35 protein-coding genes, 5 tRNA genes and 2 pseudogenes are annotated in these 43,261 nt (G+C 71.5%); 14 read left to right on the top strand and 28 right to left on the bottom strand.

Going from position 1 to position 43,261, the window contains the following annotated elements; all coding sequences use genetic code 11:
• Positions 1–550, bottom strand: a 550-nt coding sequence (locus FRZ03_RS37030) for a DUF4188 domain-containing protein (RefSeq protein ID WP_146469627.1), incomplete at its 3' end; no start/stop codon positions are given.
• 82 nt (positions 551–632) lie between these two features.
• Between FRZ03_RS37030 and FRZ03_RS37025 the strand changes: the two genes are divergently transcribed.
• The gene (locus FRZ03_RS37025) at positions 633–1,277 is read left to right on the top strand and encodes a MerR family transcriptional regulator (protein ID WP_146469442.1); all 645 of its coding nucleotides are present in this window, start codon (positions 633–635) and stop codon (positions 1,275–1,277) included.
• 74 nt (positions 1,278–1,351) lie between these two features.
• Here the strand turns inward: FRZ03_RS37025 and FRZ03_RS37020 are convergent.
• The 9 genes from FRZ03_RS37020 to FRZ03_RS36980 all read right to left on the bottom strand — a co-directional run bounded on the left by FRZ03_RS37020 (position 1,352) and on the right by FRZ03_RS36980 (position 5,708).
• A tRNA-Glu gene (locus FRZ03_RS37020) sits at positions 1,352–1,424 on the bottom strand.
• 28 nt (positions 1,425–1,452) lie between these two features.
• Positions 1,453–1,524 (bottom strand) — tRNA-Gln (locus FRZ03_RS37015).
• 21 nt (positions 1,525–1,545) lie between these two features.
• Positions 1,546–1,618 (bottom strand) — tRNA-Glu (locus FRZ03_RS37010).
• A gap of 29 nt (positions 1,619–1,647) precedes the next feature.
• Positions 1,648–1,720, bottom strand: a tRNA-Glu gene (locus tag FRZ03_RS37005).
• 21 nt (positions 1,721–1,741) lie between these two features.
• Positions 1,742–1,813 (bottom strand) — tRNA-Gln (locus FRZ03_RS37000).
• 90 nt (positions 1,814–1,903) lie between these two features.
• Positions 1,904–2,635: an HAD family hydrolase gene (locus FRZ03_RS36995; protein ID WP_186785820.1), complete on the bottom strand. Its 732-nt coding sequence runs from the start codon at positions 2,633–2,635 to the stop codon at positions 1,904–1,906.
• 156 nt (positions 2,636–2,791) lie between these two features.
• Positions 2,792–4,315 carry a glutamate--tRNA ligase gene (gene gltX, locus FRZ03_RS36990; RefSeq protein WP_261399495.1) on the bottom strand — a complete coding sequence of 508 codons (1,524 nt, stop codon included), beginning with the start codon at positions 4,313–4,315 and terminating at the stop codon, positions 2,792–2,794.
• Positions 4,308–5,093, bottom strand: a complete 786-nt coding sequence (locus FRZ03_RS36985) for a fumarylacetoacetate hydrolase family protein (RefSeq protein ID WP_146469441.1) — start codon at positions 5,091–5,093, stop codon at positions 4,308–4,310. Before FRZ03_RS36985 ends, gltX begins: the two co-directional genes overlap by 8 nt.
• Positions 5,094–5,513: 420 nt before the next feature.
• Positions 5,514–5,708, bottom strand: a complete 195-nt coding sequence (locus FRZ03_RS36980; RefSeq protein ID WP_180329259.1) for a hypothetical protein — start codon at positions 5,706–5,708, stop codon at positions 5,514–5,516.
• A gap of 583 nt (positions 5,709–6,291) precedes the next feature.
• Here FRZ03_RS36980 and FRZ03_RS36970 point away from each other — a divergent pair.
• The 8 genes from FRZ03_RS36970 (at position 6,292) to FRZ03_RS36935 (ending at position 17,086) form a co-directional block, all read left to right on the top strand.
• Entirely contained in the window at positions 6,292–10,299 is a 4,008-nt protein-coding gene (locus tag FRZ03_RS36970) for a sensor histidine kinase (protein ID WP_186785819.1), read from the top strand.
• A 9-nt stretch (positions 10,300–10,308) separates the two neighbouring features.
• Entirely contained in the window at positions 10,309–10,722 is a 414-nt protein-coding gene (locus tag FRZ03_RS36965) for a roadblock/LC7 domain-containing protein (RefSeq protein ID WP_070022333.1), read from the top strand.
• 111 nt (positions 10,723–10,833) lie between these two features.
• Positions 10,834–11,232 carry a DUF742 domain-containing protein gene (locus FRZ03_RS36960; protein WP_070022334.1) on the top strand — a complete coding sequence of 133 codons (399 nt, stop codon included), beginning with the start codon at positions 10,834–10,836 and terminating at the stop codon, positions 11,230–11,232.
• A complete protein-coding gene (locus tag FRZ03_RS36955) occupies positions 11,213–11,788 on the top strand; it encodes a GTP-binding protein (RefSeq protein WP_085566720.1) in 576 nt (191 codons plus the stop codon). The genes FRZ03_RS36960 and FRZ03_RS36955 overlap by 20 nt, the downstream gene beginning before the upstream one ends.
• A 377-nt stretch (positions 11,789–12,165) precedes the next feature.
• Entirely contained in the window at positions 12,166–15,426 is a 3,261-nt protein-coding gene (locus tag FRZ03_RS36950; protein WP_186785818.1) for a sensor histidine kinase, read from the top strand.
• 10 nt (positions 15,427–15,436) lie between these two features.
• Complete coding sequence (locus FRZ03_RS36945; protein WP_004983065.1) at positions 15,437–15,850, top strand: roadblock/LC7 domain-containing protein; 414 nt, start codon at positions 15,437–15,439, stop codon at positions 15,848–15,850.
• A gap of 95 nt (positions 15,851–15,945) precedes the next feature.
• Positions 15,946–16,515, top strand: coding sequence for a DUF742 domain-containing protein (locus tag FRZ03_RS36940; protein ID WP_146469437.1), 570 nt, complete (start codon positions 15,946–15,948; stop codon positions 16,513–16,515).
• Entirely contained in the window at positions 16,496–17,086 is a 591-nt protein-coding gene (locus tag FRZ03_RS36935) for a GTP-binding protein (RefSeq protein WP_070022337.1), read from the top strand. Before FRZ03_RS36940 ends, FRZ03_RS36935 begins: the two co-directional genes overlap by 20 nt.
• A gap of 150 nt (positions 17,087–17,236) precedes the next feature.
• Here FRZ03_RS36935 and FRZ03_RS36930 read toward each other — a convergent pair.
• Positions 17,237–17,373 (bottom strand): annotated as a pseudogene (locus FRZ03_RS36930) (acyl-CoA carboxylase subunit epsilon).
• A 35-nt stretch (positions 17,374–17,408) separates the two neighbouring features.
• Positions 17,409–19,004 carry an acyl-CoA carboxylase subunit beta gene (locus tag FRZ03_RS36925; protein WP_146469436.1) on the bottom strand — a complete coding sequence of 532 codons (1,596 nt, stop codon included), beginning with the start codon at positions 19,002–19,004 and terminating at the stop codon, positions 17,409–17,411.
• Positions 19,005–19,405: 401 nt separating this feature from the next.
• Between FRZ03_RS36925 and FRZ03_RS36920 the strand changes: the two genes are divergently transcribed.
• Both FRZ03_RS36920 and FRZ03_RS36915 read left to right on the top strand, forming a co-directional pair.
• The gene (locus tag FRZ03_RS36920) at positions 19,406–20,008 is read left to right on the top strand and encodes a YceI family protein (RefSeq protein WP_146469435.1); all 603 of its coding nucleotides are present in this window, start codon (positions 19,406–19,408) and stop codon (positions 20,006–20,008) included.
• Positions 20,009–20,268: 260 nt separating this feature from the next.
• Entirely contained in the window at positions 20,269–20,709 is a 441-nt protein-coding gene (locus tag FRZ03_RS36915; protein ID WP_146469434.1) for a MarR family winged helix-turn-helix transcriptional regulator, read from the top strand.
• A gap of 34 nt (positions 20,710–20,743) precedes the next feature.
• Here the strand turns inward: FRZ03_RS36915 and FRZ03_RS36910 are convergent, their stop codons facing one another.
• Positions 20,744–22,048, bottom strand: a complete 1,305-nt coding sequence (locus FRZ03_RS36910) for a hypothetical protein (RefSeq protein WP_146469433.1) — start codon at positions 22,046–22,048, stop codon at positions 20,744–20,746.
• A gap of 54 nt (positions 22,049–22,102) precedes the next feature.
• Positions 22,103–25,120, bottom strand: a complete 3,018-nt coding sequence (locus FRZ03_RS36905; protein ID WP_146469432.1) for a glycoside hydrolase family 3 protein — start codon at positions 25,118–25,120, stop codon at positions 22,103–22,105.
• Positions 25,121–25,256: 136 nt separating this feature from the next.
• Between FRZ03_RS36905 and FRZ03_RS36900 the strand changes: the two genes are divergently transcribed.
• Both FRZ03_RS36900 and FRZ03_RS36895 read left to right on the top strand, forming a co-directional pair.
• Positions 25,257–27,122 carry a ricin-type beta-trefoil lectin domain protein gene (locus FRZ03_RS36900; RefSeq protein WP_146469431.1) on the top strand — a complete coding sequence of 622 codons (1,866 nt, stop codon included), beginning with the start codon at positions 25,257–25,259 and terminating at the stop codon, positions 27,120–27,122.
• Between the two features lie 167 nt (positions 27,123–27,289).
• Positions 27,290–27,889 (top strand): GOLPH3/VPS74 family protein, encoded by a 600-nt coding sequence (locus FRZ03_RS36895; protein WP_146469430.1) that lies wholly within the window; start codon positions 27,290–27,292, stop codon positions 27,887–27,889.
• Between the two features lie 28 nt (positions 27,890–27,917).
• Here the strand turns inward: FRZ03_RS36895 and cimA are convergent, their stop codons facing one another.
• The 14 genes from cimA to FRZ03_RS36830 all read right to left on the bottom strand — a co-directional run bounded on the left by cimA (position 27,918) and on the right by FRZ03_RS36830 (position 42,367).
• A complete protein-coding gene (cimA, locus tag FRZ03_RS36890; RefSeq protein WP_146469429.1) occupies positions 27,918–29,528 on the bottom strand; it encodes a citramalate synthase in 1,611 nt (536 codons plus the stop codon).
• Between the two features lie 285 nt (positions 29,529–29,813).
• A complete protein-coding gene (locus FRZ03_RS36885) occupies positions 29,814–31,142 on the bottom strand; it encodes an MFS transporter (RefSeq protein WP_146469428.1) in 1,329 nt (442 codons plus the stop codon).
• Positions 31,143–31,180: 38 nt separating this feature from the next.
• On the bottom strand, positions 31,181–31,789 hold the full coding sequence (locus FRZ03_RS36880; RefSeq protein ID WP_146469427.1) for a TetR/AcrR family transcriptional regulator: 609 nt from the start codon (positions 31,787–31,789) through the stop codon (positions 31,181–31,183).
• Entirely contained in the window at positions 31,786–31,956 is a 171-nt protein-coding gene (locus FRZ03_RS39655) for a hypothetical protein (RefSeq protein ID WP_186785817.1), read from the bottom strand. Before FRZ03_RS39655 ends, FRZ03_RS36880 begins: the two co-directional genes overlap by 4 nt.
• Positions 31,957–31,965: 9 nt before the next feature.
• Entirely contained in the window at positions 31,966–32,460 is a 495-nt protein-coding gene (locus FRZ03_RS36875; protein WP_261399494.1) for a nuclear transport factor 2 family protein, read from the bottom strand.
• 33 nt (positions 32,461–32,493) lie between these two features.
• Positions 32,494–33,543, bottom strand: a complete 1,050-nt coding sequence (locus FRZ03_RS36870) for an agmatine deiminase family protein (RefSeq protein ID WP_146469426.1) — start codon at positions 33,541–33,543, stop codon at positions 32,494–32,496.
• 22 nt (positions 33,544–33,565) lie between these two features.
• Positions 33,566–35,290, bottom strand: a complete 1,725-nt coding sequence (locus FRZ03_RS36865; RefSeq protein ID WP_146469425.1) for an urease subunit alpha — start codon at positions 35,288–35,290, stop codon at positions 33,566–33,568.
• Positions 35,287–35,991: an urease subunit gamma gene (gene ureA, locus FRZ03_RS36860; protein WP_146469424.1), complete on the bottom strand. Its 705-nt coding sequence runs from the start codon at positions 35,989–35,991 to the stop codon at positions 35,287–35,289. Before ureA ends, FRZ03_RS36865 begins: the two co-directional genes overlap by 4 nt.
• Before the next feature lie 183 nt (positions 35,992–36,174).
• Entirely contained in the window at positions 36,175–37,263 is a 1,089-nt protein-coding gene (locus FRZ03_RS36855; protein ID WP_146469423.1) for a branched-chain amino acid aminotransferase, read from the bottom strand.
• Positions 37,264–37,506: 243 nt separating this feature from the next.
• Entirely contained in the window at positions 37,507–38,550 is a 1,044-nt protein-coding gene (locus FRZ03_RS36850) for a 3-isopropylmalate dehydrogenase (protein ID WP_146469422.1), read from the bottom strand.
• 102 nt (positions 38,551–38,652) lie between these two features.
• Complete coding sequence (locus FRZ03_RS40885; protein ID WP_146469421.1) at positions 38,653–38,784, bottom strand: hypothetical protein; 132 nt, start codon at positions 38,782–38,784, stop codon at positions 38,653–38,655.
• A 239-nt stretch (positions 38,785–39,023) separates the two neighbouring features.
• Positions 39,024–39,569 carry a GNAT family N-acetyltransferase gene (locus tag FRZ03_RS36840; RefSeq protein WP_146469420.1) on the bottom strand — a complete coding sequence of 182 codons (546 nt, stop codon included), beginning with the start codon at positions 39,567–39,569 and terminating at the stop codon, positions 39,024–39,026.
• Between the two features lie 201 nt (positions 39,570–39,770).
• Positions 39,771–41,402, bottom strand: a complete 1,632-nt coding sequence (pruA, locus tag FRZ03_RS36835; protein ID WP_146469419.1) for an L-glutamate gamma-semialdehyde dehydrogenase — start codon at positions 41,400–41,402, stop codon at positions 39,771–39,773.
• 38 nt (positions 41,403–41,440) lie between these two features.
• Entirely contained in the window at positions 41,441–42,367 is a 927-nt protein-coding gene (locus FRZ03_RS36830) for a proline dehydrogenase family protein (protein WP_146469418.1), read from the bottom strand.
• Positions 42,368–42,532: 165 nt separating this feature from the next.
• Here FRZ03_RS36830 and FRZ03_RS36825 point away from each other — a divergent pair.
• A pseudogene (locus tag FRZ03_RS36825) lies at positions 42,533–43,261 on the top strand (PucR family transcriptional regulator); the annotation flags it as partial.

The following is a 43,261-nucleotide window of genomic DNA, read 5'->3' as shown; positions in this document are numbered from 1 at the left end:
GACCGGCCTGCCGTTCGTCTTCGCGGTGTGGGCGGCCCGGCGCGACTACCTGGAGCGGGGGCCGCGCCTTCCCCGCCCGGTGGGCGAACCGGTCCGCGGCGTACCGCCCCCGCCGCTCCAGCGGCACCTGCCCGTACGCCTCCGCCAGCCCGAACGCCGGCATGTCCGCGTAGATCGCCTCGTAGGACCCCTCCGGCACCACGTACGCCTCGTGCCAGATGCCGACCTGCCCGCGCAGCCTGCCCGCCCGCTCCGCGCGGTTGACCCGTGCCCACACCTCGTGGTGGAAGGCGTCGGGCGCCGTGGCGTAGGCGTACAGCTTCTCCTTGGACTCCCAGTACTGCACGACGTAGTACGTGCGCGGCGACGCCGTCAGCAGCACCTTCGCGCGCAGCCCCCGGGAGGGGTCCCGGGCCAGTTCCCGCAGCATCCGCAGCATCGCGAGCATCACCGGCACCCACAGGTGGACCGCCCGGAAACGGTTGATGCGCATGCCGATCAGCAGGACGACGACCTCGCCCTCCGCGTCGGCGGTCGTACGGGACACCATCGCTTCCCCCTTCGTTGGTGAGCGGCACTATCCAAAGTGCGCATGTTTGGATAGTGCCCCTGTCCAAGAGGGGATGCAAGGGATGCGGCTCGCCGAACTGAGCAGACGCAGCGGGGTGTCCACCGCGACGATCAAGTACTACCTGCGCGAAGGGCTGTTGCCGCCGGGCCGCCGGCACAACGCGACGACGGCCGAGTACGACGAGGAGCATCTGCGCCGGCTGCGGCTGGTGCGGGCGATGATCCAGGTCGGCCAGGTGCCGGTGGCGAAGGTGCGCGAGGTCCTCGGACACGTGGACGACGACTCCCTGGGCCGCACGATCCGCCTGGGCGCGGCGCTGTGGGCGCTGCCCCAGGTGCCGGAGCCGGACGCGGACGACGAGCACGTCCGGGCCGCGCACGAGGAGGTCACCGCGCTGCTGGACCGGCTGGGCTGGGAGAACGCCAAGCGGCTGACGACCATCTCCCCCGCCTACCGCTCGCTGGTGGTGGCGGTCGCCGCGTTCCGCCGGCTCGGCTACCGCTGGGGCGCCGAACAGCTCGCGCCGTACGCCGAGTTGATGCACCGGACCGCGGTGCTCGACCTGGACAACATGGAGACGCATCCGTCCGAGGCCGAGGGGATCGAGTTCGCGGTGCTGGGGGCGATCCTCAACGAGCCGGCGCTCCAGGCGCTGCACCGGCTGGCCCAGGAGGAGGAGACGGCGCGACGGTACGGCTTCGAGTGAGCCCGGCAGCCGGCCGGCCCTGCGCCGGGTACGGCGAAGGCCCCCCACCGAAGTGGAGGGCCTTTCCCTGGGTGTACCCCCGACCGGATTCGAACCGGCGCTACCGCCTTGAGAGGGCGGCGTGCTAGGCCGCTACACAACGGGGGCGTGGACGCTGCGTTTCCGCAGGTCCGAGCTGGTCTACCTGGACTCGAACCAAGACTAACTGAACCAGAATCAGTCGTGCTGCCAATTACACCATAGACCAATGATGGTTTAGACCAGTCAGTACCCCCGACCGGATTCGAACCGGCGCTACCGCCTTGAGAGGGCGGCGTGCTAGGCCGCTACACAACGGGGGCCCTAGCGATCCCGACAAGATCAGGATCAGTACCCCCGACCGGATTCGAACCGGCGCTACTGCCTTGAGAGGGCAGCGTGCTAGGCCGCTACACAACGGGGGCTTTGCAGATAAGCTCTGCGAGCTGGCCTACCTGGACTCGAACCAAGACTAACTGAACCAGAATCAGTCGTGCTGCCAATTACACCATAGGCCACTGGAACTCAAGCCCCTGCGGGGTTCTCGTTCTAGCTTGCTCCTCGGGGTTCCGGCCTTCCGGCCCGTTCCCCTCGGCGCAGGAAGAACATTACCCGAAGGTGGACGGGGCTCCAAAACGAGTATCCGAGCGCAGCAGCGCCGGGAGTTCGGCGAGGCCGGCGATCCGGTGCACGCCCGCCTCCGCGGCGGCCCGCGCGGACGCCGTCCCCCGGTCGATCCACACGGACACAAGACCGGCCTCGGCGGCGCCCCGCCCGTCGATCTCCGGGTGGTCGCCGACGTACGCCACCCGGTGCGGGGGCAGGCCCAGCGCCTCGCAGGCGGCGAGGAAGGCCTCCGGGCGCGGCTTGGAGACGCCCAGCTCGGCGGCGCACAGCACGGCCTCGAAGCGGTCCAGCAGACCGAGGACGCGCAGTTTGCGCTCCTGGACGGTGATGCTGGAGTTGGACAGCACGGCGTGCCGGTGCGTGGCCGCGAGCGCCTCCAGCGCGGGCAGGACGTCCGGGAACAGGGCCCAGGCGGCCTCGTAGTGCCCCACGTACCGCTGGAACCAGGCGTCCGCCTCGGCGTCTTCCAGCTCCGTGCCGAGGAACGCCCGTACCCGGTCGCGCCGCTGCTCCTGCCAGCCGCACTCCCCCGCCGCGTGCCGCGCCCAGTGCACGTCGGTGATCCGCCGCCAGTGGGCCAGCGCGTCCTCCACGGTGCCGTAGCGCCCGAGCAGGCCCTCGACGGCCAGGTGCGCCCGCATCCCGTGCCGGTCGGCGGCGGTGTAGTCGAAGAGGGTGTCGTCCACGTCCCAGACCACGGCTTCGATGCTCACGCCTTCGACCGTAACGCCGGGCGGCGGGGCGCGTCCGGGGATCGGGCGCACGGCACCGGCCGGTGAGCGACGTCACACGGCGGGTGTCCGCGGACGCCGAGGGGCGGCACCCGGGGTTCCGGGTGCCGCCCCTGTCGCGCGGTGGGCGGGCGGCGGTTACGCGGCCAGCCTGGTCAGGGCCGCGTCGATGCGGGCCAGCGTCTTCTCCTTGCCCAGGACCTCCAGGGACTCGAAGAGCGGCAGGCCGACGGTGCGGCCGGTGACCGCGACGCGGACCGGGGCCTGGGCCTTGCCGAGCTTGAGGCCGTGGGCCTCGCCGGCGGCCAGGACGGCCTCCTTGAGGGACTCGGCCGACGTCCAGTCCGCGGTCTCCAGCTTCTCCCGGGCCGTGCGCAGCAGGGCGTCGGAGCCCTCCTTCATCGCCTTGGTCCAGGACGCCTCGTCGAAGACCGGCTCCGGCAGGAACAGGAAGTCGACGTTCTCGGTGATCTCCGAGAGCACCTTCAGCCGGGTCTGCGCGTGCGGGGCGATGGCCTGCCACTTCGCCTCGTCGAAGGCCTCCGGCGCCCAGGGGGCGAAGGGCGCCTTCAGCCAGGTGCGGCAGCGCTCGGTGAACTCCTTCACCTCCAGCATGCGGATGTGGTCGGCGTTGATCGCCTCGCACTTCTTCAGGTCGAAGCGCGCCGGGTTGGGGTTCACATCGGAGATCTCGAAGGCCTCGACCATCTCCTCGATGGTGAAGATGTCCTTGTCGGCCGAGAGCGACCAGCCCAGCAGGGACAGGTAGTTGAGCAGGCCCTCGGGCAGGAAGCCGCGCTCGCGGTAGAGGTTCAGCGAGGACTGCGGGTCGCGCTTGGAGAGCTTCTTGTTGCCCTCGCCCATCACGTACGGCAGGTGGCCGAAGGCGGGGACCCGCTTGGCGATGCCCAGCTCCATCAGCGCCTTGTACAGCGCGATCTGGCGCGGGGTGGAGGAGAGCAGGTCCTCGCCGCGCAGCACGTGCGTGATCTCCATCAGCGCGTCGTCCACGGGGTTGACCAGCGTGTACAGCGGGGCGCCGTTGGCGCGGACGATGCCGTAGTCCGGCACGTTCTCCGCGGTGAAGGTCAGCTCGCCGCGCACCAGGTCGTCGAAGGTGATCGTCTCGTCGGGCATCCGGAAGCGGACGATCGGGGTGCGGCCCTCGGCCTGGTACCGCTCGACCTGCTCGGCGGACAGGTCGCGGCAGTGGCCGTCGTAGCCGGAGGGCTTGCCGGCGGCGCGGGCGGCCTCGCGGCGGGAGTCCAGCTCCTCCTGGGAGCAGTAGCAGTGGTAGGCGTAGCCGCCGTCGAGCAGCTTCTGCGCGACGTCGGCGTAGATGTCCATGCGCTGCGACTGGCGGTACGGCGCGTGCGGGCCGCCGACCTCGGGGCCCTCGTCCCAGTCGAAGCCGAGCCAGCGCATCGCGTCGAGCAGCTGGTTGTAGGACTCCTCGGAGTCGCGGGCCGCGTCGGTGTCCTCGATGCGGAACACCAGGGTGCCCTGGTGGTGCCGGGCGAACGCCCAGTTGAACAGGGCGGTGCGGACCAGGCCCACGTGGGGGTTGCCGGTGGGCGAGGGGCAGAATCGGACGCGGATGGGAGACGGGGATACCCCCTGCTCGAGCGAAGCCGAGGGCTTGGGGGAGGGTGCGCTAGCCACGCTTGACAACCTTGTTGGTGAGAGTGCCGATGCCTTCGATGGTGACGGCGACCTCGTCGCCGACGTTGAGGGGGCCGACCCCTGCCGGGGTGCCGGTGAGGATGACGTCGCCGGGCAGCAGCGTCATGGCCTCGGTGATGTTGACGATCAGGTCCTCGATGGGGTGGATCATCTCGCTGGTGCGGCCCAGCTGGCGCTGCTCGCCGTTGACGGTGAGCTGCACGGTCAGGTCGTTGGCACGGGCGAGGTCCAGGTCGGTCTCCACCCAGGGGCCGAGCGGGCAGGAGCTGTCGAAGCCCTTGGCCCGGGCCCACTGCTTCTCGCGGCGCTGGACGTCACGGGCGGTGACGTCGTTGGCGCAGGTGTAGCCGAAGATCACGTCCTTGACGCGCTCGCGGGGCACCTCGCGGCACATGCGGCCGATGACGACGGCCAGCTCGGCCTCGTGGTGCAGCTCCTGCGAGAACGAGGGGTACCGGATCTCGTCACCGGGGCCGACGACCGAAGTGGACGGCTTGAAGAAGGCGAACGGGGCCTCGGGCACCTCGTTGCCCAGCTCCCGCGCGTGTTCCGCGTAGTTGCGGCCGAACGCCACGACCTTGTTGGGGAGGACCGGCGGGAGCAGCCTGACCTTGCTCAGCGGCACCTTCGTCCCGGACAGCTCGTGGTCGGCGAAGGGGATGCCCTTGATGATGTCGAGGACGAGTTCGTCCTGCTTGTCGCCCTCGACCGCGCCGAAGGCTACGTTCCCGTCGATGGAGAACCTGGCGATGCGCACGGGTGCTTGCGCCCCTCACTGAGAACCGGCGTACTGACGCCCAAGGTTAACCGGTCGGGCGGCCCGGCGTTCGGCCGGGAGCGCATGGCGAGGTGTTTTTCCGGCGCCGTAAAGCGCTTAACGGGAATTCCCGTTTCCGGTGTTTCCGGGAGCGGCCGGGCCGTGACTCGGGACGGCACTCGGGCCTGTGACCTGCGGCGATGACGTCCCGCGCGGTCTGCTGGCAGGGACCCGGAAGGGCGCGGCGGCCCGTGCCGGCGCCGCCGATAAACGCGGCGGTGGGAATGCGCTGGAAAACATGTGCGGCCGTCCGGCCGGCCGATCCGGTCCGCCGAAAAGACGAGCGCGGCCCGGAAGATCATCATCAGTGGGTGATGATCTTCCGGGCCGCGCCGGGCGCCTTCGCGGGGCGCGTGCCGGTCACTCGCCGGCCGGGGCCGCCGCGGGCTCGGGGACGTCGACCAGGATGGTGCGACGGGGGTTGGCCGTCTGGGCCGGGAGTTCGACGGACTGCTCCGGCAGCGCCGGCGTCTGCAGCTCGCCGGCGTCCTTGAGGTGCGCCAGGGTCGTGCGTCGCGGGTTGGCTATCTTGTGGAACATCATCGTCGTCTTCACGGTTGTACGGGTCCTCGTCCTGTGTCGGCGGGTGCCAGAGCGGCGTGACAGATACGTCCCTCATGTAAAGCGTCAGGCTAAACATCCGATTCCCCGACGAACTCGCCAACCGGCCTCGATCTTGGTGTGATTTTGCTCACCAACTCATGGGCAAACCGGTCAATTCCGGCCGACAACCCGCCCTAACGAAACGGACATTGAGGTCTGGAAGCCACCATTCCGCTGCCGATCATGGCGACTCAGACACGTGCCACCAGGCGGCGACTCGCAGGGATACGCCCGTTATGGGAGAGATCGACTTCCACGACTGGTGACCGGACACTCACCCCTTGTCACAGTTGTCACAGCTCGCCGCTCGGCCCTTGTTGGAGATCCGGCACTGTGCTGGAATTCCACGGACCGCCGCGGGATCGAGCCGGCGCGCAGGGGGCGCAACGCAGCGCCGAGTGGCGGCGAGACAAGGGGGAACCAGCGCCGGTCACTCAAGACCACCGGGGGGCGTTTTCAGGGCGCCCGCCACGACGCCGACACCGTGTTCCTCCGTTCACGCGGAGGGGCGCCTGGTCCAGAGGTTGCGACGCTAGTGCAGGGACGTTTCAAGAGGGATGGCAGCGCTTCGGCGGAGCCGGAGGCGCACGACGGGACTGGCCCCATCAAGGGCAGCGCCTCTCCCCAGCACGCCCAGAACCCGGGCCCGGCTCCGTCCAAGGACGGCGGTGAGCGCACCCGCCCCGGCGCCTCGGCCCCCCCCGCCGCCCAGGGCGCCCCGAAGTCCGCGGGCCCCGCGCCGACCGCGAAGTCCGCATCGGCCCCCGCCGGCACCGGCTCGCGCATGGCCCTGCGTAACTGGCGCATCTCCACCCGCCTGGTCTCGCTGCTCGCCCTCCCCGTGGTCGCGGCGACCTCGCTGGGCGCCCTGCGCATCAACGAGAACCTGAACGACATCCAGCAGCTCGACAACATGAAGCTGCTGACGGACATGACCAAGCAGGCCACCGAGCTGGCCGCCGCGCTCCAGGAGGAGCGCGACCAGTCCGCCGGTCCCCTGTCGCACGGGCTCAGCGCCGGCGACTACACGGTCAAGGGCTACCAGCAGAAGACCGACCGGGCCCGCGCCAACTTCCTCGACGCCTCCGAGCAGATCGACGAGGCCAGCAAGAACGGCCAGTTGCAGGGCGTGCGCGACGCGCTGGTGGGTCTCGCCAACCAGCTGGACGACCTGGCCAAGATCCGCCGGTCCGCCTACGAGTCCAAGGCCAACTCCTCGCAGACGATCGAGTCCTACCACCGGCTCATCACCCAGCTGATCGACCTGTCCCAGGACATGGCCGAGGCGTCCAGCAACCCGGAGATGATCTCGCGCACCCGCGCCCTGGCGGCGTTCTCCACCGCCAAGGAGTACGCGTCCGTGCAGCGCGCCACCATCGCCGCCGCACTGCCCTCGACCACCGACAGCAAGGCCAACCTCTCGGAGAACGACCGCCTCTACGGCGAGTCGGCGTACGAGAGCGAGAACTCCGAACTCGCCATCTTCCGCAAGATCTACGCGAGTCAGAACGCCGAGGAACTGCTCAAGCCGATCGACGAGGGCAACCCGACGATCGAGTCCGCGGACACCTACGCCAAGCGCGCCTTCGAGCAGCGCGGCGGCCTCGCCGACCTGCCCCCGCGCTCGTACCGCGACTGGGTGGACGACAGCTCGACCAAGATCGAGCAGATGAAGAAGATCGAGCACACGCTGCTCGAGGACATGGAGCAGAAGGCGCGCGAGCTCAAGAGCGCCACCCAGCGCGACGCCATCATCTCCGGTGCGCTGATCCTGCTGGTGCTCGGTGTCTCGCTGGTCGGCGCGTTCGTCGTGGCCCGCTCCATGATCCGTTCGCTGCGCCGGCTCCAGGAGACCGCCACCAAGGTCGCCCAGGAACGCCTGCCCGAGCTGGTCAAGCACCTGTCCGAGTCCGACCCGCAGGACGTGGACACGTCCGTGGAGTCGGTCGGTGTGCACTCCCGCGACGAGATCGGCCAGGTGGCCGCGGCCTTCGACGACGTGCACCGCGAGGCGGTCCGCCTCGCCGCCGAGCAGGCCCTGCTGCGGGGCAACGTCAACGCGATGTTCACCAACCTCTCGCGCCGCTCCCAGGGTCTGATCCAGCGTCAGCTGTCGCTCATCTCCGAACTGGAGTCCCGCGAGGCCGACCCGGACCAGCTGTCCTCGCTGTTCAAGCTGGACCACCTCGCCACCCGTATGCGCCGTAACGGCGAGAACCTCCTCGTCCTCGCCGGCGAGGAGCCCGGCCGCCGCTGGACCCGCCCGGTCCCGCTGGTCGACGTGCTCCGCGCCGCCGCCTCCGAGGTGGAGCAGTACGAGCGCATCGAGCTGGCCTCCGTGCCGACGACCGAGGTCGCCGGCCGGGTCGTCAACGACCTCGTGCACCTGCTCGCCGAGCTGCTGGAGAACGCCACCTCGTTCTCCTCCCCGCAGACCAAGGTCAAGGTCACCGGTCACGCGCTGCCCGACGGCCGGGTGCTGATCGAGATCCACGACACCGGTATCGGCCTGTCCCCCGAGGACCTGGCCGCGATCAACGAGCGGCTGGCCTCGCCGCCGACCGTGGACGTCTCCGTCTCCCGCCGCATGGGCCTGTTCGTGGTCGGCCGGCTGTCCCAGCGGCACGGCATCCGCATCCAGCTGCGCCCGTCCGACTCCGGTGGCACGACCGCGCTGGTCATGCTGCCGGTGGACGTCGCCCAGGGCGGCAAGAAGCCGGCTCCCGGCAAGCCCGGCGGGCCCGGCGCAGGCGGCGGTCCGGCCGCCGCGCAGGCGGCCGCGGGTGCCGCGGCGGCCCGGCGCGGTGGCGCGGGCGGCGGCGGCCAGGGCGGTGGGCTGCTCGGTTCCGGCCCCGGCGCGCACGGCCAGGTCGGCGCCGGCCAGGGTCCCCGGGCCGCGCTGCCCGGAACCGGCCAGGGCGGCGGCCGTCCGAACGGCCCCGGTGGTCCGCGCGGTCCGCAGCGCGGCGCGCCCGGTGCCCCCGGTGGCTTCGGCGCGCAGGCGCCGGGTGCCGCGCAGGGCCTCCAGGCCGCCGACCCGGCCGGGGCGCAGCAGGATCTCTTCTCCGCCCGCGGCCCGCGGCGCGGCTCCGCCGACTCCGGCGAGCAGGGGCGCCAGCCCCAGCTGCCGGCCCGCGGCGGCCCGCGCGCCGAGCTGCCCGGCGGTGACGCCCGGCGCTCCCAGGACTGGAACGACGGCCGGGCCTCGCTGGACACCCCGCGCGGCCACGACGAGCAGGACCCCTCGGGCACCGCGACCATGCCGCGGATCGACGACCGGCAGGGGCCGGGCTCGACCGCGGAGATGCCCCGGATCGACGCCCAGGGTCCCGGCGCCACGGGCGGGTTCGCGCGCCCCGAGCTGCCCGGCACCCCCGGCTCCCAGGGCACCGGCCAGTTCGAACTCCCGCAGCACACCGGGCAGTTCCCGCGTCCCGACGCCGGCCAGTACGGCCATCCGGAGGCGGCGCACGACACCGGGCAGTACCAGCGGCCCGACATCGGTCACGAGACCGGCCAGTACCAGCGGCCCGACAGCGGGCACGACACGGGCCAGTACCAGCGGCCCGGGGAGACCGGCCAGTACCAGGTTCCCGACGCCGGGCAGTACCAGCGGCCCGACGCCGGACAGCACACGGGCCAGTACCAGCGGCCCGAGGAGACCGGTCAGTACCAGGTTCCCGACGCCGGGCAGCACACCGGCCAGTTCCCGCAGGCCGGGCTCCCCCGGGACACCGGCCAGTTCCCGCAGGCCGAACTTCCGCGCCAGAACGGGCAGTTCACGCGCCCGGACGCCGCGCAGGCGCCGGGCCGGTACGACGGTCCGGGCGGCCGGCAGGACGACGGCTCGTTCGTGCGCTCCGACATCTTCGGCACGCCCGCGCGGCCGGAGGAACCCGCCCAGGACACCGGCCGGTTCGCGGCCCCGCAGCAGTACGACGGCGGCTTCGACAACGGCGGCACCGGACAGCACGCGCTGCCCGGCCGGCCGGACCCCGCGCACACCGGCCAGTTCGACCGCGCGCAGCCGCCGGCCCGCGACGACTTCGGCGCCCCGCGCCCGCCGGCCCCGCAGCAGGCCCCGGCCCGTCAGCAGCCGGAGGCACTGCCGCCGGCCAGCGGTCCCGGGGACGGCCGTACCCCGCTGTTCGACACGCTGGAGACCAACTGGTTCCACGGCGGCGGCCAGCAGCAGGACGCGACCACCGCGCAGCAGCCGCAGAACCCGCAGCGCCCCGCCGACACCACCGGCTCCTGGCGCACCTCGCCGAACGACGAACTCGTGCGCCAGGCCGAGCGGGTGCGCCAGCCCGCCTCGGGCGGTGTCACCACCTCCGGCCTGCCGCGCCGGGTGCCCAAGGCCAACCTGGTCCCGGGCACGGCTCAGCAGCAACAGCACCAGGCTGGTCCGCAGGTGTCGCGTGCGCCCGACGACGTACGCGGCCGGCTGACCAATCTCCGTCGGGGCATCGCCCAGGGCCGTCAGGCCGGCAGCGGCCAGACCGGCAGCCACCCGAGCCCCACTCACCAGCAGGAGCGTTAGTTGAGTCCGATGAGCCAGGCGGCACAGAACCTGAACTGGTTGATCACCAACTTCGTGGACAACACCCCCGGGGTGTCCCACACGGTGGTGGTCTCCGCCGACGGCCTGCTGCTGGCGATGTCCGAGGGTTTCCCGCGGGACCGCGCGGACCAGCTGGCGGCCGTCGCCTCCGGGCTGACCTCGCTGACGGCCGGGGCGTCCCGGATCTTCGAGGGCGGCACCGTCTCCCAGACGGTCGTGGAGATGGAGCGGGGGTTCCTCTTCCTGATGTCCGTCTCGGACGGCTCGTCCCTCGCGGTACTGGCCCACCCGGAGTGCGACATCGGCCTCGTCGGCTACGAGATGGCACTGCTCGTCGACCGCGCGGGGGCGGTACTCACCCCCGACCTGCGCGCCGAACTACAGGGCAGTCTGCTCCACTGACCGGCCCCGGCACCACCCACCTCACGAAAACACCGTCCGGCCGCCACAAACCCCCCACCGGCCCCGTCAGACGGCTTGACTGACCGACTTGCTGTCCCGCCCGGAGGATCCATGACCCCGCCCACCGCCCATCACGATCCGTACGCGGAACCGTACGGTGACGAGGGCGACCAGCCGCTGGTGCGGCCGTACGCCATGACCGGCGGCCGTACCCGGCCGCGCTACCAGCTCGCCATCGAGGCGCTGATCAGCACGACGGCCGACCCGGCGGCGCTCATGGGCCTGCTCCCCGAGCACCAGCGCATCTGCCACCTGTGCCGTGAGGTCAAGTCGGTGGCGGAGGTCTCCGCGCTGCTGAACATGCCGCTCGGTGTGGCTCGGATCCTGGTGGCCGACCTCGCCGAGGCCGGCCTGGTCGCCGTGCACCAGCCGGGCGGCGACGAGAACAACGGCGGCGCACCGGACGTGACGCTGCTCGAAAGGGTGCTCAGTGGACTTCGCAAGCTCTGACGCGGGCCGGGCCACCACCTCGGCGAAGATCGTGGTGGCGGGCGGCTTCGGCGTGGGCAAGACCACGTTCGTCGGCGCCGTCTCGGAGATCAACCCGCTGCGCACAGAGGCCGTCATGACGTCCGCGTCGGCCGGCATCGACGACCTCACCCACACCGGGGACAAGACCACCACCACGGTGGCCATGGACTTCGGCCGCATCACCCTGGACCAGGACCTCATCCTGTACCTCTTCGGTACCCCCGGACAGGACCGCTTCTGGTTCATGTGGGACGACCTCGTCCGCGGCGCCATCGGCGCGGTGGTCCTCGTCGACACCCGCAGGCTCGCCGACTGCTTCCCCGCCGTCGACTACTTCGAGAACAGCGGCCTGCCCTTCGTCATCGCGCTCAACGGCTTCGACGGTCATCAGCCGTACACGCCGGACGAGGTGCGCGAGGCGCTCCAGATCGGCCCCGACACCCCGATCATCACCACCGACGCCCGCCACCGCGCCGACGCCAAGAGCGCGTTGATCACGCTGGTGGAGCACGCGCTGATGGCGCGGCTGAGGTAACACTCAAGTACAACGCCCCGTACGGCAGTTGTCGTAGGGGTGAAGGAGCCGACTGTGGCCTTTGACACGGTCGGCTCCGGTGTTCATAACAGTTCGGCAGAGGAATCGCCCGAGTCCACCACGCGACGCGGTCGAACGATGCCGCTGCGCGCACGGTTGCCCCGCCTTTTGGCGGGGCTCGCTCTTTATGACCGTTTTATCTCTCGCTTACAACGGAGCTGTCACGTGGTTTCCACTGTTTGGAAGTGCACTGGTCCACGTGCTGGAATGCCTGAACTGCCCCATGGTCAAAGACGTAACCAGCGATCGATGACGAACCGGGCTCTGAGAGACTGCGGCACGACGTAGGTGCCGACCGCCGAGAGGTTGTTGGTCGAGTGAGGCGAAGCAAGAACGGTCCCGAGCCGTCGGCACGGGGCAACTTCACCCCGCCGCCGCGCGCCGCGGCGCCCACCCCGGCGCCCGCGGAGCCGACGGCCGCGCCCGTGTCGGGCGGCGGCCGCTTCTCCCCGCGCAACTGGCGGGTGCCCACCCGTCTGAACGCGATCCTCCTCATACCCGCGGCCGTCGGCCTCGTCATGGGCGGCTTCCAGGTCAACAACTCGATCGACACCTGGCAGCAGGCCCGCGACGCCGAGAACACCGCCCGTCTGGTGCGCGCCGCCCTCACCTACGCCGACGCCGTCGAGAACGAGCGCGACATCACGGCCGAGCCGCTGCTGCTGAACAAGAAGGACGCCAAGAGCAAGGCCGCGATCGCGAACGCGCGCAAGGCGACCGACGAGGCCGCCGCCGGCTTCGACGCGGCGACGAAGAGCATGCCGCACACGGCGGGCCTGGAGCGCCGGCTCAAGCTGTTCCGCAAGGCCGAGCCCGAGATCCAGGAGCTGCGCAAGACCGCGTACACCTCCAAGCTCACCGGTGTGCAGACGGAGGAGCGCTACGTCGACGTCGCCCACCCCCTGATGGAGTTCGCCAACGAGCTGGGGCTGGGCACCGGCAACATCACCTCCTACGGTCGTACCGTCTACGCCATCTCGCTGACCAAGGCGGCGCTGTCGCTGGAACGCTCCATCGGCATGCACCTGCTGGTCAAGCCGGGTCCGGACGCGCCGAACCTGGCCACCCAGCGGGTCTCCCTGTCCTCGTACGCCTACCTCGAGCGCATCGCGATCGAGGAGTACAAGGGCGGTGGCACCGCGGCCGACTCGCAGGTGCTGGCCGATGCGGAGAAGAAGGTCACGGCGGACGCGGCGGCACAGGCCGCGCAGGCCCGGCAGAGCGACCCGAACTACGTGCCGCCGCCGTCCAACCCGACCAGCATGGTCTCGGCGCTGGCCACGCTGAAGGACACCAGCCCGGCCGCCCGGGACGCGCTCGCCGCGAACGGGGTCACCGCCGACAACTGGTGGGCGGTCAACACGCTGAAGTACCGGGCGTACCGCACCATCGAGTCGGACATGGCCGACAAGGCGGTGACCGAGGCGTCCGGCATCGCCGACGACGCCAAGACCTCGGCGCTGATCACCGGTACCGTCGTCGTGCTCGCCCTGCTGCTGGCCTTCTTCCTGGCCGGTGCCGTCGCCCGGCAGATGAGCCGCGCCATGCGCCAGCTGCGCAACGCCGCCTTCGGCATCGCCGAGCAGCGCCTGCCGATGCTGGTCGACCAGCTCTCGCGCACCGACCCCGGCCGGGTGGACACCCGGGTCGCCCCGATCCCGATCCACACCAAGGACGAGATCGGCGAGGTCGCCCGCGCCTTCGACCAGGTCCACCGCGAGGCCATCCGGCTCGCCTCCGAGCAGGCCCTGCTGCGGGGCAACATCAACGCGATCTTCACCAACCTCTCGCGCCGCAACCAGTCGCTGATCGAGGGCCAGCTGACCCTGATCACCGACCTGGAGAACAACGAGGCCGACCCGGACCAGCTGGAGAACCTCTTCCGGCTGGACCACCTGGCCACCCGTATGCGCCGCAACGGCGAGAACCTCCTCGTCCTCGCGGGCGAGGAGCCCGGCCGCCGCTGGGACCAGCCGGTGCCGCTGGTCGACGTGCTGCGCGCCGCCTCCTCCGAGGTGGAGCAGTACGAGCGCATCGAGCTGTCCGGGGTTCCGGAGGCCGAGATCCACGGCCGCGCGGTCACCGACCTCGTGCACCTGCTGGCCGAGCTGCTGGAGAACGCCACCACGTTCTCCTCGCCGCAGACCAAGGTGCGCGTCACCGCGACCCGGCTGCCCGACGGCCGGATCATGATCGAGATCCACGACAAGGGCATCGGCCTGACCGCCGAGGACTTCGCGGACATCAACCACAAGCTGGCCAACCCGCCGACCGTGGACGCCGCGATCTCCCAGCGCATGGGCCTGTTCGTGGTCGGCCGGCTGTCCGACCGGCACGGCATCCGGGTCCAGCTGCGTCCCTCCGGCGAGCAGGCCGGCACCACGTCGCTGGTCATGCTGCCGGACGCGATCACGCACGGCGGTGGCGGCGAAGCCCCGCTGGAGCGCGAGGAGTTCACGGTCTCGCAGATCATCCCGGAGCAGCAGTTCCGGTCCGAGACCCCGCAGCCGCAGCAGCCGCTGCGCACCGCCGCCGAACTCGGCTTCGACGACAGCCGGTACGGGGAGGCCCCCGACGACCCGCGCGAGCTGGACCCGGTCGGCCGCTCCCTGCTGCGCGAGAACCGCCGCGCCGCGCTGGAGGCCCAGGCCCAGGGCCAGCAGCAGCCGGCCGAGCCGCAGCACGACACCGCGGAGACGTACGCGGACCCGCTGTTCGACGGTCAGAGCACCGGCTACCACGAGCAGCCCCAGCAGCCCCAGCAGCCGTACGGGGATGCCCCGTACCAGGAGGCCGCGTACCAGGAGACCCCGTACCAGGAGGCCGCGTACCAGGAGGCCGCGTACCAGGAGCCGTACGCCGAGACGCACTCGGCTTCGTACGAGCGGCCGTACGACGAGCAGTTCTACGCCCAGAACGGTCAACTGCCGGGTGGCGAGGGCTACTCGGCGAACGACGGTTACCCGGGGAACGGGTATGCGGAACCGGTGCAGAACGCGGCCTACCAGGGCGAGTGGCAGCAGCAGGACGGCTACCGGAACGGCTACCCGGCCCACTACGCTCCGGAGGCGGAGTCCACGCAGGCCGCTGACGCGGACGAGCAGAACCGCGTAGGCTTCGACAGTCCGGGAACGGCCTCTCCCGCCGCACACGAGCTGACCGACGCGGGGCTGCCCCGCCGGGGCTCCGTGGCGAACGGTGCCGACGGCACGAACGGCGCGGGACATGTGCAGCAGGAAGCGCCGGCTCCCGCGGCGGAGACCGCGCCGGGGAACAGCGGCGAGGGCGACTGGCGTTCGGCCAATGACGAGCGCTGGCAGCAGGCCTCCCAGCTGCGCAAGCCCAAGGCCGGCGGGGTCACCGCCTCCGGGCTGCCCCGGCGGGTGCCCAAGGCCAACCTGGTCGAGGGCAGCGCCGAAACCACCCCCCAGGGAGGCCCCCAGGTCTCCCGCGCCCCGGAGGACGTCCGGGGCAGGCTGAGCAACCTGCGCCGGGGCGTCCAGCGCGGACGCAACGCAGGAACCGATACGAACGGCCAGGGCTTCGGTCCTGACAGCACCTACAACCAGGAGCGTTAGTGTGAGCCCGATGAGCCAGGCGGCACAGAACCTGAACTGGTTGATCACCAACTTCGTGGACAACACCCCGGGGGTGTCCCACACGGTGGTGGTCTCCGCCGACGGACTCCTTCTGGCGATGTCCGAAGGCTTCCCCCGTGACCGCGCCGACCAGCTGGCGGCCGTCGCCTCCGGTCTGACGTCGCTGACCGCCGGTGCCTCGCGCATCTTCGAGGGCGGCAGCGTGAACCAGACGGTTGTGGAGATGGAGCGGGGATTCCTCTTCATCATGTCCATCTCGGACGGATCGTCCCTCGCGGTCCTGGCCCACCCGGAAGCGGACATCGGCCTCATCGGGTACGAGATGGCCCTTCTGGTGGACCGCGCGGGCACGGTCCTCACCCCGGATCTCCGCGCGGAGCTCCAGGGCAGCCTTCTCAACTAGTAATCGGACGGTGCGTATTCGCGTCCCGGGGCCGTAAGGTTTCGGGACGCGGCTCCACACGGATGGGTGCCCGACGCAGTTCGGAGGAGGAGAAAGTGGCAACACCCCCAGGAGGCTCGCCCTCGGGCAATTGGTCGTACGGCCCCGCACAGGGCCACGGCGACGGCTCGGCGAACCCGTACAACTTCCCCTCCACCCCCCAGCACCGGCAGCCGTACGTCCCGCAGGGCCCCGGACCCTCGCCGTACGACCAGCCGCCGGCGCCGCGCATCCAGCCGGTCCAGCCGCAGCGCCGCCCCGAGCCGGCGCCCGCGACCGCATCGAACAACCCCTTGGTGCGTCCGTACGCCATGACCGGCGGCCGGACCCGCCCGCGCTACCAGCTCGCCATCGAGGCGCTGGTGCACACCACCGCTGCTCCGCACCAGATGCAGGGCCAACTGCCCGAGCATCAGCGGATCTGCAACCTCTGCCGGGAGATCAAGTCGGTGGCCGAGGTCTCGGCCCTGCTCACGATCCCCCTCGGCGTGGCCAGGATCCTCGTCGCCGACTTGGCGGAGGCGGGCCTGGTCGCCATCCATCAGCCCGGCGGCGACGAGAACGCCGGTGGCCAGCCAGACGTGACACTGCTCGAAAGGGTGCTCAGTGGACTTCGCAAGCTCTAGCGGAGGGCCGGTTTCTCAGAGTCGCTCCACCACCTCCGCGAAGATCGTGGTGGCGGGCGGCTTCGGCGTGGGCAAGACCACGTTCGTCGGCGCCGTCTCGGAGATCAACCCGCTGCGCACAGAGGCCGTCATGACGTCCGCGTCGGCCGGCATCGACGACCTCACCCACACCGGGGACAAGACCACCACCACGGTGGCCATGGACTTCGGCCGCATCACCCTGGACCAGGACCTCATCCTGTACCTCTTCGGTACCCCCGGACAGGACCGCTTCTGGTTCATGTGGGACGACCTCGTCCGCGGCGCCATCGGCGCGGTGGTCCTCGTCGACACCCGCAGGCTCGCCGACTGCTTCCCCGCCGTCGACTACTTCGAGAACAGCGGCCTGCCCTTCGTCATCGCCCTCAACGGCTTCGACGGCAACCAGCCGTACTCCCCGGACGAGGTGCGCGAGGCGCTCCAGATCGGCCCCGACACCCCGATCATCACCACCGACGCCCGCCACCGCGCCGACGCCAAGTCGACGCTCATCACGCTGGTGGAGCACGCGCTGATGGCACGGCTGCGCTAGGCGAACGCACGGCCTCCCCACTGCCCGTGACGGTCGGACCCGTCCGCGGGCAGTTCGTGCTTTCCCGGCCCGCGCGGCGGCGCCCCAGGGTGACCACACAGAAGCAGGGCCCCTCCGAAGAGGGGCCCTGCTTCTGTGTGGTGTCTCGGCTCAGTGCCAGCTGTGCGGGGCGCGGAAGCCGGGCTCGCGCTCCAGGCGGCGGCGCGGGCCAGGAGGACCGCCGTGATGGCGGCGACCTCCTCGGGCTCGGCGTGGCCCTTCTCGACGCGGATGTCGGCAGTGCTCATGGGTGTCAGTCTCCGTGAGAGGGATGTCCGCTCGGTTACTGCGGGGGGTTGCCGTGCTTGCGGGACGGGAGGTCGGCGTGCTTGGTCTGGAGCATCGCCAGCGACTTCACCAGCACCTCGCGGGTCTCGGCCGGGTCGATGACGTCGTCGACCAGGCCGCGCTCGGCGGCGTAGTACGGGTGCATCAGCTCGGACTTGTACTCCTTGACCATCCGCGCGCGCATGGCCTCGGGGTCCTCCGCCTCGCCGATCTGGCGTCGGAAGATGACGTTGGCCGCGCCCTCCGCGCCCATCACCGCGATCTCGTTCGTGGGCCAGGCGTAGGTGAGGTCGGCGCCGATCGACTGCGAGTCCATGACGATGTAGGCACCTCCGTACGCCTTGCGCAGGATGAGCGAAATCCTCGGCACGGTCGCGTTGCAGTAGGCGTAGAGCAGCTTCGCGCCGTGCCGGATGATTCCGCCGTGCTCCTGGTCGACCCCGGGGAGGAACCCGGGCACGTCCAGGAAGGTCACGATCGGGATATTGAAAGCGTCACACATCTGGACGAAGCGCGCAGCTTTTTCACTCGCCTCGATGTCGAGTACGCCCGCGAGGACCTGCGGCTGGTTGGCGATGATGCCGACCACCTGGCCGTCGAGGCGGGCCAGCGCGCAGATGATGTTGCGGGCCCAGCGCTCGTGGACCTCCAGGTACTCGCCGTCGTCGACGATCTCCTCGATGACCTTGGCCATGTCGTACGGCCGGTTGCCGTCGGCCGGGACCATGTCGAGCAGGACGTCCGAGCGGCGGTCGGCCGGGTCGGTGCACTCCACCCGCGGCGGGTTCTCGCGGTTGTTCTGCGGCAGCAGCGACAGGAGGTAGCGCACCTCCGCGATGCAGGTCTCCTCGTCGTCGTAGGCGAAGTGGCAGACGCCGCTCGTCTCCGCGTGGACGTCCGCGCCGCCCAGGCCGTTCTGGGTGATCTCCTCGCCGGTCACGGCCTTGACCACGTCCGGACCGGTGATGAACATCTGGGACGTCTCGCGGACCATGAAGACGAAGTCCGTCAGGGCGGGGCTGTACGCCGCGCCGCCCGCGCACGGGCCGAGCATCACGCTGATCTGCGGGATCACCCCGGACGCGGCCGTGTTGCGGCGGAAGATGCCGCCGTAGCCCGCGAGTGCGGTCACGCCCTCCTGGATGCGGGCGCCGGCGCCGTCGTTCAGCGAGACCAGCGGCGCGCCGGCCGCGATGGCCATGTCCATGATCTTGTGGATCTTGGTGGCGTGGGCCTCGCCCAGCGCGCCGCCGAAGATCCGGAAGTCGTGCGCGTAGACGAAGACCGTACGGCCCTCGACCGTGCCCCAGCCGGTGACGACACCGTCGGTGTACGGCTTCTTCGCCTCCAGGCCGAAACCGGTCGCCCGGTGCCGCCGCAGCTGCTCGACCTCCTGGAAGGAACCCGGGTCGAGGAGCAGTTCGATCCGCTCCCGTGCCGTCAGCTTGCCCTTGGCGTGCTGCGCCGCGGTCGCCTTCTCGCTGGGACCGGCCACGGCCCGCGCACGGATGTCGTGCAGTTCGGCGACCCGTCCGCGCGCGTCCGTCGGCTCGCCGGTCGGCTCACCCGTCGTCTCTTCCAAAACGGTCATGTAGCGACCTTACGAAGGACACCAAGGAAAGCGAGCCGTCGACTCCGTACAGTCTCCGGCCCGTTTTCCTGGTGCGAGTGAACAGAACCACGGCAGCGTGCAGCCGTTCCGACTGCTCAGAGGCGGCTTGCGTTGTAGGGAGTCCACAAAGGTGACACCGCGGACCCGGCCCACATTAGTGGGTCGGGCATGCCATCCCTGGAGTGACGCCGCCCCTCGGACGGCCCCCTGCGCGGCCCGCGCACCCCCACCGTATGCGCTCCCGGCGAAGCGCGCGCAGAGTGACGGTAGGTCACCGCTCCGACACTTTGTGGATGATGTTGAAAACTAAACGAAAAAGGTCTACCGTCGAATTCGTCGAGTTCGTTGAACGTTAAACATATGGCTCCCGGGAGGACGTCATGGGCATCTTCGGCCGCAAGGACAACCGCACCACCACCCCCGCGCAGGCCGCCGGCACCGACCTGGCCGCGCTGACCGGCGACTACACGATCGACCCCGCGCACACCACGATCGAGTTCGTGGCCCGCCACGCCATGGTCACCAACGTGCGGGGCGGCTTCCAGGACTTCACCGGCAGCCTCCACCTGGACGGCCAGGACCCGACCCGCTCCACCGCCACGCTCGACGTCAAGATGGCCAGCATCGACACCGGCAACGCCGACCGCGACGGGCACCTGAAGTCGGCCGACTTCTTCAAGATCGACGAGTTCCCGGACATGACCTTCAGGTCCACCAAGGTGGAGCCCCTCGGCGGCGACGACTACCGCGTCACCGGCGACCTCTCCCTGCTCGGCGTGACCCGGCCGATCAGCATCGACCTGGAGTTCAACGGCGTGGCCAAGGACCCGTTCGGCAACGAGCGCGCCGGTTTCGAGGGCAAGGCCGAGCTCCTGCGCTCCGAGTGGGGCCTGACCTGGAACGCGGCGCTGGAGACGGGCGGCGTCCTGGTCTCGGACAAGATCAAGCTGAACTTCGACGTCTCCGCGATCAAGAACGCGTGAACCGGCGGCGGCCGGACGGGCCGCGCGAATCCCGCACCCCGAGCGTGCCCGCCACCCCGTAGCCGGGGGACGGCGGGCACGCTCGACTGCCGTACGGGCGCCTGGAGCCCGACCCGCGGACCCGGCGGCCGTCCAGGACAGCGGCACGGCCGCCGTCGTCCCCACGGTTTCATAAGCGTTGCGTATCAGTCGCCCGCGAACTGTCCGAGAACAGAGCCCGCAAGACCGGGAATTGATAAGCGCGTGCGTACGATGCCGCCATGGATCATCTCGCGGAAGCCGCCGCCCTCCGTCATGCCGTCGTCCGGATCAACCGGCGGCTGCGGCAGGAGCGTGGCGAGGGGGGCCTGAGCCCCAACCAGCTCGCGGTGCTCGGGTATCTGCAAGCACACGGGTCGGCCACCCCGGGCCGGATCGCGGCGCGGGAGCGGCAGCGGCCGCAGTCCCTCACCCGGGTGTTCGCGGACCTGGAGGCGGAGGGACTGATCGTACGCGAGCCGGACCCGGACGACCGGCGGCAGTCCGTGCTGACCCTCACCGAGGCGGGGCGGCGGACGCTGGAGCGGGACATGGCCGAGCGGGACATCTGGCTCGCCGCGGCGCTGAGCACGCTGGGCGAGACGGAGCGCGGGGTGCTGACGCTGGCGGGGGCCCTGCTGGAGCGGCTCGGCGCCATGGAGATACCCGGCACCGAGACCTGAGGGGAGCAGACGCCTCCGCGCGGCGCCGTGGGCCTCAGTCGCCGAAGCCGCCGCCGAAGTCGCCGGGGTCGAAGTCCGTGCCGGAGACGTCGCCGCCCTGGTAGTCGCCGCCGAACCCGCTGAAGTCCCCGTATCCGGCGCCGTAGTCGGCCGCGTAGGACGGGGTGGCCATCATGGAGCCGAGCAGGGTGCCGACCAGCAGGCCCGGGAGGATGCCGCCGCCGAAGTAGCCGCCCGCCCAGGGGCCGTAGGCGGGGCCCGCGTCCCAGTAGGGGCGGCGGCCCTGCTCGGTGTCCACCTGGCGGATCGCCGGGTCGAGGCCGTCGGCGAGCCGGGCGGCGTCGGCGGCGCAGACCGGCACCTCGCGCGGGGCGCCGCCGGGCGGCGTCCAGGTGGCGTCCGTGACCGAGGGGCCGTGGCGGGGGTCGAAGAAGCAGGGCGGGCGGCGCTCGGGCAGCGGGCGGCCGGCGCGGCGCGCGGCCAGCGTGGCCAGCGAGAACCGGCCGTCCTCCAGGGCCTGGGTGACCGGGCGGACGTCCTCGGGCCTCGCGGCCTCGGCCATCCGCTGTTTCGCGGTCTCGTAGGCGTCCAGGGCGTGTGCGTAGTCCGCGCGCATGGCGTCGTCGGCGCCGGGTTCGCCGGGTTGGAAGTCCAGGCGGTCCAGTTCCTCGCCGAAGGCGGTGATGTCCTCGTCCACGACCACCCGCAGCCGCTCCAGGGCGGCCCGCTGCTCCTCCTCGCGGCGCCGCCGATTGCGGCGGACCAGGGCGTACGCGCCCGCGCCGCCCGCCACCAGCACCGCGCCGACCGCGATCAGGCCGGCGCCGGACCCGCCGGACCCGTCCGCGGCGTGCCAGCTGCTCGGGGCGTGGCCGCCCAGGTTGGCGAGGGCACGGTCGGTGAAGTCGCCGAGCTGGGCCTTGGCGTTCTCGCCCTGGACGCTGTTGACCAGGTTCTGCCGGGCCGTCGGGGTCATCACCGAGGCGTCGGCGCGGGCGTCGAAGCGGTCGCCGAGGCGGATGCCGTACAGGCCCGTGATGCCGGTGGCGGCGCGGAGGTCGGCGAAGAGGTGCGCGGTGGGGTAGCCGGCCGGCAGGACGGCGATGAACAGTGGCTTGTTCGCCTTCTTGATCCGGTCGGCCAGCGCGTCGGCGTCCGCCCGGGACAGCTGGGCGGACGCCGCCGGGTCGACGTAGACCGGGCCGGTGCGCAGGGCGCGGGCGATCGTGGAGACGCTGGTCTGCGCGCTCGCGCCGGGGGCGAACGCGGTCGTCAGGACCAGGACGAGCACGGCCAGCAGCAGTGCGGTCAGGCTTCGGGTCCGCGGGACGGCGTTCATGTCTCGACGCTACCCGAAGCCTTTCGCGTGGGCCGGTTCAGGGCGGTCCGGCGGTCATGCCGCGCGGTACGCCTCCGTCAGCTTCTGCACCGCCTTCCCGTAGTGGCCGGCGAGCAGCAGGTGGTCCGCGTCGGCGAAGGGCTTCGCCAGGGCCGCGGTCATCCGCTCCCCCGCCTTCTGCTGGACCAGCAGCCGGGCCCGGGTCACCAGCTGCCGCCCCTGCCGGGCGTCACCGCGCCGTTCGGCCGCCGCCGCCCGCGCGGCCAGCGACTTCAGGGCGCCCGGGCCGCCGTGCGGGACGGCGGTGCCGGTGGTCAGGCCCCACCCGTAGGGGAACTGGGGGTCGTACGACGCGTCGCCCACGTTGATCGGCAGCTGGGACTCGGACTTCGGCCAGGTGACCGGGAGCTGCCCGGTGAAGGGGCGGTCGCCGTAGAGGACGTCGGCGACGCCCTCGCCCTCGGTGCCCGGCAGCCAGGAGGCCACCAGGGAGTCGATCTCGCCGAGCCGGTCGCCGATGAGCTGGGGCCGGCCGGAGACGATCAGCACCACGCACTTCATGGCGCCGCACACCTTGTCCACGGCCGCCCGGTCCGCGGCCGACAGCGACAGGGAGTGGCCGTTGCCGACGTCGCCGACGCCCTCGGCGTACGGGGTCTCGCCGACGACGACCACGCCGACGTCGTAACCGCCCGTCGGGGCGGAGGCGTCCTTGGAGTAGGTGACGTTCGCGCCCGCCTCGCGCATGCCCTGGAGGATGGTGGTGCCGGGGACGGTGTTCCCCGAGGCGCCCTGCCAGGTGAGGGTCCAGCCGCCGGTCTGGTTGCCGATGTCGTCCGCGTCGGAGCCGGCGACGTACACCTTCTCGCTCTTCCTCAGCGGCAGCAGCCCGCCGCTGTTCTTCAGCAGCACCTGCGACTCGGCCGCGGCCCGGCGGGCGACGGCGCGGTGGGCCGGGGAGCCGATGGCGGCGGCGCCGCCGGTGTCGGCGTACGGGTGCTCGAACAGGCCCAGCCTGAACTTCTCGGTGAGGATGCGGGAGACCGCGTCGTCGAGCCGCGCCGCGCCGACCCGGCCGGCCTTCGCCTCGTCGACGAGCGTGGTGCTGAACTTCCTGTAGGTGGAGGGCACCATCATCATGTCGACGCCCGCGTCGACGGCGGTGCGGACCTGGTTCGCGTAGTCGCCGGGGAGCTGGTCGACGGCGTTCCAGTCGCTGATGACGAAGCCGTCGAAGCCCATCCTGTTCTTCAGCTCGCCGTTGATCATGTCGCCGCGGGCGGTCATCCTGACCGGGCCCTTGCCGTCACCGGTGATGTCGAGGGAGGAGAACGACGGCATGACCGTGCCGATGCCGCGCCGGACGGCGGTCTCGAACGGCGCCAGGTGGATGTCCTCCAGCTGCTGCCGGGTGACGGTGGTGACGCCCTGGTCGATGGTGTACGTGCCGGTGGTGGAGGACCCGTAGGCGGTGCCGCCGTCGCCGACGTAGTGCTTGGCGGTGGCCAGGACCTTGTCGTCGCGGCCCAGGTCGCTGCCGTCCGCCCGGCCCTGGAGCCCCTGGATCACCGTCTCCATGGACTCGACCAGTGCGGGGTCCTCGCCGAAGGACTCGTAGGAGCGGCCCCAGCGTTCGTCGCGGCTCACGCAGAGGCAGGGCGCGAAGTCCCAGGGGATGCCGGTCGCCCGGACCTCGGCGGCCGTCACGGCGCCCGTCCGCTCGGCGAGCCCGGGGTCCCTGGTCGCGCCGAGGCCGATGTTGTGCGGCATGACCGTGGCGCCGTAGAGGTTGTTGTGGCCGTGCACCGCGTCCACGCCGTAGATCAGCGGGATCTGGAACCGCGTCGCCCGCGCGCGCAGCTGGAAGCCGTCGATCATCCGGGCCCAGGCCTCGGGGGTGTTGGGCGTGGGCGTGGAGCCGCCGCCGGACAGCAGTGAGCCGAGGCCGTAGGAGGCGATGTCGCCGGGGACCAGGCCGTCGCGCTCGGCCTGGGTCATCTGCCCGGCCTTCTCCTCCAGGGACATCCGCGACAGCAGGTCGGCGACCCGCTTCCGCACCGGCAGCTTGGGGTTCAGATACGGCAGTCCGTGCGCGTCGATGACGATCTGCGGGGTCTCGGCGGGGGCCTTGGCACCGGTCACGGTGAGCTTGAGCGGGATCGTCTCGGCGGACTCGCCGGCCTTGTCCTTGCGGGTGGGGACCTGGATGGTCGCCGAGGCGCCGGAGGCGGTGCCGGCCGGGAAGGTGAGGGTGCCGGAGACCGGGGTGTAGTCCTGACCGGCGGTGGCGGTGCCGCCCTCGGTGCGGTAGGAGACGGTCACCGGTTCGTCCACGGGGCGGTCGCCGGTGGTGGCCAGGGTGACCCTGACCTTGGCGGTGCCGCCCTCCGTCACCGGGTGGACGGGTGCGTCGGTGCTGACGGCGGCGCGCAGCGTCTGGTCCGCCTTGCCGTACAACTCCACGTCGTCCATGGCGAATTCGCCCTTGGCGCCCGCGGGGAGCGTCACCGCGTAGCCCCACATCCGCGTCAGGCCGAGGACGTGGTCGATACCGCCGACGGGCTGGTAGTCGGTGCGGTAGGTGAAGTCGCCGAAGGGGAGCCGGATCTGCTTCCAGCCGGTGAAGTCGTCGGTGAAGGAGGCCGTCCACAGCTCGGAGGCCTCGCCGTTCGTGCCGCCGTCCTTGATCTCGAAGGCGACCTTCCCGCCGTTGTCGTGCCCTTCCCACCAGAAGCGGATGCCCTGGTGGGCGGACCAGTCGTGGGCGGGCCGATCGGCGGCGAAATCGTGGGTGAAGCCGCCGTAGCCGCTGATGTCGTAGGTGCCGGCGAGCACCTTGGCGCCCTCGGGGGCGTCGGCGCGGTCGGCGAGGCGGAGCGCGGGCGGGTCGTCGGTGTCGCCGCCCCAGGTGAAGATGCCGTCGGCGGGCTGGGACGCGAAGGGCACCTCGCCCTCGAAGCGGTCGACGGGCACGGGCGGCGGGTCGTCGGCGGCCTGGGCCGCCGCGGACAGGGGCAGCAGGGCGGCGAGCAGGGCCCCCGGGAGGAGCAGGGCCGTTCTTGGTCTCGGCATAGACCTTCCCTCGGCTCTCATGGTTCACTCATGGCTTAGCTCACGGCGTGAGTTAACTGACGCCTCCCCAACTCGTCAAGATGGCCCACCCGTTGGCGACCCCACCCTGTCGACCCGAGAGGAAGGGCGACGCACCATGAGGAGATCCCCCCGCGCGGTCCGGCTGCTGCTGGCCGGACTGCTCTCCGCCGCCGGCTTCACCGCGGCCGTTCCCCCCGCACACGCGGCCGGCGAGCAGGTCACGGCCTGGCTCACCACCACCGACGACTCCGCCGGACGCCATGTGGTCCGCGGCCTCCAGGCCCAGACGCCGTTCTCGTTCCAGTCGGGGACGGGCGGCGGCGGCACGAACATCACCGTGGACGAGAACACCCGCTACCAGACCTTCACCGGCGGCGGCGCCTCCTTCACGGACACCGCCGCCTGGCTGCTGAACAGCAGCGGCGCGCTGTCCCAGACGACCCGGGACGCGACCATGCGCAAGTTGTTCTCGCCGACGGACGGCATCGGGCTGTCGTTCCTGCGCAACCCGATGGGCGCCTCGGACCTCGCGCGCTACGGCTACACGTACGACGACGTACCGGCCGGGCAGTCGGACCCGGGCCTCGCCGCGTTCTCGATCGCGCACGACCTCGCCGACGTCGCGCCGCTCACCAGGCAGGCGCTCCAGCTCAACCCGTCCCTGACGGTGATGGCCTCGCCCTGGACCGCCCCGGCCTGGATGAAGGACAGCGGCTCGCTCAACGGCGGCTGGCTGAAGGCGGAGGACTACGCCGCCTACGCCGCCTACTTCGTCAAGTACCTCCAGGCGTACCAGGACCAGGGGGTCAAGGTCTCGTACGTGACCCCGCAGAACGAGCCGACCTGCTGCTCCGGCTACCCCTCGATGAGCTGGAACGCCAGTGGGCTGTCGTACTTCCTCAAGACCGATCTGCTGCCCCGGCTGCAGTCGGCCGGCCTGAGCACCAAGGTCCTGGTCCACGACTGGAACTGGGACGGCTACGACTCCTGGGCCGCCCCGCTGGTGGACGACACGGCGATCCGCAACCACCCCAACTTCGGCGGCATCGCCTGGCACGGCTACGGCGGTGACGTCGGCGAGCAGACCACCGTCCACAACGCGTACCCCTCGGTGGACGCCTTCGACACCGAGCACTCCGGCGGCACCTGGATCGCCGACCAGCAGCGCGAGGACATGTCCGACATCATCGACTACACCCGCAACTGGGGGAAGTCGGTGACCAAGTGGTCCCTGGCGGTGGACCAGAACATGGGCCCGCACAACGGCGGGTGCGGCACCTGCACCGGGCTGGTCACCGTGCACAACGGGGACGGGCGGAGCGGGACCGTCGACTACACCGTCGAGTACTACGACATGGGCCAGCTGACCAAGTTCGTCCGCCCCGGCGCCCAGCGGATCGCCTCCACGGCGTCCACCACGGTGCCGAACGTGGCCTGGCGCAACCCCGACGGCAGCAAGGCGCTGATCGCCTACAACGGCTCCTCCGCCGCGCAGACGGTGACCATCGACTGGGGCTCGCAGCACGCCACTTACCCGCTGCCCGCGAAGACCTCCGCCACCTTCACCTGGTCCGGCGCCCAGAGCGGCGGCGGCGCCCGCTCCGGCTCCTTCGTCGGCCTGGCCGGCAAGTGCCTGGACGTGGCGGGCGCCTCCAACGCCAACGGCACGGCCGTCCAGCTCTACGACTGCAACGGCACCGCCGCCCAGCAGTGGACCGTCATGGCCGACGGTTCCGTCCAGTCGCTCGGCAAGTGCCTGGACGTGACCTCGGGCTCGACGGCCGACGGGGCCAAGGTGCAGCTCTACGACTGCAACGGCACCGGCGCCCAGCAGTGGTCGTACGACGCCGCCACCCACGACGTGGTGAACCTCGCCGCGAACAAGTGCCTGGACGTCACCGACAACTCCTCGGCGAACGGCGCCCGCGCCCAGATCTGGTCGTGCACGGGCGCGGCCAACCAGAAGTGGCAGTTGCAGTGACGCGCGGCCGGGGGGCGGCCGGGGGACACTGAGGGAGACCGGCGTTCCCCGGCCGGACCATCGACCGCCGAGTCGGAGCAGGCGGCCTCGGCGTGTGGCGCGCCGCCGGGGCCGAGCCGCATGCGAGGGTGCTCGGTACGCTGTCGCCCCGGCTTCCTGGAGCCCTCATGACCACACCGCAGGATCTGTTCCTCGTCAGTGTCGACGTCCCCGGCGAGCGCCCCGTCGAGCAGGGGGATCTGTCGCTGGCCCTCGCGGGGGCCGAGCTGATCGATCTGCTCGGGACACGGGCGGTCACCCTGGACGGCGAGCGCATCGTGCCCGGCCCGGTGCTGACCACCGGTGACCGGATGCTGGACGAGGCGGGGGCGGCGCTGGTGCGCGAGGAGCCGTACGAGACGGTCGAGGACTGGCTGTGGCGCCGGGGGCGCGGGCTGGCCGGGGCCTACCACGACTTCCTGGACACCGAGGGGCAGCTCACCGGGAAGCGGCGGCGCTGGCTGCCCCGCCCGGCCGAGACGCCCCGGGCCGACACCCCCGCGCGGCGGCGCGCGGCCGACCGCTGGTGGTCCCACGAGCCCGTGCTGGCCGGTCTCGCCGACCCGCTGGGCATCGGCGAGGACCGGCCAAAGGCGCAGGAGTACACCGACGAGGCGGTCCTCACCGTGCTGACCGCCGTCGGCGACGCGGTGACGGAGCTGACGGCCGTGCGGGAGCGGCGGCGCATCGAGAACGCCGCCTTCGACAACATCTGGCGGGCGCCCTGACCGCCGCACCCGCGCGGCGCGCCGCCGACTACGCGGCCGGTGCCACGCCGGCCCGCAGCAGCCCGTACGTGTACGCGTCCTCCAGCGCCTGCCAGGACGCGGCGATGACGTTGTCCGCCACGCCGACCGTGGACCACTCGCCGGTGCCGTCCGAGGTGGAGATGAGCACGCGGGTGGTGGAGGAGGTGCCGTGCCGGCCCTCCAGGATGCGGACGCGGTAGTCGACCAGCTGGAGGCCGGCCAGCTCCGGGTAGATCTTCTCCAGGGCGACGCGCAGGGCGCGGTCGAGGGCGTTGACCGGGCCGTTGCCCTCGGCGGTGGCGACGATCCGCTCGCTCTTGGCCCACAGCTTGACCGTGGCCTCGTTGGCGTGGCTGCCGTCGGGGCGGTCCTCGGTGATGGCCCGCCAGGACTCGACGTCGAAGTACTTCAGCGCCCTGCCCTCGACCTCGCCGCGCAGCAGCAGCTCGAAGGAGGCGTCGGCCGCCTCGTACGTGTAGCCCTTGAGCTCGTGCTCCTTGACGCGGGCGACCACGCGCCCGATCAGCTCGCGGTCGCCGCCGAGGTCGACGCCGAGTTCCTTGCCCTTGAGCTCGATGGAGGCGCGGCCGGCCATGTCGGAGACCAGCATCCGCATGGTGTTGCCGACCAGCGCGGGGTCGATGTGCTGGTACAGGTCCGGGTCGACCTTGATCGCGGAGGCGTGCAGGCCGGCCTTGTGCGCGAAGGCGGAGACGCCCACGTACGGCTGGTGGGTGGAGGGGGTGAGGTTGACGACCTCCGCGATGGCGTGCGAGATCCGGGTCATCTCCCGCAGCCGGCCCTCCGGCAGCACCTTCTTGCCGTACTTCAGCTCCAGGGCGGCGACCACCGGGAAGAGGTTGGCGTTGCCGACGCGCTCGCCGTAACCGTTGGCGGTGCACTGCACGTGGGTGGCGCCGCCGTCGACCGCGGCCAGGGTGTTGGCGACCGCGCAGCCGGTGTCGTCCTGGGCGTGGATGCCGAGCCGGGCGCCGGTGTCGGCGAGCACGGTGGCGACGACCGCGTGCACCTGGGCGGGCAGCATGCCGCCGTTGGTGTCGCACAGGACGACCACATCGGCGCCGGCCTCCGAGGCCGCGCGGACGACGGCCTTGGCGTACTCGGGGTTGGCCCGGTAGCCGTCGAAGAAGTGCTCGCAGTCCACGAACACCCGGCGGCCCTGCTCGCGCAGGTGGGAGACGGTGTCGCGGACCATCTCCAGGTTCTCGTCCAGGGTGGTGCGCAGCGCCATCTCGACATGCCGGTCGTGCGACTTGGCGACCAGGGTGATCACCGGGGCGCCGGACTCCAGCAGCGCTCTGACCTGGGGGTCGTCGGCGGCCTTGGCGCCGGCGCGGCGGGTGGCGCCGAAGGCGACCAGCTGGGCGTGGCGGAACTCGATCTCGTCCTTGGCACGGGCGAAGAACTCCGTGTCGCGGGGGTTGGCGCCGGGCCAGCCGCCTTCGATGAAGCCGACGCCGAAGTCGTCCAGGTGCCGGGCGATGGCGAGCTTGTCCGCGACGGTGAGGTTGATGCCCTCCCGCTGCGCTCCGTCGCGCAGCGTCGTGTCGAAGACGTGGAACGAGTCGTCGAGCTCGCTGGTTGCCGTCTCGGTCATGGTCTCAGGACTCCTGTTGTGAATCTTCGGTCTTACCGGAATGACCGGCTCCACCGTCCCCCCAATACTCCCCCGCGCTCGGTTCACGGCTGAAGGTGGGCCGTAAAACGAAAAAACCCCTCGCGGATGCGAGAGGTCTGCGCGCGGGTCGAGGACGACGGTGGCCACCCGCACCTGGTTGTACGAGATGGTCACTGCGGACCGGCGCGCCTGCTGCCGATAATCATGGCGAACATGAGCACGGGGGCAGTCTGGCACAGCACCGCCCCCGGATCACCGGCCGTCTCAGGATGCGGTCGTCACGCTGGACTCCCCCGCAGTCACGGACCCCTGGCTTGCGGCCAGGTCCAGGTCCTTCGTCTCCCGCATGGCGACGTACACGATCAGCGACACGGCGGCACAGCCCGCCACGTACCAGAAGAATCCGGACTCCATCCCGGCGTTCTTGAACCACAGGGCGACGTATTCGGCGGTGCCGCCGAAGAGGGCGTTGGCGAGGGCGTACGGCAGGGCGACGCCCAAGGCGCGGACACCGGTCGGGAACAGCTCGGCCTTCACACAGGCGTTGATCGAGGTGTAGCCGGTGACGACGACCAGGGCGAGCAGACAGAGGCCGAGGGCGGGCCAGTAGCCCCCGGCGTGCTTGAGCAGGGTCATGACCGGCACGGTGAGGACGGTGGAGCCGATCGCGAAGGTGATCAGCAGCGGCCGCCGGCCGATCCGGTCGGACAGGGCCCCGGCGAGCGGCTGGAGCGCGGCGAAGACGATCAGCGCGGTGAAGGAGACGAGGGTGGCGGTGTCCTTGGACAGGCCGGCCGAGTTGGAGAGGTACTTGGTCAGATAGGTGGTGTACGTGTAGTACGCGACCGTGCCGCCCATGGTGAGCGCGACGACGAGGAACGCCTCGCGCCGGTGCCGCCACAGGGCGCGCAGGGTGCCGCGCTCCTCGGCGGTCGCGGTCCGTCCGGCGTGGGCGGCGTCCTCCTCGTAGATCTCGCTCTCCAGCATGGTGCGGCGCAGGTAGAAGACGACGGCCGCGCCGAGGGCGCCGACGACGAAGGGGATGCGCCAGCCGTAGCCGTGCAGGGCGGAGTCGGACAGGGTGCGCTGGAGGATGATCAGCAGGCCGAGGCCGGCGATCTGGCCGGCGGTCATGGACACGTACTGGAAGCTGGAGGCGAAGCCGCGCCTCCTCGGGTCGGTGGCCTCGGTGAGGTAGGTGGCGCTGGCCGCGTACTCGCCGCCCACCGAGAGCCCCTGGAGCAACCGGGCGACGAGCAGCACGAGGGCGCCGCCGTAGCCGGCGACGGCGTACGTGGGCGCGACGGCGATCAGCACCGCGGAGGCCGACATCAGCGTGACGGTGAGCGTCAGCGCCGCCTTGCGGCCCCTGCGGTCCCCGACCCGCCCCAGCAGCCAGCCGCCGACCGGCCGCATGAAGAAGCCGACCGCGAAGATCCCCGCGGTGTTCATCAGCTGGGCGGTGGGGTTGCCGCTCGGGAAGAACGCCCCGGCGAAGTAGGGGGCGAAACTGGCGTACACGAACCAGTCGAACCACTCGACCATGTTCCCCGCCGAACCGACCCAGATCTTCTTCCAGTGTTGTCGTCCCATGGGCCGTTACCTGCCCGGGGGCCGAGCGGACGATTCCTCTACGCGAGAAGCCCGTCCGCCACGAACTCCCGCACATGTGCCAGCACTTGCTCCCGGTCGGTGCCGCGCAGCCCGATGGCGACGTGGATGGAGAACCCGTCGAGCAGCGCGCGCGTCCTGGTGGCGAAGCGGTCCGCGTCGACCGGCCGGAACTCCCCGCGCGAGATCCCCTCGGCGATCAGCGCGACGAGGTCCCGGTGCCAGGCGCCCTCGATCGCGGCCTGGCGGGCGCGGGCGTCGTCGTCGGCGTTCTGGGACCGGTTCCAGACCTCCAGCCAGAGGGTCCAGTGCGGGTCGCGGTGGCCGTCGGGCACGTACAGGTCGACGTAGGCCTCCAGCCGCTCCCGCGCCGGCGCCGCCCGGGCGAGCAGCCGGGCCCGCTCGGCGCCGAGCCGCCCCTCGCTCCACTCCAGGGTCTGCAGCAGCAGTTCGTCCTTGGACCGGAAGTAGTAGAGCAGGTGGCCGCTGCTCATCTGCACCTCGCGCCCGAGCCCCGCCATGGTGAGCTTCTCCAGACCGCGCTCGGCGATCATGCGCATGGCCGCGGCGAGCAGGTCCTCCCGGGGCGGGGCCGGGGTGCGGCGGCGCGGGGCGGGACTCTCGCTCATGCGGGCACCCTCCGTACGGCGTCGTGCAGGAAGCGGGGCTCGGCGGCCGGCGCCGGGGTGCCCGGCCCGTCCGGGTCCGCGGCGACCGGCCGCTCGGGCAACTCGGGCAGCGGACGCACCGCCCCGCCGGGGCGACGGCCGCGGCACGCGGGGACCAGGAAGTTCACCCGTATGTTCTACCCGACCCGGGGCGCGGTCGGCCCCGCGGTGACCGCCGCGGGCGGCTCGCCCTGTGTCCAGATCGCCCGGACCGCCATCCGGTCGAACCGCCATCCCCCGGCGGTGCGGCGCAGCCCGGCCTCGAAGCGGCCGCCCACCATGAACGGCGCGTCGCCGCGGACGTGCACCATCAGGGCGTTCCAGGAGGCGGTGGCCGTGGTGTCCACGTCGGCGATGATCCCGGAGGCGAGGTGCTGGGTGCGGTCGTAGCGCCCGAGGGCCTCCTCGGTGGCGCGCACGGCGGCGGCGCCGCGGGAGTAGCCCAGCGGGGTCTCCATGCGCGCGTCGTCGGTGAGCAGTCCGGCGGTCCAGCCGGGCGTGAACCGCCGCTCGTCCAGCGCCCGGAAGAACCGGTGGACCAGTTCGCCGATCTCCGCCCGGTCCATCTGGTCCGCCCGGTCAGCGGGCGTCGTCTGTGCCGTCTGCGCCGTCTGTGCCGTCTGTGCCGTCATACGGCGAGCCTGGTCCCTGAAGCGGGCTTGAGGTCAAGGCCGGGCGGGCCTCGGCTGCTGCTGGGTGATGCAGTGGATGCCGCCGCCGGCGGCGAAGATCCGGCGGGCGTCGACCAGGGTGACCGTGCGGTCGGGGAAGAGCCGCTGGAAGAGGGCGGCGGCGGTCTCGTCGCGGGGGTCGTCGAAGGCGCACAGGACGACGCCGTCGTTGCAGAGGTAGTGGTTGATGTAGGAGTAGTCGGCCCAGCGGCCGTCGGCCTCCAGGACCGTGGGCGCGGGGACCTCCACGACCTCCAGGGGGCGGCCGTGCGCGTCGGTCGAGGACCTGAGCAGGCCGATGACCTCCTTGGTGACCTCGTGGTCCGGGTGCGCCGGGTCCGGCTGGTGGTGGGCGACGACGACGCCGGGGCGGGCGAAGGCGGCGACGATGTCGACGTGGCCCAGGGTGCCGTAGCCGTGCGGAGGGTAGTCGGCGCTCAGGCCGCGCGGCAGCCAGATCGCCTTGCGGGTGCCGAGGTGGGCGTGGATCTCGGCCTCGACCTGCTCCTTCGTCCAGTGCGGATTGCGCTCGGGGCCCAGTTGCACGGTCTCCGTGAGCAGCACGGTGCCCTCGCCGTCGACATGGATCGCGCCGCCCTCGTTGACCAGCCGGGAGGCGTACGTCCGCGCGCCCGCGAGTCCGGCGACGTACGAGCCGATCTTCGCGTCGTGCTCCCAGCGGGCCCACTCCTGGGCACCCCAGCCGTTGAACGTCCAGTCCACGGCGGCGAGTTCGCCCCGGTCGGAGGTGAGGAACGTGGGGCCGATGTCGCGCATCCAGGCGTCGTCCAGGTCGCGCTCCACGGTGTCCACGTCCGGGCCGAGCAGCGCCCGTGCCTCGGCCGACCGGCCCGGTCCGCAGACCACGGTGACCGGTTCGAAGCGGCGGATCGCGCGGGCGACCGAGGCCCAGGCGCGCCGGGCGGCGGCCAGCTCCTCGCCGTCGTCGAAGGTGGGGTTGGGGCCCGGCCACGCCATCCAGGTGCGCTCGTGCGGGGTCCACTCGGCGGGCATGCGGAAGCCGTCGGCGGCGGGGGTGCTCATCGGTGCGGGTCCGTTCCGGGGGTCAGAGGAAGTACAGGCGGTTGAGGGAGACGGAGTCGGCGGGCGCCGAGCGCAGCGGGTCGCCGTCGAGGGTGACCAGGCCGGTGCGCTGGTCGACGTCGACCGCTCCGGTACGGGCGTTGAGCCGCAGGTCGGCGGGGCCGATGCCGCGCGTGCCGCGGACCGCGACCCGGCGGCGCCGGGTGGGCATCGTGTCGTTGCCCTGGTCCGCGGCCGCGCGGGCGACGAACGCCACGGAGAGGTCGGCCGCGGTGGCCCCGTACGCCCCGAACTGCGGGCCGAGGACGAGGGGTTCGCAGGTGTCGGTGGCCGCGTTGGGGTCGCCGACGACGCCGTACGCGGGGAAGCCGGACTTGAGGACGAGCTGCGGCTTGGCGCCGAAGTACTCGGGCCGCCACAGCACGATGTCGGCGAGCTTGCCCACCTCGAGGGAGCCGACCTCGTGCGACAGGCCGTGCGCGATGGCCGGGTTGACGGTCAGCTTGGCGATGTAGCGCAGCACGCGGGCGTTGTCGTCGCCCTCGCCGTCCCCCTCCAGCGGGCCCAGTTCGGCCTTCATCTTGCCGGCCATGGCGAAGGTGCGCCGTACCGTCTCGCCCGCGCGGCCCATGCCCTGCGCGTCGGAGGAGGTGATGCCGATCGCGCCCAGGTCGTGCAGCACGTCCTCGGCGCCCATGGTGCTCGCCCGGATGCGGTCGCGGGCCATGGCCGCGTCGCCGGGCAGGTCGGGCTTGAGGTCGTGGACGGAGACGATCATGCCGTAGTGCTCGGCGACCGCGTCCCGGCCGAAGGGCAGGGTGGGGTTGGTGGAGGAGCCGATGACGTTCGGCACCCCGGCCATCTTGAGCACGTTGGGGACGTGCCCGCCGCCGCAGCCCTCGATGTGGAAGGCGTGGATGGTGCGGCCCTCCAGCACCTTCAGGGTGTCCTCGACCGACAGGCACTCGTTCAGCCCGTCGCTGTGCAGGGCCACCTGGACGTCGTGCTCCTCGGCGACCCGCAGCGCGGTGTCCAGCGCGCGGGTGTGGGCGCCCATGTCCTCGTGCACCTTGAACCCTGAGGCGCCGCCCTCGGCCAGCGCCTCGACGAGCGGTGCCTCGTGGGAGGACGAACCCCGGCCCAGGAAGCCGATGTTGACCGGCCAGGCGTCGAAGGCGTTGAAGGCGTGGCGCAGCGCCCAGGGGGAGTTGACGCCGACGCCCCACACCGGTCCGAACTCCTGCCCGATGATCGTGGTCACGCCGGAGGCGAGCGAGGCCTCCATGATGCGCGGCGACAGCAGGTGCACATGGGTGTCGACGGCGCCCGCGGTGGCGATCAGCCCCTCACCGGAGACGATGGACGTGCCCGTGCCGACGACGACGTCCACGCCGTCCAGGGTGTCCGGGTTGCCCGCCCGTCCGATGGCGCTGATCCGGCCTTCCCGGATGCCGATGGACACCTTGCGGATGCCCTGCACCGCGTCGATCACGACCACGTTGCTGATCACGACGTCGCAGGTCTCGCGCACGGCGGCGGCCTTCAGGTGCAGCCCGTCGCGGGCCGTCTTGCCGAAGCCGGCCAGGAACTCGTCGCCGTAGTGCTGGGCGTCGGACTCCACCCGGACGGTCAGGCCGCAGTCGCCGAGCCGGACGCGGTCCCCGGCGCGCGGGCCGTGCGTGGCGGCGTACGCGTGCGGATCGACATGGATCGCCCGGCTGACCTCGCGTCCCTTGGAGCGGCTCATCGGTCCTGTCCTTCCTCGTCCTCGCTGCCGGCTCCCAGATATCCGCAGGCGGCGGCCCGGCGCAGCGCCTCCCGGCGGGCGCCGGGCGCGTCCAGCGGCCCGTCCACCAGCCCGGCGAAGCCGATCGCGATCCGCTCCCCGCCGATCGGCACCAGGCCGACCTCCTCGCTCTCGCCCGGCCCGAAGCGCACGGACGATCCGGCGGGCACGGCGAGCCGCATGCCGTAGGCGGCGGCGCGGTCGAAGTCGAGGCGCGGGTTGGCCTCGAAGAAGTGGAAGTGGGAGGTGACCGAGACCGGCACCGACGCGGTGTTGGTGACGGTGAGCCGGACGGCCGGCTCCGGGTCGGCGTGCGCGGGCCCGGGCAGCAGCGCGCCGGGGGCGTCCTCGCCCAGGCCGCCCCCGATGGGGTCGGAGACCACCGCGAGCCGGGAGCCGTCGTCGAAGACGGCCTCGACCATCACCTCGGTGACCACGTCGGCGACGCCCGGCAGCACGTCCTCGGGACCGAGCACGGAGCGGGCCGCCTCGATGGCCTCCGCGAGCCGCCTGCCGTCGCGGGCGGCCTCGCAGACGGTGTCCGCGATCAGCGCGGTCGCCTCCGGCACGTTCAGCCGCAGCCCGCGGGCGCGACGGGCACGCGCCAGTTCGGCGGCCCCGAAGAGCAGCAGCCGGTCACGTTCCGTGGGGGTCAGTCGCACGGCGCGGCGCCTCCTTCTCGGCAGGGGTTTAGAGCAGCACTCTAAATGGATTGCCGGTGAATGAGAAGGGGGTGGCCAGGACCTGGACAGTGAGGGATCGAACACCGTTCAAGAAACGACGGAGGGCCGCCGCGGCCTCCCGAAGGAGTCCGCGGCGGCCCTGTGCATGCCGGTACGGGCGCGTCAGCCGACGCGGTGCATCCAGCCGTGCTTGTCCTCCTCCATGCCGCGCTGGATGCCGAGCAGGGCCTCGCGCAGCCGCAGGGTGACCTCTCCGGGCGTGCCGTCGCCGTGGGTCCACTCGCCGGACTTGGTCTTGACGTGGCCGATCGGGGTGACCACGGCGGCGGTGCCGCAGGCGAAGACCTCGGTGAGGGCGCCGGAGGCGGCGTCCGCGCGCCACTGCTCCAGGGTGATCACGCCCTCCTCGGCGGTGTAGCCGAGGTCGCGGGCGACCTGGAGGAGGGAGTCGCGGGTGATGCCCTCCAGGATGGAGCCGGTCAGCGCGGGGGTGACGATCCGGTCGCCGTAGACGAAGGCGACGTTCATGCTGCCGCTCTCCTCCACCTTGGTGCGGGTGACCGCGTCGAGGTAGACGACCTGGTCGCAGCCGTGCGCGGCGGCCTCGGCCTGCGGGAGCAGGGAGGCGGCGTAGTTGCCGCCGGTCTTGGCGTCACCGGTGCCGCCGGGGACGGCGCGGACGTGGTCCTCGGAGACCCAGATGGTGACCGGCTGGACGCCGCCGGCGAAGTAGGCGCCGGACGGGGAGGCGATCAGCAGGAACAGGTACTCGTTGGCCGGGTGCACACCGAGCGCGGCCTCGGTGGCGATCATGAACGGGCGCAGGTAGAGGGCCTCCTCGCCGCCGTGCGGCGGAACCCAGTCGGCGTCCTGCGTGAGCAGCGCGTCCAGGGCGGCGATGAACAGCTCCTCCGGCAGCTCGGCCATGGCCATGCGGCGGGCGGAGGTGCGGAAGCGGCGGGCGTTCGCCTCGGGGCGGAACAGCGCGATCGAGCCGTCGGGCTGGCGGTAGGCCTTCAGCCCCTCGAAGATCTCCTGGCCGTAGTGGAGCACGTGGGTGGAGGGGTCGAGGGAGATCGGGCCGTACGGGACGAGCTGGGCGTCGTGCCAGCCGCGGCCCTCGGTCCACCGGATCGTCACCATGTGGTCGGTGAAGTGGCGGCCGAACCCGGGGTTGGCCAGGATCGCCTCGCGCTCTGCGGCGGCGAGGGGGCTGGCGGAGGGCTTGAGCTCGATCGTGGGCATCGTCATGAGTGGTTGTCCTTCACCGGTTGTTGTGACGGGCCGCGCTCACGTCTCGCACCGGCTGGCGACCGGTGCTGGGACGTCCGAGCATTCCCTCATACCGCGGCTCCGCGTTCGATTATCGCGCGGCGCCCCGGCCGACGGAATCGGTGGTGGCGGCCCGGGGGTCGATGGTTCCTACCCGGCGGAGACATGCGGAAGCCGCCGGGTGGTCGTCCGACCCGGCGGCTTCTTGCGTGGAGCGCCGGGTCAGCCGGCTACTCGGGCGGCGAGCGCGTCGCCGATCTCGGACGTGCTGCGGGCGGGCTTGCCGGCGCGCTCGGTGAGGTCGGCGGCGACCGCCGCGTCGATGCGGTCGGCCTCGGCGTCGTAGCCGAGGTGACGCAGCAGCAGGGCGACGGACAGGACCGTGGCGGTGGGGTCGGCCTTGCCCTGTCCGGCGATGTCCGGGGCCGAGCCGTGCACCGGCTCGAACATGGACGGGAACGCGCGGCTCGGGTTGATGTTGCCCGAGGCGGCGACGCCGATGCCGCCGGAGATGGCCGCCGCGAGGTCGGTGATGATGTCGCCGAAGAGGTTGTCGGTGACGATGACGTCGAAGCGCTCGGGCTGGGTGACCAGGAAGATGGTGGCCGCGTCGACGTGCAGGTAGTCGGTGGTGACCTCGGGGAACTCGGCGGCCACCTTGTTGAAGGTGTTCGACCACAGGTGGCCGGCGAAGGTCAGCACGTTGTTCTTGTGGACCAGCGTGAGCTTCTTGCGCGGGCGGGCCTGGGCGCGGGCGAAGGCGTCCCGGACGACGCGCTCGACGCCGTACGCCGTGTTGACGGACACCTCGGTGGCGATCTCGTGCTCCGTGCCCTGGCGGATGGTGCCGCCGTTGCCGGTGTACGGGCCCTCGGTGCCTTCCCGGACGACGATGAAGTCGATCTCCGGCTGCCCGGCGAGCGGGGTGGACACGCCCGGGAGCAGCTTGCTCGGCCGCAGGTTGACGTGGTGGTCGAAGGCGAAGCGGAGCTTGAGCAGGAAGCCGCGCTCCAGGACGCCGGAGGGCACGGACGGGTCGCCGAGGGCGCCGAGCAGGATCGCGTCGTGCCGCCTCAGCTGCTCCAGGTCCGCCTCGGTGAGGGTCTCACCGGTGGCGTGGTAGCGCTTGGCGCCGAAGTCGTACTCCTCGGTCTCCAGCTTCACGTCCCCCGGGAGGACGGCGGAGAGGACCTTGAGACCCTCGGCCACGACTTCCTGGCCGATGCCGTCACCGGGGATCACTGCGAGATTGATGCTGCGAGACATGCGGGCACCCTACTCCTCGTCCCAGGTGATGACACGAGCTGTCCAGGATTCGGACGGCCCGTGTCGGCGCGGCGGCGTGGCGCGAGCGGCGCGGGCGCGGGCTCAGTGGCCGGTCTGGCCGCCGTTGTCCCTGCGGTCGAGGGCGCGCTGGAGGGCGGCGGCGGCGTTCTTGCGGTCGGACTCGCTCGCGTGGGACACGTGGCGGACGCGGCGGCGGACGGTCGTCTCGGCCATGGGAATCGACTCCTCGCATGTGAAGGGTGTTCGAGACGCCGGAGCAGGCGGGGAGCTCCCGGGCCGCAGGGGTTGCCTGCACGGGGCCCGGCTCACGACCGCCAATCGCTGGATCGAGCGAGACGTTCGGCTTCCTCCAAGCTAAGGGAGCGGCCCGCGTCTGTCTGCATCATTACTCGGACTTCCTACTATCTGAGACGGCGAACCGACTCACCCCCTTCTGAGCTGGGCTTTCGCCGTCAGGTCACGTCACCGTCGCGCCAGTCGAAGACCAGTGCGCCGGCGGGATCGAGGGCTCCGGCGGGCGTCGCGGGCCACACGTGGACCCAGCCCTCCGCGTCCGGCATCCGGACGATCCCGCGCTCCGGCGAGAGGGCGTGCACCCGGCCCTCCCACCGCCGCCAGCCCCGGGCGGCGTACAGCCGGGCCCCGTCCTCGCTGGCGGCCAGCGCGCCGAGGTCGTAGGCCCGCTCGATCACCCGCTCCAGCTCCGCCATCACCCGCCCGCCGAGCCCGGTGCGCCGGACGTCGGCGCGTACGGCGACGGCCTCGACGTAGCCGGTGCGCAGCCAGCGTCCCGCGTGCCGCACCCGCCGCAGCACCACCGAGCCGTGCGCGGCGAGCCCGGCCGCGTCCTGGATCAGCACGTGCATCCCACCGAGCCCGTGGTCCCAGTCCTCGTCGGCGAAGTCCCCCTCGAACGCGTCGTCCAACAGGGCTCGGGCGGCGGTGAGTTCGGCGGGGGTGAGGTCGGCGGTGTGGGCGAGACGGATCTGGTCGGCCATGACGGCATTGTTCCCACCGGCCGCTGCGCCGTCGAGGCCTTTGCCGGCGGCGCGACGCGGGCGAGCCGGGGGTGGGCCCGCCTGTCACCGCGCCGCGGGGAATGGGAAACGGGCCGGGAATCCCGCTCGGGGAATTGGAAACGGGCCGGGAAGCCTGCTCGGTGGCAGACTTCCCGGCCCGTCGCTCGGGTGGGGCGAGGATCAGCCCATGTGCGGGTACGTGTAGTCGGTCGGGGCGACCAGGGCCTCCTTGATGGCGCGGGTCAGCGTCCAGCGCAGGAGGTTCTGGGGGGCACCGGCCTTGTCGTTGGTGCCGGAGGCGCGGCCGCCGCCGAAGGGCTGCTGGCCGACGACGGCGCCGGTCGACTTGTCGTTGATGTAGAAGTTGCCCGCGGCGAAGCGGAGCTTCTCCATCGTGTAGGCCGCCGCCGCGCGGTCGTTGGCGATGACCGAGCCGGTGAGGGCGTAGTCGGAGACGGACTCCATCTGGGTCAGCATCTCGTCGTACTTGTCGTCCTCGTAGACGTACACGGCGAGGATCGGGCCGAAGTACTCGGTCGTGAAGACCTCGTTCTCCGGGTCGGTGCACTCGATGACGGTCGGGCGGACGAAGTAGCCGACCGAGTCGTCGTAGCTGCCGCCCGCGACGATGGTGCAGGTCGGGTCGGCCTTGGCACGGTCGATCGCGGCCTTGTTCTTGGCGAAGGAGCGCTCGTCGATGACGGCGCCGATGAAGTTCGACAGGTCCGTCACGTCACCCATGGCGAGCGAGTCGACCTCGGCCGCGAACGCCTCCTTGAAGCCCGAGTTCCAGATGGAGGCCGGGATGTAGGCGCGGGAGGTGGCGCTGCACTTCTGGCCCTGGTACTCGAAGGCGCCACGGGTCAGGGCGGTCTTCAGCACGGCGCGGTCGGCGCTCGGGTGGGCGACCACGAAGTCCTTGCCGCCGGTCTCGCCGACCAGACGCGGGTACGAGCGGTACTTCTCGATGTTGTTGCCGACCGTCTTCCACAGGTACTGGAAGGTCTTGGTCGAACCGGTGAAGTGGATGCCCGCGAGGTCGCGGTGCTCCAGGGCCACCTTGGAGACCTCGATGCCGTCGCCGGTGACGAGGTTGATGACACCCTTGGGCAGACCGGCCTCCTCCAGCAGCTGCATCAGCAGCACGGCGGCGTGGGTCTGGGTCGGGGACGGCTTCCAGACCACCACGTTGCCCATCAGGGCCGGGGCGGTGGGCAGGTTGGCCGCGATCGCCGAGAAGTTGAACGGCGTGATCGCGTAGACGAAGCCCTCCAGCGGGCGGTGGTCCAGCCGGTTCCACACGCCCGGGGAGTTCGCCGGGGGCTGCTCGGCGAGGATCTGACGGGCGTAGTGCACGTTGAAGCGCCAGAAGTCGACCAGCTCACAGGGGCTGTCGATCTCCGCCTGCTGGGCCGTCTTGGACTGGCCGAGCATGGTGGAGGCGGCGATCGTCTCGCGCCACGGGCCGGACAGCAGCTCGGCGGCGCGCAGGATGATCGCGGCGCGGTCGTCGAAGGACATCGCGCGCCAGGCCGGGGCGGCGGCCAGGGCGGCGTCGATCGCGTCCCGGGCGTCCTGCTGGGTGGCGTGCCGGCCGGTGCCGAGGACGGCCTTGTGGTTGTGCGGCTGCACCACCTGGAACGGCTCGCCGCCGCCCAGCCGCTTCTCGCCGCCGATGGTCATCGGCAGGTCGACCGGGTTCTCGGCCAGCTCCTTGAGCTTGGCCTCCAGGCGGGCGCGCTCGGGCGAGCCGGGGGCGTAGCCGTGCACCGGCTCGTTGACGGGGGTGGGGACCTGGGTCACAGCGTCCATGAGATCCGAACTCCTTGTACGTGAGCGGGTGGTGGGGCTCAGCCCTTGCTGACCATGCTGCGCAGGAAGAAGCGCAGGTTCGCCGGCTTCTCCGCCAGACGGCGCATGAAGTAGCCGTACCAGTCCGTGCCGTACGCCGTGTAGACGCGCATGCGGTGGCCCTCGGCGGCCAGTCGCAGGTGCTCGTCGCCGCGGATGCCGTACAGCATCTGGAACTCGTACTCGTCGAGCTTACGACCGGCCTTGTGGGCGAGCTCCTGCGCGATGGAGATCAGGCGGGGGTCGTGGGACCCGATCATCGGGTAGCCCTCGCCCTCCATCAGCGTCTTCAGGATGCGCACGTAGGCCTTGTCGATCTCGTGCTTCTGCTGGTAGGCGACCTCGGCGGGCTCCTTGTAGGCGCCCTTGACCAGGCGGACCCTGCTGCCGGCCTCGGCCAGGCGCTTGGCGTCGGCCTCGGTGCGGAACAGGTAGGCCTGGATCACGCAGCCGGTCTGCGGGAAGTCCTTGCGCAGCTCCTCGTGGATGGCGAACATCGAGTCGAGGGTGGTGTGGTCCTCGGCGTCCAGCGTCACCGTCGTGCCGATCGCGGCGGCGGCCTCGACGACGGGCCGGACGTTGGCGAGCGCCAGCTCGTGGCCGCCCTCCAGCGCCTGGCCGAACATCGACAGCTTCACCGACATCTCGACCTTCTCGCCGAGCTCCAGCTCCTTGAGGTGGTCGATCAGCGCGAGGTAGGCGTCGCGGGCGGCGGTGGCCTGCTCGGGGGTGGTGATGTCCTCGCCGACGACGTCCATCGTCAGCTCCAGGCCCTTGCCCGTGAGGTCCTTGATGATCGGGACGATGTCGGCCACCGTCTCACCCGGGATGAAGCGGTCGACGACCTGCTTGGTCACCGGGGCCGCCGAGATCAGGCGTCGCATCCGGTCGCTGCGCGACGCGGCGAGAATCACGGGACCCAGCACGGGGCACCTCCACAGACAAGCACCAAAAGAGGCCATTACCCGACGTTTCGGGTACGGCACGGAGAACCACCGTGAAACCTACGGACCCCTGTGATCGTCAGCCATCGACAGCTGTCACGCATCCGTGCCCGGGATCTCAGACATCTGTATGAAGATGGCCGGAAAATGGGGGAGAATGCCCGAGTGGCGGCGGATTACAAGGGTGACTACCAGGAGCTGGTGGACGAGATCTCGGAGCTGCTGGGGGTCCCGGCGACCCTGGAGAACCGCGACTTCGAGCTGATCGCCTTCGGCGCGTACGACAGCGACGACGAGCTGGACGCGTCCGCGCTGGACCCGGTGCGCACCCGCTCGATCCTGACCCGGCGCTCCACGACGGCCGTGCGCTCCTGGTTCGAGGGCTTCGGCATCACCCGCGCGACCGGTCCGGTGCGCATCCCGCCGAGCCCCGAGGCCGGGGTCTACCGTGGCCGGATCTGCCTGCCGGTGCGCCATCGAGGGGTCGTCCTCGGCTACGTCTGGCTGCTCGACGGCGACCCGGGCCCGACGGACGCCCAGCTGACGGCGGCGATGCGGGTGGCCGGCCGGATCGGCGCGCTGCTCGCGGACGAGGCGGAGGCCGGGGCGGGCCTGAGCCGTGAGCTGCGGGCGGTCCTCACCGCGGAGAGCGGCTGGCAGCGCGACATGGCGGTGGCCGAGCTGCGTACGGCGCTGGGGCCGCGCGCCGACGGCCCGCACACGCTGGTGTGCGTGGCCCCCTGGCCCTCCCCCGACCCGGACGACGCGCCGTCCGCCCGCTCCATCCCGCACGCGGCGGCACTGTGCACGATCCCCTGGGGCGCGGCGGGGCAGAGCCTGGCGGTCCTGGTACGGCTGCGCTCCACGACGGTGGGC

The organism is Streptomyces misionensis (genome assembly GCF_007896895.1).
Classification (GTDB): Bacteria; Actinomycetota; Actinomycetes; order Streptomycetales; family Streptomycetaceae; genus Streptomyces; species Streptomyces misionensis_A.
The sequence above is the reverse complement of the archived record's forward strand: the minus strand, read 5'-3'. Positions and strand labels throughout refer to the sequence as shown.

Coding starts and splice junctions, on each gene's coding strand:
- FRZ03_RS37025 (WP_146469442.1), top strand. CDS start 633: ATGCGGCTCGCCGAACTGAGCAGACGCAGCGGGGTGTCCACCGCGACG.
- FRZ03_RS36965 (WP_070022333.1), top strand. CDS start 10,309: ATGAGCCAGGCGGCACAGAACCTGAACTGGTTGATCACCAACTTCGTG.
- FRZ03_RS36960 (WP_070022334.1), top strand. CDS start 10,834: ATGACCCCGCCCACCGCCCATCACGATCCGTACGCGGAACCGTACGGT.
- FRZ03_RS36945 (WP_004983065.1), top strand. CDS start 15,437: ATGAGCCAGGCGGCACAGAACCTGAACTGGTTGATCACCAACTTCGTG.
- FRZ03_RS36925 (WP_146469436.1), bottom strand. CDS start 19,004: ATGACCGTTTTGGAAGAGACGACGGGTGAGCCGACCGGCGAGCCGACG.
- FRZ03_RS36920 (WP_146469435.1), top strand. CDS start 19,406: ATGGGCATCTTCGGCCGCAAGGACAACCGCACCACCACCCCCGCGCAG.
- FRZ03_RS36915 (WP_146469434.1), top strand. CDS start 20,269: ATGGATCATCTCGCGGAAGCCGCCGCCCTCCGTCATGCCGTCGTCCGG.
- FRZ03_RS36910 (WP_146469433.1), bottom strand. CDS start 22,048: ATGAACGCCGTCCCGCGGACCCGAAGCCTGACCGCACTGCTGCTGGCC.
- FRZ03_RS36905 (WP_146469432.1), bottom strand. CDS start 25,120: ATGCCGAGACCAAGAACGGCCCTGCTCCTCCCGGGGGCCCTGCTCGCC.
- FRZ03_RS36900 (WP_146469431.1), top strand. CDS start 25,257: ATGAGGAGATCCCCCCGCGCGGTCCGGCTGCTGCTGGCCGGACTGCTC.
- FRZ03_RS36895 (WP_146469430.1), top strand. CDS start 27,290: ATGACCACACCGCAGGATCTGTTCCTCGTCAGTGTCGACGTCCCCGGC.
- cimA (WP_146469429.1), bottom strand. CDS start 29,528: ATGACCGAGACGGCAACCAGCGAGCTCGACGACTCGTTCCACGTCTTC.
- FRZ03_RS36885 (WP_146469428.1), bottom strand. CDS start 31,142: ATGGGACGACAACACTGGAAGAAGATCTGGGTCGGTTCGGCGGGGAAC.
- FRZ03_RS36880 (WP_146469427.1), bottom strand. CDS start 31,789: ATGAGCGAGAGTCCCGCCCCGCGCCGCCGCACCCCGGCCCCGCCCCGG.
- FRZ03_RS36875 (WP_261399494.1), bottom strand. CDS start 32,460: ATGACGGCACAGACGGCACAGACGGCGCAGACGGCACAGACGACGCCC.
- FRZ03_RS36870 (WP_146469426.1), bottom strand. CDS start 33,543: ATGAGCACCCCCGCCGCCGACGGCTTCCGCATGCCCGCCGAGTGGACC.
- FRZ03_RS36865 (WP_146469425.1), bottom strand. CDS start 35,290: ATGAGCCGCTCCAAGGGACGCGAGGTCAGCCGGGCGATCCATGTCGAT.
- FRZ03_RS36855 (WP_146469423.1), bottom strand. CDS start 37,263: ATGACGATGCCCACGATCGAGCTCAAGCCCTCCGCCAGCCCCCTCGCC.
- FRZ03_RS36850 (WP_146469422.1), bottom strand. CDS start 38,550: ATGTCTCGCAGCATCAATCTCGCAGTGATCCCCGGTGACGGCATCGGC.
- FRZ03_RS40885 (WP_146469421.1), bottom strand. CDS start 38,784: ATGGCCGAGACGACCGTCCGCCGCCGCGTCCGCCACGTGTCCCACGCG.
- FRZ03_RS36840 (WP_146469420.1), bottom strand. CDS start 39,569: ATGGCCGACCAGATCCGTCTCGCCCACACCGCCGACCTCACCCCCGCC.
- pruA (WP_146469419.1), bottom strand. CDS start 41,402: ATGGACGCTGTGACCCAGGTCCCCACCCCCGTCAACGAGCCGGTGCAC.